General features: G+C 63.5%; 51 protein-coding genes and 1 riboswitch (1 of these 52 running past the window's edge). Of the genes, 31 read left to right on the top strand and 20 right to left on the bottom strand.

Going from position 1 to position 56,159, the window contains the following annotated elements:
* The 3 genes from ruvA to NKJ58_RS00245 form a co-directional block, all read left to right on the top strand.
* Positions 1-380: the 3' portion of a Holliday junction branch migration protein RuvA gene (gene ruvA / locus NKJ58_RS00255; protein ID WP_023737864.1), read on the top strand. The gene continues 241 nt to the left of window position 1, outside the view; 380 of the gene's 621 nt are visible here — the last part of the coding sequence; its start codon lies beyond the left edge, outside the window; it ends in the stop codon at positions 378-380.
* 43 nt (positions 381-423) lie between these two features.
* Entirely contained in the window at positions 424-1,461 is a 1,038-nt protein-coding gene (gene ruvB / locus NKJ58_RS00250) for a Holliday junction branch migration DNA helicase RuvB (protein ID WP_352852691.1), read from the top strand.
* A 136-nt stretch (positions 1,462-1,597) separates the two neighbouring features.
* Entirely contained in the window at positions 1,598-2,500 is a 903-nt protein-coding gene (locus tag NKJ58_RS00245) for a metallophosphoesterase (protein WP_023684177.1), read from the top strand.
* Positions 2,501-2,644: 144 nt separating this feature from the next.
* On the opposite strand, the gene NKJ58_RS00240 is transcribed toward NKJ58_RS00245, so the two are convergent.
* Complete coding sequence (locus NKJ58_RS00240) at positions 2,645-3,895, bottom strand: glycoside hydrolase family 5 protein (protein ID WP_023684178.1); 1,251 nt, start codon at positions 3,893-3,895, stop codon at positions 2,645-2,647.
* Positions 3,896-3,960: 65 nt separating this feature from the next.
* On the opposite strand from NKJ58_RS00240, the gene ybgC reads away from it, so the two are divergent.
* The 9 genes from ybgC to ftsH all read left to right on the top strand — a co-directional run bounded on the left by ybgC (position 3,961) and on the right by ftsH (position 13,961).
* A complete protein-coding gene (ybgC, locus tag NKJ58_RS00235; RefSeq protein WP_023824259.1) occupies positions 3,961-4,431 on the top strand; it encodes a tol-pal system-associated acyl-CoA thioesterase in 471 nt (156 codons plus the stop codon).
* Between the two features lie 312 nt (positions 4,432-4,743).
* Positions 4,744-5,454, top strand: a complete 711-nt coding sequence (gene tolQ, locus NKJ58_RS00230; RefSeq protein ID WP_023673844.1) for a protein TolQ — start codon at positions 4,744-4,746, stop codon at positions 5,452-5,454.
* 9 nt (positions 5,455-5,463) lie between these two features.
* Entirely contained in the window at positions 5,464-5,916 is a 453-nt protein-coding gene (gene tolR, locus NKJ58_RS00225) for a protein TolR (RefSeq protein WP_023673843.1), read from the top strand.
* A gap of 7 nt (positions 5,917-5,923) precedes the next feature.
* Entirely contained in the window at positions 5,924-7,081 is a 1,158-nt protein-coding gene (gene tolA, locus NKJ58_RS00220; RefSeq protein WP_023684181.1) for a cell envelope integrity protein TolA, read from the top strand.
* Positions 7,082-7,119: 38 nt separating this feature from the next.
* Entirely contained in the window at positions 7,120-8,424 is a 1,305-nt protein-coding gene (tolB, locus tag NKJ58_RS00215) for a Tol-Pal system beta propeller repeat protein TolB (protein WP_023673841.1), read from the top strand.
* A 249-nt stretch (positions 8,425-8,673) separates the two neighbouring features.
* A complete protein-coding gene (pal, locus tag NKJ58_RS00210; protein ID WP_023684182.1) occupies positions 8,674-9,180 on the top strand; it encodes a peptidoglycan-associated lipoprotein Pal in 507 nt (168 codons plus the stop codon).
* A gap of 211 nt (positions 9,181-9,391) precedes the next feature.
* A complete protein-coding gene (gene ybgF, locus NKJ58_RS00205; protein ID WP_023733018.1) occupies positions 9,392-10,474 on the top strand; it encodes a tol-pal system protein YbgF in 1,083 nt (360 codons plus the stop codon).
* Between the two features lie 51 nt (positions 10,475-10,525).
* Positions 10,526-11,932 (top strand): tRNA lysidine(34) synthetase TilS, encoded by a 1,407-nt coding sequence (gene tilS / locus NKJ58_RS00200; protein ID WP_023716078.1) that lies wholly within the window; start codon positions 10,526-10,528, stop codon positions 11,930-11,932.
* Between the two features lie 103 nt (positions 11,933-12,035).
* Positions 12,036-13,961, top strand: coding sequence for an ATP-dependent zinc metalloprotease FtsH (ftsH, locus tag NKJ58_RS00195; RefSeq protein WP_023684183.1), 1,926 nt, complete (start codon positions 12,036-12,038; stop codon positions 13,959-13,961).
* Between the two features lie 66 nt (positions 13,962-14,027).
* Here the strand turns inward: ftsH and NKJ58_RS00190 are convergent, their stop codons facing one another.
* Positions 14,028-14,396, bottom strand: coding sequence for a winged helix-turn-helix transcriptional regulator (locus NKJ58_RS00190; protein ID WP_023684184.1), 369 nt, complete (start codon positions 14,394-14,396; stop codon positions 14,028-14,030).
* Between the two features lie 185 nt (positions 14,397-14,581).
* Between NKJ58_RS00190 and NKJ58_RS00185 the strand changes: the two genes are divergently transcribed.
* Both NKJ58_RS00185 and NKJ58_RS00180 read left to right on the top strand, forming a co-directional pair.
* On the top strand, positions 14,582-15,346 hold the full coding sequence (locus NKJ58_RS00185) for an SDR family oxidoreductase (protein WP_031198557.1): 765 nt from the start codon (positions 14,582-14,584) through the stop codon (positions 15,344-15,346).
* Between the two features lie 28 nt (positions 15,347-15,374).
* Positions 15,375-16,250, top strand: coding sequence for an NAD(P)-dependent oxidoreductase (locus NKJ58_RS00180; RefSeq protein WP_023716082.1), 876 nt, complete (start codon positions 15,375-15,377; stop codon positions 16,248-16,250).
* 72 nt (positions 16,251-16,322) lie between these two features.
* On the opposite strand, the gene NKJ58_RS00175 is transcribed toward NKJ58_RS00180, so the two are convergent.
* Complete coding sequence (locus tag NKJ58_RS00175; RefSeq protein WP_031198559.1) at positions 16,323-16,775, bottom strand: hypothetical protein; 453 nt, start codon at positions 16,773-16,775, stop codon at positions 16,323-16,325.
* Positions 16,776-17,015: 240 nt separating this feature from the next.
* Positions 17,016-18,020: a hypothetical protein gene (locus tag NKJ58_RS00170; protein WP_023716084.1), complete on the bottom strand. Its 1,005-nt coding sequence runs from the start codon at positions 18,018-18,020 to the stop codon at positions 17,016-17,018.
* A 343-nt stretch (positions 18,021-18,363) separates the two neighbouring features.
* Here NKJ58_RS00170 and glmM point away from each other — a divergent pair, with 343 nt between their 5' ends.
* The 5 genes from glmM (at position 18,364) to serA (ending at position 24,820) form a co-directional block, all read left to right on the top strand.
* A complete protein-coding gene (glmM, locus tag NKJ58_RS00165) occupies positions 18,364-19,716 on the top strand; it encodes a phosphoglucosamine mutase (RefSeq protein WP_023673591.1) in 1,353 nt (450 codons plus the stop codon).
* A 251-nt stretch (positions 19,717-19,967) separates the two neighbouring features.
* Positions 19,968-20,783, top strand: a complete 816-nt coding sequence (locus NKJ58_RS00160) for an outer membrane protein (RefSeq protein WP_023684191.1) — start codon at positions 19,968-19,970, stop codon at positions 20,781-20,783.
* A 229-nt stretch (positions 20,784-21,012) separates the two neighbouring features.
* A complete protein-coding gene (locus NKJ58_RS00155; protein ID WP_023684192.1) occupies positions 21,013-21,783 on the top strand; it encodes an outer membrane protein in 771 nt (256 codons plus the stop codon).
* A gap of 201 nt (positions 21,784-21,984) precedes the next feature.
* Complete coding sequence (locus NKJ58_RS00150; RefSeq protein WP_352497628.1) at positions 21,985-23,160, top strand: phosphoserine transaminase; 1,176 nt, start codon at positions 21,985-21,987, stop codon at positions 23,158-23,160.
* Positions 23,161-23,218: 58 nt separating this feature from the next.
* Positions 23,219-24,820 (top strand): phosphoglycerate dehydrogenase, encoded by a 1,602-nt coding sequence (gene serA, locus NKJ58_RS00145; protein WP_023726192.1) that lies wholly within the window; start codon positions 23,219-23,221, stop codon positions 24,818-24,820.
* 63 nt (positions 24,821-24,883) lie between these two features.
* On the opposite strand, the gene NKJ58_RS00140 is transcribed toward serA, so the two are convergent.
* Complete coding sequence (locus tag NKJ58_RS00140; RefSeq protein WP_352852754.1) at positions 24,884-25,348, bottom strand: DUF2231 domain-containing protein; 465 nt, start codon at positions 25,346-25,348, stop codon at positions 24,884-24,886.
* Between the two features lie 105 nt (positions 25,349-25,453).
* Positions 25,454-26,359: a DMT family transporter gene (locus NKJ58_RS00135; protein ID WP_023688976.1), complete on the bottom strand. Its 906-nt coding sequence runs from the start codon at positions 26,357-26,359 to the stop codon at positions 25,454-25,456.
* 209 nt (positions 26,360-26,568) lie between these two features.
* Here NKJ58_RS00135 and NKJ58_RS00130 point away from each other — a divergent pair, with 209 nt between their 5' ends.
* Together NKJ58_RS00130 and NKJ58_RS00125 are read left to right on the top strand one after the other, a co-directional pair.
* Positions 26,569-27,867 carry an adenylosuccinate synthase gene (locus NKJ58_RS00130; RefSeq protein WP_023684197.1) on the top strand — a complete coding sequence of 433 codons (1,299 nt, stop codon included), beginning with the start codon at positions 26,569-26,571 and terminating at the stop codon, positions 27,865-27,867.
* A gap of 76 nt (positions 27,868-27,943) precedes the next feature.
* Positions 27,944-29,602 carry a hypothetical protein gene (locus NKJ58_RS00125; protein WP_352852690.1) on the top strand — a complete coding sequence of 553 codons (1,659 nt, stop codon included), beginning with the start codon at positions 27,944-27,946 and terminating at the stop codon, positions 29,600-29,602.
* Between the two features lie 26 nt (positions 29,603-29,628).
* On the opposite strand, the gene NKJ58_RS00120 is transcribed toward NKJ58_RS00125, so the two are convergent.
* Genes NKJ58_RS00120 through NKJ58_RS00105 form a run of 4 tightly spaced genes read right to left on the bottom strand, consistent with a single transcriptional unit; the run spans position 29,629 to position 32,707 of the window.
* Entirely contained in the window at positions 29,629-29,928 is a 300-nt protein-coding gene (locus NKJ58_RS00120) for a CcdB family protein (RefSeq protein WP_023673676.1), read from the bottom strand.
* Positions 29,928-30,170 (bottom strand): type II toxin-antitoxin system CcdA family antitoxin, encoded by a 243-nt coding sequence (locus NKJ58_RS00115; protein WP_023693600.1) that lies wholly within the window; start codon positions 30,168-30,170, stop codon positions 29,928-29,930. Before NKJ58_RS00115 ends, NKJ58_RS00120 begins: the two co-directional genes overlap by 1 nt.
* Positions 30,171-30,225: 55 nt before the next feature.
* Entirely contained in the window at positions 30,226-32,046 is a 1,821-nt protein-coding gene (locus NKJ58_RS00110) for an ABC-F family ATP-binding cassette domain-containing protein (protein WP_023690493.1), read from the bottom strand.
* Between the two features lies 1 nt (position 32,047).
* On the bottom strand, positions 32,048-32,707 hold the full coding sequence (locus tag NKJ58_RS00105) for a thiamine diphosphokinase (RefSeq protein ID WP_023690494.1): 660 nt from the start codon (positions 32,705-32,707) through the stop codon (positions 32,048-32,050).
* 162 nt (positions 32,708-32,869) lie between these two features.
* Positions 32,870-32,984, top strand: a riboswitch (TPP riboswitch).
* 43 nt (positions 32,985-33,027) lie between these two features.
* Between NKJ58_RS00105 and thiB the strand changes: the two genes are divergently transcribed.
* The 4 genes from thiB (at position 33,028) to NKJ58_RS00085 (ending at position 38,351) form a co-directional block, all read left to right on the top strand.
* Positions 33,028-34,035 (top strand): thiamine ABC transporter substrate binding subunit, encoded by a 1,008-nt coding sequence (thiB, locus tag NKJ58_RS00100; RefSeq protein WP_031246663.1) that lies wholly within the window; start codon positions 33,028-33,030, stop codon positions 34,033-34,035.
* 220 nt (positions 34,036-34,255) lie between these two features.
* Entirely contained in the window at positions 34,256-35,854 is a 1,599-nt protein-coding gene (gene thiP, locus NKJ58_RS00095; protein ID WP_023707250.1) for a thiamine/thiamine pyrophosphate ABC transporter permease, read from the top strand.
* Entirely contained in the window at positions 35,851-36,615 is a 765-nt protein-coding gene (thiQ, locus tag NKJ58_RS00090) for a thiamine ABC transporter ATP-binding protein (RefSeq protein ID WP_023707251.1), read from the top strand. Before thiP ends, thiQ begins: the two co-directional genes overlap by 4 nt.
* A 329-nt stretch (positions 36,616-36,944) precedes the next feature.
* Positions 36,945-38,351, top strand: coding sequence for a M48 family metalloprotease (locus NKJ58_RS00085; RefSeq protein ID WP_245260366.1), 1,407 nt, complete (start codon positions 36,945-36,947; stop codon positions 38,349-38,351).
* Between the two features lie 96 nt (positions 38,352-38,447).
* Here the strand turns inward: NKJ58_RS00085 and NKJ58_RS00080 are convergent, their stop codons facing one another.
* Entirely contained in the window at positions 38,448-39,305 is an 858-nt protein-coding gene (locus NKJ58_RS00080; protein WP_023693606.1) for an RNA polymerase factor sigma-32, read from the bottom strand.
* A gap of 397 nt (positions 39,306-39,702) precedes the next feature.
* Between NKJ58_RS00080 and NKJ58_RS00075 the strand changes: the two genes are divergently transcribed.
* The 3 genes from NKJ58_RS00075 (at position 39,703) to NKJ58_RS00065 (ending at position 42,058) form a co-directional block, all read left to right on the top strand.
* Entirely contained in the window at positions 39,703-40,476 is a 774-nt protein-coding gene (locus tag NKJ58_RS00075; protein WP_023820302.1) for an amino acid ABC transporter substrate-binding protein, read from the top strand.
* A 137-nt stretch (positions 40,477-40,613) separates the two neighbouring features.
* Positions 40,614-41,294 carry an amino acid ABC transporter permease gene (locus tag NKJ58_RS00070; protein WP_023693608.1) on the top strand — a complete coding sequence of 227 codons (681 nt, stop codon included), beginning with the start codon at positions 40,614-40,616 and terminating at the stop codon, positions 41,292-41,294.
* Positions 41,291-42,058, top strand: coding sequence for an amino acid ABC transporter ATP-binding protein (locus NKJ58_RS00065; RefSeq protein WP_023820301.1), 768 nt, complete (start codon positions 41,291-41,293; stop codon positions 42,056-42,058). The genes NKJ58_RS00070 and NKJ58_RS00065 overlap by 4 nt, the downstream gene beginning before the upstream one ends.
* 196 nt (positions 42,059-42,254) lie before the next feature.
* On the opposite strand, the gene NKJ58_RS00060 is transcribed toward NKJ58_RS00065, so the two are convergent.
* The 6 genes from NKJ58_RS00060 to NKJ58_RS00035 all read right to left on the bottom strand — a co-directional run bounded on the left by NKJ58_RS00060 (position 42,255) and on the right by NKJ58_RS00035 (position 50,605).
* The gene (locus NKJ58_RS00060) at positions 42,255-42,836 is read right to left on the bottom strand and encodes a CarD family transcriptional regulator (RefSeq protein WP_023673664.1); all 582 of its coding nucleotides are present in this window, start codon (positions 42,834-42,836) and stop codon (positions 42,255-42,257) included.
* A gap of 426 nt (positions 42,837-43,262) precedes the next feature.
* Positions 43,263-43,601 (bottom strand): ferredoxin FdxA, encoded by a 339-nt coding sequence (fdxA, locus tag NKJ58_RS00055; RefSeq protein WP_013529180.1) that lies wholly within the window; start codon positions 43,599-43,601, stop codon positions 43,263-43,265.
* Between the two features lie 253 nt (positions 43,602-43,854).
* A complete protein-coding gene (locus NKJ58_RS00050; RefSeq protein ID WP_023673663.1) occupies positions 43,855-44,241 on the bottom strand; it encodes an RNA-binding S4 domain-containing protein in 387 nt (128 codons plus the stop codon).
* A 75-nt stretch (positions 44,242-44,316) separates the two neighbouring features.
* Positions 44,317-47,871 (bottom strand): helicase-related protein, encoded by a 3,555-nt coding sequence (locus NKJ58_RS00045; protein ID WP_352520037.1) that lies wholly within the window; start codon positions 47,869-47,871, stop codon positions 44,317-44,319.
* Positions 47,872-48,565: 694 nt separating this feature from the next.
* Positions 48,566-49,291, bottom strand: coding sequence for an acetoacetyl-CoA reductase (gene phbB / locus NKJ58_RS00040; protein ID WP_023698448.1), 726 nt, complete (start codon positions 49,289-49,291; stop codon positions 48,566-48,568).
* A 129-nt stretch (positions 49,292-49,420) separates the two neighbouring features.
* Positions 49,421-50,605, bottom strand: a complete 1,185-nt coding sequence (locus NKJ58_RS00035; protein WP_023673832.1) for an acetyl-CoA C-acetyltransferase — start codon at positions 50,603-50,605, stop codon at positions 49,421-49,423.
* Positions 50,606-50,907: 302 nt separating this feature from the next.
* On the opposite strand from NKJ58_RS00035, the gene phaR reads away from it, so the two are divergent.
* Positions 50,908-51,522, top strand: a complete 615-nt coding sequence (gene phaR, locus NKJ58_RS00030; protein WP_023685813.1) for a polyhydroxyalkanoate synthesis repressor PhaR — start codon at positions 50,908-50,910, stop codon at positions 51,520-51,522.
* A gap of 45 nt (positions 51,523-51,567) precedes the next feature.
* On the opposite strand, the gene NKJ58_RS00025 is transcribed toward phaR, so the two are convergent.
* Positions 51,568-52,023 (bottom strand): GNAT family N-acetyltransferase, encoded by a 456-nt coding sequence (locus NKJ58_RS00025; protein ID WP_031194243.1) that lies wholly within the window; start codon positions 52,021-52,023, stop codon positions 51,568-51,570.
* A gap of 50 nt (positions 52,024-52,073) precedes the next feature.
* Positions 52,074-52,493 (bottom strand): rhodanese-like domain-containing protein, encoded by a 420-nt coding sequence (locus NKJ58_RS00020; RefSeq protein ID WP_023702797.1) that lies wholly within the window; start codon positions 52,491-52,493, stop codon positions 52,074-52,076.
* 89 nt (positions 52,494-52,582) lie between these two features.
* On the opposite strand from NKJ58_RS00020, the gene ftrA reads away from it, so the two are divergent.
* A complete protein-coding gene (ftrA, locus tag NKJ58_RS00015; protein ID WP_023715058.1) occupies positions 52,583-53,575 on the top strand; it encodes a transcriptional regulator FtrA in 993 nt (330 codons plus the stop codon).
* Here ftrA and NKJ58_RS00010 read toward each other — a convergent pair.
* Positions 53,572-54,711, bottom strand: a complete 1,140-nt coding sequence (locus tag NKJ58_RS00010; RefSeq protein WP_352520035.1) for a citrate/2-methylcitrate synthase — start codon at positions 54,709-54,711, stop codon at positions 53,572-53,574. The genes ftrA and NKJ58_RS00010 overlap by 4 nt on opposite strands.
* Positions 54,712-54,804: 93 nt before the next feature.
* Here NKJ58_RS00010 and NKJ58_RS00005 point away from each other — a divergent pair, with 93 nt between their 5' ends.
* Complete coding sequence (locus tag NKJ58_RS00005) at positions 54,805-55,893, top strand: citrate synthase/methylcitrate synthase (RefSeq protein ID WP_352852689.1); 1,089 nt, start codon at positions 54,805-54,807, stop codon at positions 55,891-55,893.
* The last annotated feature ends 266 nt before the right edge of the window (positions 55,894-56,159 follow it).

Here is a 56,159-nt window from a genome sequence, read left to right as displayed (position 1 = left end):
GCGTCGGCGCCAAGGTGGCGCTGGCCATCCTGTCGACGCTGGCGCCGGCAGACCTCGCCAATGCGATCGCGCTGCGCGACATCGCCATGGTCAGCCGCGCGCCCGGCGTCGGCAAGAAGGTGGCCGAGCGCATCGTCACCGAGTTGAAGAACAAGGCGCCGGCCTATGCCGGAACCGCCTCCGGCACCATCGGCCTTAAGCAGGAGCTCGGCGAAGGCGTGGCGCCGGCGCCGATTACCGACGCCGTCTCGGCGCTGGTCAATCTCGGCTATTCGCGCGACACAGCAGCCAATGCTGTCGCGGCGGCGCTGAAGACGGCCGGCGAGGACGCCGATGCCTCGAAGCTCATTCGTTTCGGGCTGAAGGAACTGGCGCGGTGAGTGATTGCTTGTCCGGTCCTTTGCCCTGTGCGAGGAAGGCCGCATGAGCCTTTCACCCCGCCTCATTGCCCCGGAAAAGCGCGGCGAGGATGCTGAGCAGACCTTGCGGCCGCAGACGCTCGCCGATTTCGTCGGCCAGGCCGCAGTGCGGGCCAATCTCAAAGTCTTCATCGAGGCCGCCAAGGGCCGCGGCGAGGCGCTTGACCATGTGCTGTTCGTCGGGCCGCCGGGGCTTGGCAAGACAACGCTGGCGCAGATCATGGCGCGCGAGCTCGGCGTCAATTTCCGCTCGACCTCCGGTCCGGTGATCGCCAAGGCCGGCGATCTCGCCGCACTTCTCACCAATCTGGAAGACCGCGATGTACTGTTCATCGACGAGATCCACCGGCTCAATCCGGCAGTCGAGGAAATCCTCTATCCGGCGATGGAGGATTTCCAGCTCGACCTGATCATCGGCGAAGGTCCGGCGGCACGCTCGGTCAAGATCGATCTTGCCCGCTTCACGCTCGTCGCCGCCACCACCAGGCTCGGCCTTTTGACCAACCCGCTGCGCGACCGTTTCGGCATTCCGGTGCGGCTCAATTTCTATTCTGTCGAGGAACTGGAGCAGATCGTGCGGCGCGGCGCCCGCATCCTGCAAATGCCGCTTCGCGCCGATGGCGCGCTGGAGATCGCACGTCGCGCCCGCGGCACGCCGCGCATCGCCGGCCGGCTGCTGCGCCGGGTGCGCGACTTCGCCTCCGTTGCCGGCGACGGTCACGTCGACAAGCAGGTTGCCGACGAAGCCCTGACGCGGCTGGAGGTCGACGCGCTCGGCCTCGACGCGCTCGACCGCCGCTATCTCTCGATGATCGCGCGCAATTTCGGTGGTGGGCCGGTCGGCATCGAAACCATCGCCGCCGGCCTGTCCGAGCCGCGCGACGCCATCGAGGACATTATCGAGCCCTATCTGATCCAGCAGGGTTTCATCCAACGCACGCCACGCGGCCGCGTGCTGACCGCCAATGCCTGGCGCCATCTCGGCCTCGACGCACCGAAGGATCTGGCGCAGCAGCAGATCAACCTGTTCCAGGAAGAGTAACGGAGATTTGTCCTCCGGAACGGGCTGTCTGCGCAGAATTTCCTCAAGCCTGCCAGCGTGAAGGCGCATTCCTGGATGCTATCGGGCGTCGTAGTGTCGGCGCGAACTGCTCCGATCAAGCGTCGGAGCCAGAAAAGTGATCACCAGACGCGGGTTCCTGAAATTCGTCGGGGGTTCGTTCCTCTCGCTGGCGTCGCTCAGTGCCTATGCGGTCGGCATCGAGCCGATGCTGTTGACCCATGTGAAGCGCTACCGGCTGACGCCGCCGCATTGGCCGGCGGGCTTGAAGCTGCGCGTTGTAGCACTTGCCGATATTCACGCCTGCCGCCCCTGGATGACGCCTGAGCGGATCGCTTCGCTCGTCGAGGGTGCGAACGTGCTGCAGCCCGATCTGATCGTACTGCTCGGCGACTATATCTCAGGCATGTCCCTGGTGACGAACCGGGTGGAGGCCCATGAATGGGCTCCGGCCTTGTCAGGACTGAAGGCGCCGCTTGGTGTCCTGTCGATCCTCGGCAATCACGACTGGTGGCACGATCCTTTCGCGCAGCAGGCCGGAGCGGGGCCGACTGTGGCGCGCAAGGCATTGGAGGAAGCCGGCATCTCGGTTCTGGAGAACGACGCTGTGCGTCTGGAAAAGAATGGATACGGCTTCTGGATCGCCGGACTCGCCGACCAGCTGGCCCTGTTACCGAACAAGGCCGCAGGCCGCGACAAATTTGAAGGCCTCGACGATCTCGACGGCACGCTGGCCAAGATCACCGACCAGGCACCGATCATCCTGCTTGCGCATGAGCCTGACATTTTCCCGAAAGTGCCGTGGCGGGTTTCGCTGACGCTGTCGGGCCACACACATGGCGGGCAGGTCAGGCTGTTCGGCTATTCACCGGTGGTGCCGTCCCGCTTCGGCAACCGCTTTGCCTATGGCCATGTCGTCGAGAATGACCGCAATTTGATCGTGTCAGGCGGGCTCGGCTTCAGCATCGCGCCGGTGCGCTTTGGCATGCGGCCGGAGATCCTGCAGATCGACCTCGGTTAGAGCATGCCGGTATTCAGGTGATGCCGGCCTGCAAATGAGGTGTTCCTGCGCTTCCGGTAGTCACGGACCAAAGTCCGCTCCGTTCCGGTTCTCGGACCCCTCATTTCCGACTCGGCCTGATCTGGATCTCGACATGCCCTAGGGCTAATGGAGCGAGCGGATTGCATCCATCACGGCGGGTTCGGCCTTTTCGCCGTTGAAGGCATCGACGATGCCGAAGGCGCCGCCAAAACTCCACACCGACCATGAGAAGCCATGCGCCTCGGCGCGCGCGATCATGTCCTTGACATAGGCGGCGCGGTATTTGGGCGGCATCACATAGGGGTTGCCATACTCCTGGCGGATCATGCCGAACTCGCCCAGCGTGATGTTTTCCGGCTTGATGGCGTTGGCCTTCGCCCAGGCCTCGACCTTTTCGAACGGCGCATCCATGACGCCGAGCAGCTTTTCGTCCGTGTCCATGCTGGCGGCTTGTTCATCGAGATAGGCGAGCAGGCCGTTCCGTTTGGTCCATGGCGCCTCGGCTTTTATCTTGGCGCGGATCGCATCCAGCGTCGCATCGAGCTCGGCGCGCGGCACCGCGGTCAGCGGATAGGGCAGCCCGGTAACATAAAGAATGAAATCGCCGGCCCAGGTCGCGCCCTGATGCGTCAGCAGGAACGGGTCGTAGGAGTGGAAGGTCCAGATGAGGTTGTCGTCGGGGATCGACTTTGGGTCGATCCTGACCAGCGAAGCCGCATTCGAATAACAGGCGCCGGTCAGGATCAGCGTCAGCCTGGTGGCCGAGGCGCGCGCGGCCGCGAACAGCTTTTGCTGACGCTCCGGCCACAGGCTGGTGCCATCGCTGTCGCAGTCGACGATAGGCTCGTTCATCGGCTCGAAAGCGACCTGCGCCGGGTCCTCAGTGGCAAGCGTGCGCGCCATTTTGCGGACGACCTCGACATAGGCGTCGAAGGTTGCGGGATCGTCCATCACCTGGCCCATGCCGATCTCGCGGCCGCCGCCGGCCGGGATCAGGTGCATGTCGACGATCACTTTCAGACCGGCCCGGTTGATCATGCGCGCCGAGTCCCGCACGCTGGCATAAAGGTCGTCACGCAGCGCCAGTGTCTGATCCGACATAAACGGCGAGGGATCGACCGGCATGCGCAGAAAGTCGAAACCGGCGGCCTTCAGCGCCTTGAGGTCACCCTCGTCGAGGAACTTGCGCCATTCCGGATAGGGCAGGATGGCTTGTCGGTCGTTCCATTTGTCTTCCCCGACCCAGGTCGTCCACTGGTCGAGGTTGAGGCCGCGCTTCATCGAAAAGCTCGCGGCCTGACCGGGAAGCGCAGACGCCGCCAGCACCAGCAGCGCTGCCATCAAGGTCTTGATCCTCGCCGTCAACAGTGCCATCCGGTTTGCTGCGCTGGTGATTTTGGCAAGACAGGTGCCCCGCCGGGGGCAAAAAGGAAAGCGCGATGGACGATCATGGTGAATCGGCGGCGCTTGCCGGCGGGCTTTCCGGAGCCTTGACGGAATTCGGCCATCGGCTGATGGCGCGGGTCTACTATGCCGACACCGACTTCTCCGGCGTCGTCTACCACGCGCGCTATCTCGAATTCTTCGAGCGCGGCCGCTCGGACTATCTCAGGCTGGCGGGCGTCCACCACACAGAACTTCAGGAAGGCAAGCACGGCGAACGGATCGTCTGGGTGGTGCGGCGGATGGAGATAGATTTCCGCTCGCCTGCCCGCATGGACGACATCCTGACCATCGACACATCGACGCAGGATATTTCCGGCGCTCGCATCGTCATGGCGCAGCAATTGAAACGCGGGACAGAGGTACTGGTCGAAGCAAAGGTCGAGGCGGCGATCATCGGCGAGAACGGCCGGCCGAAGCGCTTTCCGAAAGAATGGATCGCGGCCTTTCTACCAGGAGCAAGCTGATATCCAGGCCTGCCGGCCGGCAACGAGCGGCCAATCGGCAGCGCATTCGATTGTGGATGGATGGCCCGCGTCGTGCCTTGGCGCGGCAATGCGCCGCGCCATATTTCCTAACCCATCCTTAACCATAACGGTTCATGAAGAGATCGGTGAAGATTGGAAGAATCCGCGCGCCTTCCTTTCACCAATATTTGCCCTGAAAAGGCCGCCAACGGTGCATTTTGGGGTTAATCCGGAAGCCAAGCGCGAACGGACCACAAGGGATGCCCATGGGCCAGCCGCCAGCGATGCCCGGAAAATCTTAAGGACTGAAGCATGGAAACTACCGCACTCGCCGATCCGGCAGCGCAATTGTCGATTTGGGCGCTGTTCACACAGGCCAGCTGGGTGGTCAAGCTGGTCATGATCGGTCTGCTCTGCGCCTCGGTCTGGACCTGGGCGATCATCGTCGACAAGCTGGTCAGCTATGCCCGCATGCGTCTGTCGCTCAATCGCTTCGAACAGGTGTTCTGGTCGGGGCAGTCGCTGGAAGAGCTCTATCGCACGCTTGCCGACCGCAAGACCACGGGCATGGGTGCGATCTTCGTTGCGGCCATGCGCGAATGGAAGAAGAGCTTCGAGAAGGGGGCCAAATCGCCGCTCGGCCTGCAGACCCGCATCGACAAGGCGATGGACCTGGCGTTGACGCGCGAGATGGAGAAGCTGGAGGGCCGTCTCGGCTTTCTCGCCACCACTGGTTCGGCCGCACCCTTCATCGGCCTGTTCGGCACCGTCATCGGCATCATGACCTCGTTCCAGGCGATTGCCGGTTCGAAGAACACCAGTCTCGCGGTTGTTGCACCCGGCATTGCCGAAGCGCTGCTGGCGACGGCCATCGGTCTTCTCGCCGCCATACCGGCGGTTATCGCCTACAACAAGCTGTCATCCGACGCGAACAAGATCGCGGTGCGGATGGAAGGGTTCTCGGATGAGTTCTCCGCCATACTCTCGCGCCAAATCGATGAAAAAGTAGCGCCTAAGGGCTGAGGTAAGAAGATGGGTATGTCGGTTGGCATGGCAGGACGCGGCGGGCGCGGACACAGGCGGCGCGGCCGCCACCATGCATTGATGTCGGAAATCAACGTCACGCCGATGGTCGACGTGATGCTGGTGCTCTTGATTATCTTCATGGTCGCCGCACCTATGTTGACGGTCGGAGTGCCGGTCGACCTGCCGGAGACGAAGGCCAAGGCTATGAACGCCGACACCCAGCCGATCACCGTTTCGATCGACGCGGCCGGCAAGATTTTCCTGCAGGAGACCGAAATCCCAAGGGAAGAGCTGGTCGCCAAACTGCAGGCGATTTCCAAGACCGGCTACGAAGAGCGCATCTTCATCCGCGGCGACAAGGCGACCAACTATGGCGCCGCGATGGAGGTGATGGCCCTCATCCAGGCCGCCGGCTACAAGAATATCGGCCTGATTTCACTGCAGCAACAGGATCAGTAGACGCACGATGAAGACCGGCCTCACCACATCGGTGATACTGCATACGGTGGCACTGGCTTTCGGCCTGTTCACCCTGTCGGCGCCGGCCGCGCTGCCGTCCACGGATGTCGAGTCGATAGCGGTCGACATCGTTCCCATGGAAGCCATTGCGCAGACGCTGCAGGGCGACAAGAAGGCGGTGATGCACGAAAAGCCGGCGCCGATGCCGACCAAGCGTCCCGACATCGTGCCAGATGCACAGAAAATCGGCGAGAACAGCGTTGATACCGACAAGCCGGTGACGGACGAGCCCAAGCCGAAGCTGGTGGAGAAAACAGCGACGGCTGCTCCGGCGCCGACCCCGACCGAAAAGCCGAAGACCGAGGACACGCCGAAGCCAAAGGAAGCGCCGAAGCCGACACCTGCGACGGAGGTGGCGCCGGAGCCGCAGCCGAAGGAAGAGGTCAAGCCCGAGCCGGTGAAGCAGGTTGAACCGAAGCCGACCCCGGTGAAGGAGCCTGCACCAACACCGCAGCCGGACACGACCGCCGCCATAGAGCCGAAGCCACGCGTGAAGCCCGATGCGGTCGCCGAAGCCATATCGGATCAGCAGCCTCTGGAAGAAGCGCAGCTTCCGACTTCCGCTCCTGCTCCCGAAGCACGGCCGAAGCCGCAGCCGGCGCAGGCCGAAAGCGCGAAGGCACCGGACCGCAAGGACGCTGACAAGCCAGTCAAGGAAGCCTCGTCGAAGCCGAAGTCGGATGACAAGCAGTTCAATGAGGCTGACATCAAGGCTTTGCTCGACAAGCAGAAGCCATCCGGCGGCGGCGCCAAGCGCTCGACCCAACAGGCATCGCTAGGCGGCGACAAGGATCAAGGCCAGAAGCTGTCGAAGTCCGAGCAAGGGGCATTGGAAGAACAACTCGGTGGCTGCTGGACCCTCCCGGTTGGGCTTGAGGGTTCTGAGGATTTCACCGTGGTGATCCGTTTCAGCCTGGATGCCTCCGGCAAGCTGGAGGGCCGTCCGACCGTCGAGAAGTCCAGCGGCAACCCCCAGTTCGACAGCAGCGCGGTTCGCGCTGTGCAGAAATGCGATGTCGCCGGCCTGCAGGTGCCCGCCGGAAAGCATGACATTTGGTCCGACGTTCGCGTCAACTTCGATCCCAGAGCGATGCTTGGCCTGTAGCCTGAGCACCCAGAAATCAGCAAGAGAAGCGAGAAGACATGAAATCCATCCTCAAGCCGCTCCTGATGGTCGCCGCGATGGCGATGGGCATGAACGCCGTCGTCACCTTGCCTGCTCGAGCAACCCTCGAGCTCAACGTCAACAAAGGCAATGTCGAACCGATGCCGATCGCCATCCCAGATTTCCAGGGAGGGCTCGGCGCGCAGATTTCCGAGATCGTCACCGCCGACCTGAAGCGCTCCGGTCTCTTCGCACCGATAGACAAGAACGCCTTCATCGAGAAGATCGCCAATCCGGATGCGCAGCCCCGTTTCGACGACTGGAAGGTGATCAATGCGCAGGCGCTGGTCACCGGCAGCGTGAGCAAGGAGGCGGACGGCCGAATCCGCGCCCAGTACCGACTATGGGATATTTTTGGCAACCAGCAGATAGCCGGGGAGCAGTTTTTCGCCAACGACGCAAATCAACGCCGTGTCGCCCACATCATCGCCGATGCGATCTATGAGAAGCTCACCGGCGAGAAGGGCTATTTCGACACACGCGTCGTCTTCATCGACGAATCCGGCGCCAAGAATGCGCGTAAGAAGCGGCTCGCCATCATGGACCAGGACGGCGCCAATGTGCGCTATCTCTCCGATGGCCGCTCGATCGTGCTGACGCCGCGTTTCTCGCCGAATCGGCAGGAAATCACTTACATGTCGTATGAAAGCGGCCAGCCGCGGGTCTATCTGCTGCAGATCGAGACCGGACAGCGCGAACTGGTCGGCAACTTTCCCGGCATGACCTTTGCGCCGCGCTTCTCGCCCGACGGCCAGAAGGTGATCATGAGCCTGCTGCGCGATGACGGCAATTCCAACATCTTCGCCATGGACCTGCGAAGCCGCTCGACCACCCGGCTGACCAACTCGACCGCCATCGACACCTCGCCCTCTTATTCGCCCGACGGCAGCAAGGTGGTATTCACTTCCGATCGTGGCGGCCGTGCGCAGATTTATGTGATGGGCGCCGACGGCTCGGGCCAGACCCGCATTTCGTTCGGCGACGGCGTCTATTCGACGCCGGTGTGGTCGCCGCGCGGCGACCTCGTCGCCTTCACCAAGCAGACCGGCGGCGAATTCCAGATCGGCGTCATGAAGACCGACGGTTCGGGCGAGCGCATCCTCTCCTCGGGCTTCCAGCAGGAGGGACCGACCTGGGCGCCCAACGGCCGCGTGCTGATGTTCTTCCGCGACTCCGCCGGCGGCCCAAAACTGGTTTCCGTCGATCTCACCGGCCGCAACGAACAGTCGATCCCGACCGCGAATTTCGCGTCGGATCCCGCCTGGTCGCCGCTGCTGGAGTAGTTTCGGCCGAATTGCCACACCTGCTAAAAAGGGGCCCGTTTGGCCCCTTTTCCATTCATTAGTCGCGTTTCGGCCGCATTTCCGCCTAGGGTCCGCGCCAACTGTGACCGTGGATTTGAAGGTCGTGGACGGACGATCGAAACCAAACATTAACCGTATTTCTTGAATGCCGGTTAACCCAAACGTGGTTACTGGGTGATCAACGAAATCACTCGAAATACGATCACTCGAATACGAAGGAGAGGCGGCATGGGCCGTATCGCAGCACTTACCAGAAACCCGGCGATGATCGCCCTGATCGCGATGCTCGCCATCACCGGTTGCGCCTCGAAGAAAACCCCGAACAACGCTGCCGATCTCGGTCTCAATGGCGCGGGTGCCGCAACGCCGGGCTCGGCGCAGGACTTCACCGTCAACATTGGCGACCGCATCTTCTTTGACACGGACTCGACCGCGATCCGCGCCGATGCGCAGACGACGCTGTCGCGGCAGGCACAGTGGCTCAACCAGTACAAGCAGTACGCCATCGTCGTCGAAGGCCATGCTGACGAACGCGGCACACGTGAATACAATCTGGCTCTCGGCGCCCGCCGCGCCGCCGCCACCCGCGACTTCCTGGTCGCCAGGGGCGTTTCGGCGAGCCGCCTGAAGACCATTTCCTACGGCAAGGAACGTCCGGTCGCGGTCTGCGACGACATCTCCTGCTGGTCGCAGAATCGCCGCGCCGTCACCACGCTCTCCGGCGCCGGCTCCTGATGAGTAAGACGGCGGCCTTAGTCGCATAATTGCAACACCTCCATGCGAAAGGCGGCCTTGTGGCCGCCTTTTTTAGTTTCGGCCCCGGAAACAAACCCGGAAACAAAATTTGGCCGAAGTCTCGCCTCCTGCTAAGAGCCGAGGGCGTCGTGCCGGTCCCACTGTGATCGGAAGGCGCGAACAGGCTCACGATATTCACGGCGAGAGGCACATGCATTTCAGATCGGTCTTGAGCGGCACGCTTGCGCTGCTGCTCGTATCAGGCTTCGCGGCTTCCGCGAGCGGCACCGGACAACCCGCGGATAGCGGCTTTTCCTTCCATCTGCCGACGCTCGGCATTTTCGGCAAGAAGGAGAAGCCGGAGCAGCAACAGATCGCGCAGCAGCAGGACGGCACCGCCGCCGCGGGGCTGGAAGATCAGCTCCGGCAGATGAACGGCAAGCTCGAGGAACTCAACTTCCAGATCCTGCAGATGCAGGAGCAGATGCGCAAGCAGCAGGAAGACAACGAGTTCCGCTTCCAGCAGTTGGAAGGCGGCTCCAGCGGGCAGCCGCCGGCCCAGAAGAAATCGGAGGCCGCGCCGCAGGACGGTGGCGCGGGCACCGGCGTCGCCGAGGCCCCGGCAGACCAGGCGCCGGCCGATGCCGGCGCGCAGTCGGATGGCGGCCAGAGCGTCGGCGAGGTCATCGTCGAATCGCAGACCGGCGATCCCGGCAAGGTGATCAACGGCACGCCGCCCAAGACCTTCGGCACCATCACCGTCGACAAGAACGGCAATGTAATCGACGCCGGCGGCAACACGCAGGCAGCGGCGCCGGCGGAAGGTGCGGCTCCCGCCGCCGAGGCGCCGGCTGCCGGGGCTAAGACCGGCAAGTCGGACGGCACCGTGGTGGCGGCGCTGCCTGCCACCAACAACCCGGAAGAGATCTACCGCAACTCCTACCAGTTCATCCTGTCGGGCGACTACAGCACCGCCGAGCAGGGTTTTCGCGACCACATCGCCCGCTTCCCGAAGGACGCCAAGGCGGCGGACGCGCATTACTGGCTTGGCGAATCGCTGCTTGGCCAGCAGAAGTATCATGACGCTGCCGAGGTTTTCCTCTCCGCCAGCAAGGACTATCCGAAGGCCAAGAAGGCGCCTGACATGCTCCTGAAGCTTGGCGTGTCGCTGGTCGGCCTCAAGCAGAAGGATGTCGCCTGCGCCACCTTCGGCGAGATCGGCAAGCGCTATCCCGATATTTCGGCCGCGCTCAAGGAACGCGTCAAGCAGGAGAGGGCGCTGGCGGCGTGCTAGTCTTTGCCGTGTCGTCCCTGAACCGGGACCACTTTTGCGCGACATGCATTGATGCTCGATACCGAGCCTGACCTTTCGAATTTTTCGCAGATCGACTTTACCAACGGCGCGCTTGCGGCCGTGTCCGGCGGCAGCGACTCGACCGCCCTCCTTCTTCTCCTCAAGGCTCACCTCGACCGCAGCGCCCCGACAGCCCGGCTGATGGCGGTGACGATCGACCACGGCCTGCGTCCGGAAGCAGCAGTCGAAGCGCGCAGCGTGGCAAAGCTTTGTGCCGAGCGCGGCATCGCGCACCGGACGCTCAACTGGTCCGGCACCAAGCCGTCGGCCGGCCTGCCCGCGGCGGCGCGCGAGGCGCGCTACCGGTTGCTGGCCGAGGCAGCGCAGGCGCAAGGCATTGGTGTGATCGTGACCGGCCACACCGCCGACGACCAGGCCGAGACCGTCCTGATGCGAGCCGCGCGGAATGATGGGCGAGAGCTTGCAGGCCGAGGTCTGGCCGGCATGGCGCCTGCCACTCTCTATGACTGGCGGACCTGGATCGCGCGGCCGCTGCTCGGCGCTCGGCGCGCGGCGTTGCGCGCCTTCCTGCAGCGCGAACATGTCGGCTGGGTCGAGGATCCGACCAACATCGACACGAATTTCGAACGCGCGCGCATCCGCGCCGTGCTCGGCGAAGACCGGAGCGGGCAGCGTTTTGCCGAAGCGATCGGCCTGGCCAGGCGGGCCGCCGGCGAGCGCGAACAACTCGGTCGCCGCGCCGCCGCCCTGATCGGTGAATTTGCCAGCCGGCCGGCGAGGGGTCTCATCCGTCTCGATCCCGGTCTTGCCGAAGCTGACGACACGCGAGCCGCGGTCTATGCGCTGCGTGTCCTGCTGGCGGCGACGGGCGGCACCGCCTTGTTGCCGGACCAGGCGCGCGGCGAAGCGCTGTTCGAGCAAATGCGGGCCGGACCGCTTTGCGCCACATTGTCGCGGACGGTGGTCGATATCAGGCGAAACGGCATCTTCCTGCGCCGTGAATCGCGCGACCTGCCGCGTTCCGCGCCGGCAGCTGGCACTCTGCTCTGGGACGGTCGCCGGCGGATCACGCCAGACATTGAAGCCGGGGCGATCACATTGGGCGACAGTCCGGGTGCATGGTTGATCGCGCCGCTTGGCGCCGCTGCCGCCGCCAAAACGCCGATTGCCGGGGATGGCGCGCCGCCAAGCCTTGTGCGCGCCGCCCTGGCTGCGGAACCGGCGCTGTGGCGCGGCGGCGAATGCCGTGGTTTTGCAGAGGATGTAGCGTCGGCGCCGGCAGCCGCCGTCAGCCCCGCCGTTGCCCCCTTTGCCCGTTTCCTGCCGTGCTTCGATCTGGTGTTGGCGCAGGCCGTCGCCGAGTTGATCGGCGCACCGCCTGTCCCGGCTTGCCCTTTGGCCGCCACAGTGCCGGTTGATCATGGCGCGAAAGCTTAACCCAGACGTGCTGTTATGCTTGGCAAGGGGGGGCGCTCTCCCTATGTTAGGCGCAAGTTTCCTCTCATGACGCGTGTCCCAGCGGGCACCAACGGGACAATTGATGAATCCGAATTATCGCAATCTCGCGCTCTGGGCGATCATAGCGGTCCTGCTCATTGCTCTCTTCAATCTGTTCCAGACGCCACAGACGCGTGGGGCCTCCACCGACGTTCCCTACTCGCAGTTCCTGCAGGAGGTCGCGGCGGGCCGGGTCAAGACGGTGGTCATCACTGGACCCCGCATCACGGGCACCTATAGCGACAACGCCAACGGCTTCCAGACGTATTCGCCTGGCGATCCGCAGCTGGTCTCGCGGCTGCAGGACAAGAACGTCACCATCAATGCGCGCGCTGAGAACGACGGCTCGGGCGGGTTGATCAGCATGCTCCTCTCGTGGCTGCCGATGATCCTGATCCTTGGCGTGTGGATATTCTTCATGCGCCAGATGCAGTCCGGCTCTGGCCGCGCCATGGGTTTCGGCAAGTCGAAGGCCAAGCTTCTCACTGAGGCGCATGGCCGCGTCACCTTCCAGGATGTCGCCGGCGTCGACGAGGCCAAGGAAGATCTGGAGGAGATCGTCGAGTTCCTGCGCGATCCGCAGAAGTTCCAGCGCCTCGGCGGCAAGATCCCGCGCGGCGTGCTTCTGGTCGGACCTCCCGGCACCGGCAAGACGCTGCTCGCCCGCTCCGTCGCCGGCGAAGCGAATGTGCCGTTCTTCACCATTTCGGGTTCCGACTTCGTCGAGATGTTCGTCGGCGTCGGCGCAAGCCGTGTCCGCGACATGTTCGACCAGGCCAAGAAGAATGCTCCCTGCATCATCTTCATCGACGAAATCGACGCTGTCGGCCGCCATCGCGGCGCCGGCCTCGGCGGTGGCAATGACGAGCGCGAACAGACGCTGAACCAGCTGCTGGTCGAGATGGACGGCTTCGAGTCCAACGAGAGCATCATCCTGATCGCCGCCACCAACCGGCCCGACGTGCTCGACCCGGCGCTGCTGCGTCCGGGCCGTTTCGACCGCCAGGTGGTGGTGCCGAACCCCGACATCGTCGGTCGTGAGAAGATCCTCAAGGTGCATGTGCGCAACGTGCCGCTGGCGCCGAATGTCGACCTCAAGGTGATCGCACGCGGCACGCCGGGCTTCTCGGGCGCCGACCTGATGAACCTGGTCAATGAATCCGCTCTGATGGCGGCGCGCCGCAACAAGCGCCTTGTCACCATGGCCGAGTTCGAGGACGCCAAGGACAAGATCATGATGGGCGCCGAGCGCCGCTCGTCGGCCATGACCCAGGCCGAAAAGGAGCTCACGGCCTATCACGAGGCCGGCCATGCCATCCTGGCGCTCAACGTGCCGTCGGCCGATCCGCTGCACAAGGCGACCATCATCCCGCGCGGCCGCGCGCTCGGCATGGTCATGCAACTGCCGGAAGGCGACCGCTATTCGATGAGCTACAAATACATGATCTCACGGCTCGCCATCATGATGGGTGGCCGCGTCGCCGAGGAGTTCAAGTTCGGCAAGGAGAACATCACCTCGGGCGCGTCCTCGGACATTGAGCAGGCGACAAAGCTGGCGCGCGCCATGGTCACGCGCTGGGGCTTCTCCGACAAGCTCGGCCATGTCGCCTATGGCGACAACCAGGAAGAGGTTTTCCTCGGCCATTCGGTGGCGCGCACGCAGAACGTCTCGGAAGAGACCGCGCAGATCATCGACGCCGAAGTGCGCCGGCTGATCGACGAGGCCTATGTCACGGCCAAGTCCATCCTGACCAAGAAGAAGAAGGAATGGATCGCCCTGGCGCAGGGCCTTCTCGAGTACGAGACGCTTTCGGGCGAAGAGATCAAGCAGCTGATCGCCGGGCAGAAGCCCGCGCGAGATTTGGGGGATGATACCCCCACAAGCCGCGGCTCGGCTGTGCCGAAGTCCGGCCGCCGCAAGAAGGGTCCCGAGCCCGAAGGCGGCATGGAGCCTCAGCCGTCGAGCTGAGCTGACATCACTCGATGCAAGAAAACGCCGCGGCTCAATCCGCGGCGTTTTGCTATTCAGGGTCTCTCAAAGAGCATGCGGGGCGGATGCATTTGCTTTGCCGGGGCGCACACCGTCAGTCCGGCCAGCATGTTGCTTGCCCCATCTGGCCAGTGGGATCAGGGCATTGTCCAGCTCGATGCCGAATTCGGTAATCGAGTATTCGACCCTCGGCGGCACCTCGGGAAAGACTTCGCGATGGACGATGCCGTCGGCCTCCATTTCGCGCAGCTGTTGGATCAGCATCTTTTCGCTGATGTCAGGCACCAGCCGCTTCAGCTCACCGAATCGTGCCGGCGCCTTGTGAATCTGCCAGAGCAGTAGCGCCTTCCATTTGCCGCTGATGACCTCAAGCGCCGGCCCCAATCCGCAACTATCTGGCTGTTTCTTTCCCATGTTTCATCCAATTCTGAGCAATCGGTGGGTAGCTTACATTTTTGTCGGTACTTGAGAAAAACCAAGCCGGTCCATAGCTTCAAACCAGCTCGCCGGCATCGGCGAACACCACAACATCATATCGGTACCTCGCTTCGACCTGCAAAGGCCGTCGGCGGCCGGATTTTGTCAAAAAGGGATGGATCATGACACGATACGCAAACAAGAAGGCCGTTGTCATCGGCGGGACGCACGGCATGGGGCTCGCCGTTGCCGAAGCCCTGATCGAAAGCGGCGCCGAGGTCCTGGTCACCGGCCGCGACCAGCGCAACATCGAGGTCGCGCGAGCCAAGCTGCTTTCGCGAGCTCATGTCGTGCGGTCCGATATCTCAGACATGGCCGATATCGTCACGCTCGGTGCCGAAGTGGGGCAGAAGCTTGGCCAGATCGACTTCCTTCACGTCAATGCCGGGGTGGCCAATCTCGAACCTGTGGAGCGGGTCACCGAGGACAGTTACGATCGCACCTTCGACATCAACACCAAAGGCGCATTCTTCACCGCGCAGCGCCTGCTGCCCCTCATCAGGGATGGCGGCGCCATAGTCTTCACCTCGTCGATCGCCGACGAATCCGGCACCGGCGGCATGAGCGTCTATTCCGGATCGAAGGCGGCACTGCGCGCCTTCGCCAAGGTCCTGGCCGCCGAGCTTCTGCCGCGCCGCATCCGCGTGAATGTGGTCAGCCCTGGTTTCATCGATACGCCGACGATGGGTGTGGCCGACGCCTCGGCCGAGGAGCGGGCCGCCTTCATGGCGATCGGCGACGCGGTCACGCCGATGAAGCGCCACGGCACGATGGAGGAGGTGGCGCGCGCAGTGCTGTTCCTGGCGTTCGACGCGACCTTCACCACGGGCGCGCGGCTGACCGTGGACGGTGGCCTTGGCCAGGACCTGAGCCCGACACCGGCGTAGCCGCGCAACCAAACCAAGGAGAAGCAGAATGAGCGACATAACAGTAATCGGTCTCGGCGCCATGGGCACGGCGCTTGCCGAAGCCTTTCTGAACCAGGGACATGCGGTGACGGTGTGGAACCGTTCTCCGGCAAAGGCTGAGGCTTTGGCAGCCAAGGGCGCCATTGTGGCCAAGAGTGTCGAGGAAGCCGTCAGATGGAGTCCACTGATCGTGCCGTGCCTGCTTGTCTATGACACCGTTCGTGAGGTGCTCGGCCCAAGCCGAGACGCGCTGTCGGGCCGCACATTGGTCAATCTCACCAACGGCACGCCCGAGCAGGCGCGGGCGATGTCGGGCTGGGCGGTGAGCCAGGGCGCCAGCTATATCGACGGCGGCATCATGGCGGTGCCGCCGATGATCGGCGGGCCGCACGCCTTGATTCTCTACAGCGGTTCGCGCCAGGCGTTCGATGCCTGTTCGGGGCAGCTCGGAGCGCTCGGCACCAGCAAATTCCTCGGTGAGGATGCTTGCCTCGCGCCGCTCTATGATATCTCGCTTCTGAGCGGCATGTACGGCATGTTCGCGGGCGTTCTGCAGGCGTTGGCATTGACGGGCGCAGCAGGGATCCCGGCCGGCGAGTTCATGCCGCTGCTGGCCTCCTGGCTTCAGTCGATGCAAGGCCTGCTGCCGAAATGGGCGGAACAGATCGACAGTGGCGATCACACCAGCAATGTCGTTTCCAACCTGGGCATGCAGGCTGATGCCTACGTCAATCTCATCGATGCCAGCAGGTCGGCTGATGTCAGCACCGAACTCGTCTTGCCGATGCAAAGCCTGATGAAGCGCGGGGTGGCTGCCGGCCAGGCCAATGCCGATCTTACAAGCCTGGTCGCACTGCTCCAGCTCTCGAAACAAGGCGCTTGACGGGCAAGACCCAAGAGAAGGCCCGCCAACCTTGCGGTTGGGGGCCTTCGATCTGCAAACGCTGCTGGTCGATCAGCTCTTCAGCTTGGCGTTGCAGAGGCTGTAATAGCCGCCGCCCTTCTGGATCCAGCGAAGGCCGTTCAACGTACCCGCGTCCTTGTTGCCGTGGTAGCCCTGCAGGCAGGTCTTCATCCGCGCCTTCGAGGGCTTCTCGGTCTTGAATTCGGCGGCGAGGGTGGTCGGGAATGTCACGCCCATCGGCGCTACAGCGGGGGCGACCGCCGCGCTGGTTTCCTTCTGCGGCTGCGGCTCGGTTTTGACCGCATCCGCATTGGCACGCTCCGCAGCTGACGTCGCACACTTCTCTGTGCGGAAAGCGGTCCAATCCATGCCGTTCAGAGTGCCGCCTTCCTTGGCTGTGCGATAGGCCTCGCCGCATTCCTTCATCGTCAGTGCGCTTGCAGGGGCGACGCTCCACGCAATCCATGCCGTCACAGCCAATGCCGCCAATTTCAATCTGGACATAAGACCCTCCTGGTTGACAAAAGTTCGATGTCCTTTTGTATACCATTTGTTCTGCATATGTTCAATTGGAATCTTTGCGAACCACCGATATGTCTGGGGTGGGCAGTGCGGGCGAATAGATGATGCCGACAGCTTCCGCGATATGTAGACGCGATCAACGCCGGGTGTGTTCGAGCGCAATAAAAAGGCCCGCGCATGCTGCGATGCGCGAGCCCTTGTCGGGAGAACATGGCTACGCGATCAGCTCTTCAGCTTGGCATTGCAGAGGCTGTAGAAGCCGCCGCCCTTCTGGATCCAGCGCAGGCCATTGAGCGTGTTGGCGTCCTTGTTGGCATAATACACCTCGAGGCAGGTATGCATGCGGCCCTTGGCCGGCGTCTCGCCGGCGTATTTCTTCGAGATCGCGGCCGGGAACTTGACACCTTTGGGAGCGCTGACCGAGGGCTTCTCGGGCTCGCTGGTATAGGTCGCCTCGCTCGGAGCCGGCACGGTGTCGTCGTCATCTGCGCCGGCGCCGCATTCGGCCTTGCGGAAGTCGTTCCACTTCTTGCCGCCCAGCGTGTTGGCAGACTTGGCAGCCTGGTACTTGGCGCTGCAATCGGCCATGCTCAGGCCCTTGCCGCTGCTGTCGGCAGCTGCCTTGGTGGTTGCCTTGGCGGGTGCTGCCGCGGCCGAGGCCCCGGCGGCGCATTCGGTCTTGCGGAAGTCGTTCCACTTCACGCCGTTCAGTGTGCCGGCGGCCTTTGCCGCCTGGTACTTGGTGCTGCATTCCTTGGCCGTCAGGCCCTTGGCGCCATCGTCGGTTGTGGCTGCGGCCTTGGTCGTGGCCTTGGCGGGTTCTGCCGCGGCGGATGCGCCGGCGGCGCATTCGGTCTTGCGGAAGTCGTTCCACTTTGCGCCATTGAGCGTACCGGCGGCCTTGGCAGTCTGGTATTTAGCGCTGCATTCCTTGGCCGTCAGACCCTTGGCGCCGTCATCAGCAGCGGCGGCGGCCTTGGTCGTGTCCGTCTTGGCCGCAGCGGCCTTCTTGGCCGCCGGCTTTGCGGTCTCGGTGGTGGCCGCCGCGTCGGTGCCGCACTCGGCCTTCCGATACTGATTCCAGGTCTGCCCGTTCAGCGTGCCGGCGTCCTTGGCGGCATTATACTTGGTACTACACTGGGCCATGGTCAGCGCGCTGGCGGGCGCCGCCATGAACAAGGTTGCGACGGCAAGACCCGTCAAAGTTGCAAGTCGGTGGATGAGCATGGCGTTCTCCCGTTGCTGCGCCCATAGGTTGTATCTGTGTCAATCAATAGCTCTCAACGCTAGGCTGCGCCAGATGCTAAACGGCGTTCTCCCGATAAGGTGATGGACCCTTGCGATCTGCCCCTCCAACAGTCCGGCTTACCGGCCCAATCTGCGCAGTGTGGCCCAGTGTGAATGCTATATTGCGGCAACACCGTGTCATGATACGCTGCCAACGCTCCGAACAGCCTGCTACAATGATTTTCTAAGAATTGGTAATATACAATCACACAATGTGATAGTCGGGCTCGGACCAATTGTGGCATTACGAGCCGGCTGAAAACCGACGGGGATTCTGGCAAGCATGGCAGGACGTTATTTTGGCACCGACGGCATTCGCGGGCGCGCCAACAAGTTTCCGATGACGGCTGAGATCGCGATGCGGGTCGGCATGGCCGCCGGCCTCTCGTTCCAGCGCGGCAGCCATCGCCACCGCGTCGTGCTCGGCAAGGACACCAGGCTGTCCGGCTACATGATCGAAAACGCCATGGTGTCCGGCCTGTGCGCGGCCGGCATGGATGTGTTCCTGCTCGGCCCGATCCCGACACCGGCGGTCGCCATGCTGGTACGCTCGCTGCGTGCCGATATCGGCGTCATGATCTCGGCCTCGCACAATCCCTATTACGACAACGGCATCAAGCTGTTCGGTCCCGACGGGTACAAGCTCTCCGACGAGATCGAGGAGCGCATCGAGAGCATGCTCGACAAGGATATCGAACTGGCGCTCGCCGATTCCGACGGACTTGGCCGCGCCAAGCGCGTCGACGGCGTGCATGACCGCTACATCGAATTCGCCAAGCGCACGCTGCCGCGCTCAATGTCGCTGTCGGGTCTCAGGATCGTCGTCGATTGCGCCAACGGCGCGGCCTACAAGGTGGCGCCAGCAGCACTTTGGGAACTGGGCGCCGAGGTCATTGCCATCAATGTCGATCCGAACGGTTTTAACATCAACAAGGAATGCGGCTCGACCCATCCGGCCGGCCTGCAGAAGAAGGTGCATGAAGTGCGCGCCGATATCGGCATCGCACTCGACGGCGATGCCGACCGTGTCGTCATCGTCGACGAGAACGGCACCATCGTCGACGGTGACCAGATCATGGCGCTGATCGCCGAGTCCTGGCACCAGAGCGGGCGACTGGCCGGCGGCGGCGTCGTCTCGACGGTGATGTCCAATCTCGGCCTCGAACGCTTCCTTGGCGACATGAAGCTGCAGCTGCATCGCACCAAGGTCGGCGACCGCTATGTCGTGGAACATATGCGCGCGCACGGGTTGAATGTCGGCGGCGAGCAGTCGGGCCACATTGTGCTGTCCGATTTCTCGACCACTGGCGACGGGCTGGTCTCGGCTCTGCAGGTGCTGGCCTGCATCAAGCGGCAGAACCGGCCGGTCAGCGAATTGTCGAAGAAATTCGAGCCGGTGCCGCAGCTGTTGAAGAATGTCCGCATCGCCGGCGGCAAGCCGCTTGAGGAAGCCACGGTCAAGGCGGTGATCGAAGACGCGCGCAACCGTCTCGGCAAGGCCGGCCGCCTGGTCATACGGCCCTCCGGCACCGAGCCGCTGATCCGCGTCATGGCCGAGGGCGACGACCCACAGCTGGTCGAGGCCGTGGTCAACGACATCGTCGACATTATTTCGGAAACGCGCAGCGCCGCCTGATTGCGCTGCGTCCAACGGCAGGGGCGAACTGCCGGCTCAAGACTTCAAGCCCGCCTGCAGGCGGGCTTTTTGTTTCGGCCAGGGTTGGTCCCAGCGTTATGCCGGCGGAGACTGTTTGCTAAAATGTCGAGAATTCGTGGTTAATCGACAGGGTTAAACGCCTTTTAACTTTTCCAATTCATTATCCACAACTGAGGTCAATCACATTCGGGCAAGTTGGACTTTCCCGACGGTTCTCAGGGGTGACAAACATGTTCAATACAGCAAAAAAGGCCCTCCTTGCCGCGCTGTTCGCAGGTGTGGCCGGGCCAGTATTCGCCGCCGATCTGGCGGAGCCGCCGGTGGTCGAAGAGGCGCCGGCGCCGATCGCCTACGAGCAGCCGGCCGATTTCGGCGGCTGGTACATCCGCGGCGACATCGACTATCATAAATCGGATTTGCGCGGCATCGACTATATCACCTACGGGCCGCCTCCCGGCAGCAATGTTTTCGATTCCGGCGAGCTTAAGGGCGGCTTCTCACTCGGCGCCGGCATTGGCTACAAGATCAACGATCATTTCCGTACCGACCTGACAGCCGACTATTGGTTCGCTTCGGACTTCAACGGATCAACCAACGATGGCGTTACGACCTCGGTCGAAGTGTCGAAAATGAGCGCATTGCTGCTCTTGGCCAACGCCTATTACGATATCGGCACCTGGCACGGCATCACGCCTTATGTTGGCGCTGGCATCGGCGGCGCGCACGTCAAATGGGATACCGTCCACGACCCGAACACAACCGAGACCAACCCCGGGTCGAAGAATTGGCGCTTTGCCTACGCGCTCATGGCCGGCGCGTCCTATTGCCTTACCGACAGGGTGATCCTGGATGCCGGCTATCGCTACTCTCACATTGAGGGGGGCCGCATGTTCGACTTCGACGTGAGCAGTTCCGGGCCCGGCTTCGACCATGGCATCAACACACATGAGGTACGAGGCGGTCTGCGCTATCAGTTCGGCGGCAATAATGGTTGCACATCGCCGGAGCCCTACGTTCCAGAGCCGGAGCCGATCTACACCAAGTAGTCGCTTCGAAATCCAGGAATTCGCGAACCGCCCGGTCTTGCCGGGCGGTTTTCGTTTGCCGATGCTTGCGCGTTTTCAACCGGCCGCGTGTGCCGAAGAAACCCAATCGAAATCAATTCGGTACGCCGCGTTATCCTTAACCCTGACTTAACCACTATGGTTAACAATGCTTGGTGAAACGGCGCTTGCGATCAAAATGACGGGCGCCAATTTCAGGAGCCGGGGACCCATGAATTTCAAATCGCTGACAGCGCCGGCGCTCGCCGCACTCGTCCTTGTGCCGCTGACGCCGGCGCAGGCCGCGGACTACGATCCGCCGATCTATGTCGATCAGGCGCCGGACTATCAACCGGTCGAGGTCGGCTCGGGCTGGTATCTGCGCGGCGACGTCTCTTATCTGGCGCAGAAGAGCTACGAGGATCAGGATTTCACCTTCGCCCCCGCGAGCTTCAGCGAGAAGCAGGATCCGGCCTTTGCCAGCATCGGCTTCGGCTACCACTTCAACGACTATCTGCGCGGCGACGTCAATCTTGGCTATCTGCCCGGCAACAAGATCGGCGTCGGCTTTGACGATTCGGCGACGCCGCCGCCGGGTGGTGCGACCATCGCGTCGGCATCGCTGCAGAATTATTCCCTGTCGGGCATGGTCAATGGCTATGTCGATCTCGGCACTTATGTCGGGATCACGCCCTACCTCGGCGCCGGCATTGGGCTGGTCCGGAGCAAATACAAGCTGTCGGCGAGTTACTTCACCGACAATGTCGACCCTACGGATGATTTCGTCCGGAACGACAACAAGACCCAGTATTCCCTCGCCTACACGCTGGATGCGGGCCTGGCCTATCAGGTGACCAAGAATGTTTCTGTAGATCTCGGCTACCAGTACTTCTCCGCGCCGGATGCCGAATATGTCACGGCCGAGAGCCTGACCTCCTATCCGATCCGCAAGGGCATCAGCAATCATCAGGTCAAGCTCGGCCTGCGCTACGACCTCTGGTAGGAAGCTTGCTGTTCGGAAGCCCAACGGCGGATCTCTTCGATCCGCTGTTTGCGTTTTAGCCCACGACATGCTGATCCCGTATCGCCGGTATGCCGCCAGCGACAAAAACTTTCCTCTTGACGCCTGAGGGCTGAACGCATATCGCCGTCCGTGGGCCACCCCTCCCCAACGAGGGGCCACTATCTGGAAGGATAGACCACGATGACGACGCATACGAAGCCCGGACTCCGTCCGGCAAACCCCAATTTCTCCTCAGGTCCCTGCGCAAAACGCCCCGGCTGGTCGGTCGAGGCGCTGAAGAATGCTGCGCTCGGCCGTTCGCACCGCGCCAAGATCGGCAAGACCAAGCTCGAACAGGCCATCGAGTTGACGCGCGAGATTCTCCAGGTTCCGGCCGATTACCGTATCGGCATCGTGCCGGCGTCGGACACGGGTGCTGTCGAGATGGCGCTGTGGTCGCTGCTCGGTGAACGCGGTGTCGACATGGTGGCATGGGAAAGCTTTGGCTCGGGCTGGGTGACCGATGTCGTCAAGCAGCTGAAGCTCGCCGATATCAGAAAGGTCGAGGCAGGCTATGGCGAACTGCCGGATCTCACCAAGATCGATTTCGACCGCGATGTGGTCTTCACCTGGAACGGCACGACCTCAGGCGTGCGCGTGCCGAATGGCGATTTCATTCCAGCCGACCGCAAAGGCCTGACCATCTGCGACGCGACCTCGGCCGCATTCGCGCAGAGGCTCGATTTCCAGAAGCTCGATGTCGTCACCTTCTCCTGGCAGAAAGTGCTGGGCGGCGAGGGCGCACACGGCATGCTGATCCTGTCGCCTCGCGCCGTCGAGCGACTGGAAACCTACAAGCCGGCGTGGCCGCTGCCGAAAATCTTCCGCCTGACCTCGGGCGGCAAGCTGATCGAAGGCGTCTTCAAGGGCGAGACCATCAACACGCCGTCGATGCTGTGCGTCGAGGACTATCTCGATGCGCTTCATTGGGCGAAGTCGATCGGCGGTCTCGATGCGTTGATTGCCAGAGCCGATGCCAATGCCGCCGTGCTCGATGGCTTTGTCGACAAGTCGTCCTGGCTCGGCCATCTCGCGGTCGATGCGGCGACACGGTCCAACACGTCCGTATGTCTGTCCTTCACCGACGCCGATGTCGCGGCGCTCGACGCCGACGGGCAGGCGGCCTTCGCCAAGGCGATCGTCTCTGTGCTCGACAAGGAAGGCGTCGCCTACGACATCGGCTCCTATCGTGACGCACCTTCCGGTCTGCGCATCTGGTGCGGCGCCACCGTCGAGACCTCCGATCTCGAGGCGCTGCTGCCCTGGCTCGACTGGGCCTTCGCCACGCAGAAGGCTTCGGTGAAGGCAGCAGCCTGAGAATTCGTGGCGGCCTGCGGGCCGCCATTTCCCGACAATCCAGTTCAAGGAGGCCGCCATGGCGCCCCGCGTTCTCGTCTCTGACAAACTCTCCACCACCGCCGTCCAGATATTCAAGGACCGCGGCATCGAGGTCGACTATTTGCCCGATCTCGGCAAGGACAAGGAAAAGCTGCTCGAAGTCATCGACCAGTATGATGGTCTTGCCATCCGCTCGGCGACCAAGGTCACGGAAAAACTGATCAACGCAGCGACAAGACTCAAGGTCGTCGGCCGCGCCGGCATCGGTGTCGACAATGTCGACATCCCCGCGGCGAGCCGCAAGGGCATCATCGTGATGAACACGCCTTTCGGCAATTCGATCACCACGGCCGAACATGCGGTGGCGATGATCTTTGCACTCGCACGGCAGATCCCGGAGGCCAATGCCTCGACCCATGCCGGCAAATGGGAAAAGAACCGTTTCATGGGCGTCGAGATCACCGGCAAGACGCTGGGTGTCATCGGCTGCGGCAATATCGGCTCGATCGTCGCCACGCGCGGCGTCGGCCTGAAGATGCATGTCGTTGCCTTCGACCCGTTCCTGTCGGACAAGCGCGCCGAGGAACTCGGCGTCGACAAGGTCGAGCTGGACGAGCTTTTCGCCCGCGCCGATTTCATCACGCTGCACACGCCGCTGACCGACAAGACGCGCAACATCATCGACGCGGCGGCGATCGCCAAGATGAAGAACGGCGTGCGCATCATCAATTGCGCGCGTGGCGGGCTCATCGTCGAAGCCGACCTGGTCGCGGCGCTGAAGAGCGGCAAGGTGGCGGGCGCCGGCGTCGATGTGTTCGAGGTCGAACCGGCGGAAAACAACGCGCTGTTCGGCATGGAGAATGTGGTGGCAACGCCGCATCTCGGCGCCTCGACAGCGGAAGCGCAGGAAAATGTCGCGCTCCAGGTGGCCGAGCAGATGGCCGACTATCTGATCAAGGGCGCGGTTTCGAATGCCATCAACATGCCCTCGATCACGGCCGAGGAAGCACCGCGGCTAAAGCCGTTCGTCAAGCTCGCCGAAGTGCTCGGCGCCTTTGTCGGCCAGGTCACCGAGGACCCGATCAACGAGGTCGAGATCCTGTTCGACGGCTCGACCGCGACGATGAACACGCGTGCCTTGATCAGTGCCACGCTTGCCGGACTGATCCGGCCGCAGGTCGCCGACGTCAATATGGTGTCGGCGCCGATCATGGTGAAGGAGCGCGGCATCATCGTCGCCGAGGTCAAGCGCGACAAGTCGGGCGTGTTCGACGGCTACATCAAGCTGACGGTGAAGACCGAGCACATGACGCGCTCGATCGCCGGCACCTGCTTCTCCGACGGCAAGCCGCGCTTCATCCAGATCAAGGGCATCAATCTCGACGCCGAGGTCGGCCAGCACATGCTCTACACAACCAATGCCGATGCGCCCGGCATTATCGGCCTGCTCGGCACGGTGTGCGGCGAGAACGGCGTCAACATCGCCAACTTCCAGCTCGGCCGCAACCGGCCGGGCGGCGACGCGATCGCGCTGCTCTATCTCGACGCGCCGTTCCCGGAGAAAGTGCTGGAACAGGTCAAGGCGCACAAGTCCATCGACTCGGCCAAGCGGCTGCAGTTCGACGTCAACGCAATGTAGTTGACGGCGTGGCGGATGCGGCGGTCCTCCCCCCATCATTGGGCGGCCGTCGCAGAGGCCGGTTCAGGTCAATTCGTCTGAGCCGTCGGAGACGCCCACGCGATGCCGATAGACCAGTTCCCAGCCCTTCCACCCTGTAAACAGCAGGATCAGAACCACGATCAGCGATAAGATAAAGCCGGTCGGGATCACAGCCGCCGCTCCACCGACATAACGAGAGTACCAGTTATAAAGCTCGATCAGCACGACGAGCACGTTGCCGCCGGCATGGAGCCATGCCGTCGTGAGATTGCGGATCTGAACATCGCCGAGAACATCCGTCAGGCCGGTAAGAGCGGCCAAGGCGCCCATGATCAGGCCGGCGCCGAGAGGCCAAAGCGATCCGGTGACCCACCTGGGATCGGCTGTCTGCCAGAAAATCAGATCGCAAACGAAGGTACCGACAAAGAAGGCGATCGGAAACGGAATCAGCATTGGATGAATGGGGTGACCGGCAATGCTTGCTGTGCTGCGAGGGTTATGGCTCATCTTGTTGCCTCCCACGCAAGCAAACTCCGCCAGAGGTAAAATGTTCCAGGTCGGCGCGCGGCAGCAGTTATCGCGACGGCGGCGCAGCGCGGCAGCGGCCAAATGTTATCCGCAGCGGTTCGGTGCCGACATCTTGCGCCCGCTGTATTCGGCGAGCGAAATGCCGCCCAGCACCAGGGCAAGCGCCAGCGCCTGGTAGAGCTGGAATGTCTCGCCGACGATCAGCACTGACAGCAGCGTGCCGAAGATCGGCACCAGATTGATGAACAGCCCGGCACGGTTGGCGCCGATCAGTTCGTTGCCCCTGATGTAAGTGATCTGCGAAATGACCGAAGCGCCGATCGCGGTATAGACGATGACCACCCAGCCGCTGATATCGGGGACGATAACCTTGCCGGCGGCGACCTCCCACAGGAAGAACGGCAGCGAGGTGATGAGGGCAGCGATCGCCAGGGACAACATCAGGCTCTGCCAGCGCATCACCGGCTTCAGCCGCAGCCCGACCGAATAACCGCTGTAGAGGACGACCGCGACCAGCATGATGGCGTCGCCGAAATTGAGTTCCAATGTGAGCAGCCGGCGCGGATCGCCGTGGCAGGCAGTCAAGATGACGCCGAAGATGGTCAGCACCACGCCCGCAATCTGAGCCCAGCTCACGCGCAGGCGGAAGAAGAAGAAATTGGCAATGATGATCAAGACCGGCATCGCCGCCTGTTCGATCGAGACATTGATCGCCGTCGTGTAGTTGAGCGCGGTGTAAAAAATGGTGTTGAACAGAGTGAAGCCGCTGGCGCCAAGTGCAGCCAGGACGAACCAGTGTTTGCGCACCACCGGCCAGTCCTCCCTGATCGTGCGCCAGCCGATCGGCAGCAGGATCGCGACGGCCAGCACCCAGCGCAGGAAGACCAGCGTCATCGGCGAGACGTGATCGACCGCCAGCTTGCCGGCGACGGAATTGCCGCCCCACAACAAGGTGGTCAGCAGCAGGAACAGGTAGGCGCGTCGATGCATTGCGGGATTCCGGCCGCTTGGGGAGTTGTGTTTGCCGGCCTATTGCCCCCGCCGACGCAAGTAAATGATGTCAAAGCCGAAAATTGTTGTGCCTCAGGGCATTTTCGGCGGCAAAGAAAGGTCGCGCTTGCGAGGTCTTGACGCTATAGAGGCCTGTCGTTTCGAACCATATCCAGGCCGCCAGGGCGGCATCTCAAGGGAAAAGAAACATGGCCAATGTGGTGGTCGTCGGCTCGCAATGGGGCGACGAAGGCAAGGGCAAGATCGTCGACTGGTTGTCGGAGCGCGCCGACGTGGTCGTGCGCTTCCAGGGCGGCCACAATGCCGGCCATACGCTGGTCGTCGACGGCAAGGTCTACAAACTGTCGCTGCTGCCGTCGGGCGTGGTGCGGCAAGGCAAGCTGTCGATCATCGGCAATGGCGTCGTCTTCGACCCGCACGCCTTTGTCGCCGAAGTGGCAAAACTCAAGGCGCAAGGCGTCGAGGTCACGCCGGACCGCCTGAAAATAGCCGAAAACACCGCGCTTATCCTGTCGCTGCACCGGGAGCTGGACGGATTCCGCGAGGACGCCGCCTCCAATTCCGGGACGAAAATTGGCACGACGCGTCGTGGCATCGGCCCAGCCTATGAAGACAAGGTGGGCCGGCGCGCGGTTCGGGTGATGGATCTGGCGGATTTGGAAACGCTGCCCCTCAAGGTCGACAGGCTGCTGACGCATCACAATGCGCTGCGTCGCGGGCTTGGCCATGGCGAAGTCACGCATGAGGCGATCATGACCGAGCTGACCTCGGTGGCCGATGAGATCCTGCCCTATATGGACCGCGTCTGGAAAATCCTCGACGACAAGCGCCGCGCCGGCGAACGCATCCTGTTCGAGGGCGCGCAAGGCACGCTGCTCGACATCGACCACGGCACCTATCCGTTCGTCACCTCGTCCAACACCGTTGCCGGCCAGGCAGCCGCCGGCTCGGGGGTGGGCCCCGGCGCCATCGGCTATGTCCTGGGCATCACCAAGGCCTATACGACGCGTGTCGGCGAAGGCCCGTTCCCGACCGAGCAGAAGAACGAGATCGGCGAATTTCTCGGTACGCGTGGCCACGAATTCGGCGTCGTCACCGGGCGCAAACGCCGTTGCGGCTGGTTCGACGCCGTGCTGGTGCGCCAGGCCGTCGCCGTCAACGGTATCAAGGGCATCGCCCTGACCAAACTCGACGTGCTCGACGGGCTGGATGAGATCAAGGTCTGCACCGGCTACCGTCTCGACGGCGAAACGATCGACTATCTGCCGGCCAGCCAGGGCGCGCAGGCGCGTGTCGAGCCGGTCTACGAGACGCTCGAAGGCTGGAAAGGCACCACAGCCGGCGCGCGCAGCTGGAACGACCTTCCGGCGCAGGCCGTCAAATATGTCCGTTACATCGAGGAGCTGATCGGGGCACCCGTCGCGCTCCTTTCCACCAGCCCGGAACGGGACGACACGATACTTGTGACCGATCCGTTTCAAGACTAGTTTTCTGAAGCCTTTCCGGGCATCGCGGCCGATTTGCGGGGGCCGGCGCGGAAACAAAATACAGGTCGACTGAAGCATGGCAGATTTCGTTGCTATTCTGAAAAAGGCGCTCGACAAGCACGGCGACGAAACGCCCGAAAAGCGTACGCGGATCTATGAAAGCGTTCGTACCATGCTGGCGAAGAAGCTTGCGGAGTATTCGCCGCCGCTGGCCGCCGAAGCCATAAGCACGCAGAAGCGATCCCTGGAAGATGCCATCTCGAGCGTCGAGCGCGACTATGCCAGGGCGGTGCCGGCATCCGATCCGCTGGCGGAGCTGGAGCACATCTTCTCCTCCATCGACCGCAACAAGAACCAGTCCAGTCATGTAAAGCCTTCCGCCACGCCTGCGCCGGCCTGGCAGCCGGCGAAACCCGTGCAGCCGGCGCCGACCGCCAGGACAGAGCCGAGCTGGCAGAGGCCCGCGCCGACACCGCCGTCGCCTGCGGCGCGTGCAGAAACCATCGACAAGCAAGCCGTGGAGCTGGACGCCGACGACGACAGCGCCGATGTGTTCGCCAATGACGAGCAGCCGGCGGCGGACACGTTCCAGCGCCTGCGCCCAGCCGAGCGCAGGCGCAGCTATGGCGGGTTGATCGCGGCTGTCGTCGCGCTTCTGGTGGTCGCCGGCGGCGGCTATGGCATCTGGCTGAACAAGGATGCCTTTGGCTCGATGCTGGGCCTCGGAGGCGACACCAAGACGGTCTCGACCGAACCGCTGGTAAAGCCGGCGCCGGCCAAGCCCGCGGCCGATGCACCCGCACCGGCTGCTGCCGGCGAGGGAACGAAGTTCACCCAGCGCCTGTCGCCCGAAGGCGGTGAAACCGACCCCGGTCCCGCGGCCGGTCAAAGCGGCATCGGCGAGGGCGAGTCCGTCGCCGCGCTGACCACACCGCCACCCCCGGCTCCAGCGCCTGCGCCGGCGCCAGCGTCTGCGCCGGCGCCTGTGCCTGCGCCCCCGCCGGCCGGCGCCGCCGCAGCCACGGGCGCGCCCGCCACGCCGGCGCCCGACGCTTCCGCCACGCCACCGGCAACGCCGCCCGCCGATGGCGTCGCACCGCCGGCCAATGGGGCAGCACCGGCTGATGCCGCCGCCACGCCGCCCGCTGCGCCGGCGGCCGCCGCTCCCGCGCCGACCGTTGCGGTCGGCCAGAAGGCGATCTTCTACGAGGAACGCACCTCGACCGCGCAAGGTTCGGCCGAACCCGGCAGCATCGTCTGGTCGCTGGTGCAGGAATCGCCCGGCGGCGACCTGCCGCCCGAGCCGGCGATCCGCGCCGAGGCGACCATTCCCGGCAAGGACATCCAGCTGCGCATGACCATCCGCCGCAATACCGACCAGACGCTGCCGGCCAGCCACATCATCGAGATGATCTTCCTGACGCCCGAGGGCTTTGACGGCGGTGGCGTCGACAACATCCTGCGCGTCGCCATGAAGAGTTCGGAACAGGATGCCGGCAGCCCGCTGATCGGCATTCCGGCCAAGATCGCCGACGGCTTCTTCCTGGTGGCGCTCAACGACACCAAGGCCGACGAGGACGCCAATATGACCTTGCTTCGAGGCCAGGACTGGATCGACGTGCCGGTGGTCTACAAGACCGGACGCCGGGCGCTGCTGACCATGGAAAAGGGCATTCCGGGCGAGAAGGTGTTCGACGAGGCGCTGAAGGCCTGGCAGGCCAAGACGGCAGGTTGACGGGCGGCAGTAGCGGCTGCCTTCGCTCAGAAGCCCTGGAACAGCATGTCGAGGGCGGCGACGATGTCGTCGTGATGTCTAGAAAGGTTTCCCTCTGGCATCCGCAATTCGGACGCGCTGAAGGCCGACACAAACTGTGTGACCATCACAAGATCTTTGCCGTTTATAGCGAAGGTCGGGTTCAGGCGGCGGCCAGGAAGCGGGGCAATCTCGGGCGGCATCAAAGGAACGACCACCCTCGTGCTCAGCCCTTCAAGCATATCTGACTGCACGTCGAGAAGATAACCGTCGCTCTCGGTACTCCGATAGAAATCGTAACGCGCCATCAGAACGGCCGGTGTTTAGCCAATGGCAGTCCGTTCTTTCGGACATATTCGTTGGAGCTTTCGATGGCTTCCCTGTTTTCTTCTTGCCATCGACGCGTTTTCTCCGCCGCAATCGCTTTCGCGATCCCTGCTTCGGCAGCGCGGGAGATGTTGATGCCCAACGCTTTGGCGTCCTTGATCAACTGAGAGTCAATGGACGTGTTGACAGAGGTCCGCTGAGTTTTTGGCGTCGATTGAAGCACGGAGATGCCTCCTTTCATGCGCACAATATACGCGCATAAAAGACCGCAGGCAATGCTACCCCTCCATCTCCTCACGCAGCATTTCCAGTTCCAGCCACTCTTCCTCGAGTGCGGCCAGCGTGGCGCGTTCCTTGTCGAGGGCGGCGATGGTCTTTTGGAACGAGGCCGGGTCGCGCTCGTAATAGGCGGGATCGGCGATGTTGTTTTCCAAACGCGAGATCGAGGCCATTACCGCCTCGATCTTCTTGGGCAGCGATTCCAGGGCGAATTTCTGCTTGAACGACAGTTTCTTCGACGGCCCTTTTGGCGCTGCCGGCTCGCTCTTGCCCGGCGCCGGCGCATCGCTGGCTTCGGCCTTGGCGCGCGCCTTGCGGTCGTCGAGCCGGGTGCCGCCGCGCTGCGCCAGCATGTCGGAATAGCCACCGGCATATTCGATCCAGCGGCCGCCTCCGTCCGGGGCGATGATGCTGGTGACGGTGCGGTCGAGGAAGTCGCGGTCGTGGCTGACCAGGATGACCGTGCCGGCAAAGCCGGCGACAAGTTCCTGCAACAGTTCCAGCGTCTCCATGTCGAGATCGTTGGTCGGCTCGTCGAGCACCAGAAGGTTGGCCGGCCGCGCCAGAACACGCGCCAGGAGCAGCCGCGCCCGTTCGCCGCCGGACAGCTCGCGCACCGGGGTGCGCGCCTGTTCCGGCTTGAACAGGAAATCCTTCATGTAGGACACGACATGGCGCTGCTCGCCATTGATGACGAGGTTTTCGCCGCGCCCGTCCGTGAGATACTGCGCCAGGGTCTCGGCCGGATCGACCGCCTCGCGCTTCTGGTCGAGCGTGGCGATTTCCAGATTGGTGCCGAGCCGCACCGAGCCGGCATCGGGCTTCATCTCGCCGGTGAGCATCTTCAACAGCGTCGTCTTGCCGGCGCCGTTCGGCCCGACAAGGCCGACGCGATCGCCGCGCTGGATGCGGGTCGAGAAGCCCTTGACCACGGTCAGGTCGCCAAAACTCTTCTCGATGTTCTTGGCCTCGATCACCAGCTTGCCGGATTCGGCGGCGTCGCTGGCCACCATGGTCGCCGAGCCCTCGGCGCCGCGATGGCCGCGAAAACGCTGGCGCATGGTCTGCAGTTCGCCCAGGCGGCGCATGTTGCGTTTGCGGCGAGCCGTCACGCCATAGCGCAGCCAATGCTCCTCGCGCACGATCTGGCGGCCGAGCTTGTGCTGTTCGCGCTCTTCCTCTTCCAGCACAAGGTCGCGCCATTCCTCGAAATGGCCAAAGCCCTTGTCGAGGCGGCGGGTCTGGCCACGGTCGAGCCAGACAGTGGCGCGCGAGACGCGTTCGAGGAAGCGACGGTCGTGCGAGATGACGATCAGCGCCGAAGACGTCCGGACAAGCTCTTCTTCCAGCCATTCGATGACCGACAAATCGAGATGGTTCGTCGGCTCATCAAGCAGCAGAATATCGGGTTCGGGCGCCATGACGCGGGCAAGTGCTGCGCGGCGCGCCTCGCCGCCGGAGAGATCGTTGGGGTTCTCCGTGCCGGCGAGGCCGAGATGCTCCATCAGATATGTGGCGCGGTAGGGATCGTCGGCAGGCCCAAGCCCGGCCTCGACATAGGCGCGCACATTGGCAAAGCCGTCCATGTCGGGCATTTGCGGGAGATAGCGCACCGTTGCCGAAGGCTGGCGGAAGACCTCGCCGTCTTGCGGCTCGATCAGACCAGCAGCAATCTTCAGGAGCGTCGACTTGCCGGAGCCGTTGCGGCCGACGAGCGCGATCTTGTCACCGGCGGACGCCGTCAGTTCGGCGCCATCGAGCAGCGGCGTGCCGCCAAAGGTCAGTCTTATGCCGTCGAGGTTGAGAAGGGGCGGGGCCATGTCAGCTTTCAGGCAAGGGGTAGGGGTGGGCGAGCAGCAGCGCGCGGCCATGGCCGAGCGCGATTTCGAGGCCGCCCCCGGTCGTGTTGGACTTGACCTCGTTCGAGATGGTCAGCGACGAGCCGAACACGACCTCGACATGGTCGAGCGGCCACTTCGCGCCGGACACGGTGAGGCCCGAAAGATCGGAAAAGCCGAGCACCGAAAACAGCGTTCCGTCGGCATAGTCGAAGCCGGCCTTGCCAGGCAGCAGAGGGGCGCCTTCCTGCGCTCCGCTGGTCAACAGCAATTTTGTGCCGGCCTCGGCCAGCCGCAGGCTGAGCGCCAGATGGAGGAAGGCGTGGTCGGCGCGCTTGCCGCCGAAAGCGCCGGCCAGCACCAGGCTGGTGGCGCCGCGTTCCAATGCCGCCGCGATCGCCAGTTCGCCATCGGTCTTGTCCTTTTCGGGAGGAAACACCTCCCGCGGCACGGCGGCGAGATCGGCAGGCAGGTCCGCCGGCACGGAATCGAAATCGCCGACCCACAGCTCCGGCATCACGCCGAGCAGGCGGGCATGATCGATGCCGGCGTCGGCGGCGATGACGCGCGTGCCCGCGACCTGGCGGTCGAGCCGCGGCGTGCGGACGAGATCGCCGCCAAGCAGGATGGTGAATGTGCTCATATCCGCTGGCCCTTACCAGCCCCGCCGACGAAACGGAAGGCCGAGCGGCACCGTCACTCTTTGTTGGAGCATGATCTTTTTCCGGAAACGGATTCCACTTTCCGGGATCACGCTCGGGCAAACTTCCACTTGCGTGGCACCTTGGCCGGGCCTATGTGTCGAAACGCTCTAACGGGGTGCCGGACGCGATCTTCGCGGACCGGCTGAGAGGCAGTCTCGCCAACCCGCTGAACCTGATCCGGTTTGTACCGGCGGAGGGATTAGACGCTTCGGACAGCCCGACGCCTCAATTCCTTTCAACACGAATGAAGGAGGCGCCGATGCGCATTTTTTTGTCCCGTCTTGTCCCAGCGCTTGGGCTTGCTGTTTCGCTACTGGCAAGCCCTGCGTGCGCGCAGGAAAAACTCACGATCTATACCTATGAGAGTTTCACTGCCGACTGGGGTCCAGGCCCCCAGGTGAAGAAGGAATTCGAGGCCGAGTGTGGCTGCAGCGTCGACTTCGTCTCGGTGGCCGACGGCGTCGCGCTGCTCAATCGCGTCAAGCTCGAAGGTGCGTCGACCAAAGCCGATATCGTGCTTGGCCTCGATACCAACCTCACCGCGGAAGCCAAGGCTTCCGGCCTGTTTGTCCCACATGGCGCGGTGGCTGAAAACAACGTGCCGGGCGGCTGGAGCGACGACACTTTCGTGCCCTACGATTATGGCTATTTCGCCGTCGTCTACGACACCGAGAAGCTGAAGAACCCACCGAAGAGCCTGAAGAAATTGGTCGAGGGCGATGCCGCCGACAAGATCGTCATCCAGGATCCGAGGACGTCGACGCCGGGCCTTGGCCTGCTGCTGTGGGTTAAGTCGGTCTATGGCGACAAGGCGCCGGAAGCCTGGGCGAAACTCAAGGGCAAAGTGCTGACGGTGACGCCGGGCTGGAGCGAGGCCTACGGCCTGTTCACCAAGGGCGAGGCGCCGATGGTGCTTTCCTATACGACGTCGCCGGCCTACCACATGGTGGCGGAGAACACCGGGCGCTACCAGGCGGCCTCGTTCGAGGAAGGCGAGTATCTGCAGATCGAGGTCGCCGGCATCACCACCACGGGCGCGAAGAATCCGCTGGCGGCGAAGTTCCTGGCCTTCATGACCGGGCCGAAATTCCAGGATGTCATTCCGGAGACCAACTGGATGTTCCCGGCCGGGAAAACCGACAAGCCGCTCAATCCGGCTTTTGATAGGCTGGTCAAGCCGGCGAAGACCTTGCTGTTCAGCCCGGAAGAGGTCGCGGCAAATCGCAAGGCCTGGGTGGATGAATGGCTGGCGGTGATGAGCAAGTAGATTTGGCTGTATAGTCAAAAGATGAGTGCTCTACGGCGCCCCCCTCTGTCCTGCCGGACATCTCCCCCACGAGGGGGGAGATTGGCCTTTACGTTGACTTTCGCCAATCTCCGAAGCTGCAGGAATGAGCGGAGCGCTAAAACCGCCAATCTCCCCCCTCGTGGGGGAGATGTCCGGCAGGACAGAGGGGGGCGCGAAGGAACGCGACGCCCGGTAAAGAGTGCAACGCTCTGACCCCCGCATCACGGCCGGCATTGTCGCGCTTGCGGCAATCGCGCTGCTGATCGGTGGCGCCTTCGCCGGCCTTATCCGCGAAGGCGCGCACGACCTTTCCGGCGCCGCGTCCGCCTTTGACCTCTATCTCCTGCGCGTTGTCCGCTTCACGCTCTGGCAGGCTGCGCTCTCGACTCTGCTTTCCGCCGTACCGGCGCTCTTCGTCGCCCGGGCGCTGTCGCGGCATCCGCGCTTCTTCGGACGCGGCTTCATCCTGCAGCTATTCACTGTGCCCCTTGCCTTGCCGGCAATTGTCGGAGCGCTGGGAATACTGGCGCTCTATGGCCGCGCCGGTTATTTCGCCGCGATCGGTGGCCAGAGCTGGCCCGACATCTATGGGCTGTCGGGCATCCTCGTCGCCCACGTCTTCTTCAACCTGCCGCTGGCCACCCGGCTGTTCCTCGAAGCGCTGGGAACGGTGCCGGCCGATCAATGGCGGCTGGCGAGCCAGCTCGGCATGGGGGCGAGGCCAGCCTTCCGGCTGATCGAGTGGCCGGTGCTGCGCGCCGCGCTGCCGGGCGTCGCCGGGCTTGTCTTCATGCTTTGCATCACCTCCTTCACCATCGTCCTGATCCTCGGCGGCGGGCCGGCGGCGACGACGCTGGAAGTCGCCATCTATCAGGCGCTGCGTTTCGACTTCGATCCGGCGCGAGCGGTGACGCTGACGGTGCTACAGATCGCGCTGACTTTCGCCGTCATGCTGGCGCTGACGCGGCTCGGCGCCAATGTGACCGGCGACGCCAATTTGCCTGTCGCGCCGCGCCGCTATCACTTGGCCGGCAAAGCAGAAACAGCGTTCAACGCCGTCCTGATCGTGCTCGCCTTGCTGTTCGTCGCCGGACCGATGGCGGCCACCGTTGCCTCCGGCCTCGGCGCCGATCTCGGCCGGCTGGCGGGCGAGAGTGCCGTGCGTCAGGCGACGCTGACCAGCGCCGGTCTCGCCTTCTCGGCGGCGCTACTTTCGGTGGCGCTGGCACTGTCGCTGATCATGGCGCGGCGGGCACTGTCGCTGCGCCGCCGGTCCAGTGCCCGTTCATTGCTCGAACATGCCACCGACACCGGCGCCGGCTTCGTCCTCGTCGTGCCGCCCATCGTCATCGGCGCCGGCTGGTTTCTCCTGCTGCGCACGGTCAGCGATGTCTTTGCCATCGCGCCGGTCATGGTCGTCACCGTCAATGCGGTGATGGCGATGCCCTTTGCCATCCGCGCGATGCGCCCGGCCTATGATGCGGCGAGCGAGCGCCATGAAAAGCTGTGCGCGCAGCTCGGCATTGCGGGCTGGAACCGGCTGCTTCTGGTCGACTGGCCATCGCTCCGGCGGCCGCTGGCCACCGGCTTTGCCTTCGCCATGGCACTGTCGCTCGGCGATCTCGGCGTCATCGCGCTGTTCGGCAGCGATTCGGTGCAGACCTTGCCCTATCTCCTGCTGGCGCGCATGGGCAGCTATCGCACGGCCGATGCTGCCGGGCTGGCTTTGCTGCTCGGGGCGGTCTGCCTTGCATTGGTGGTCGCGGCAGACTGGCTGGGACGGGGAGAGAGATCGTGACGTCCGCTGTGGAGAAAGGCACGACTGTCCGGCTGGACAAGGTCTCGTTCAGCTATGGCGAAACGCCATTCCTGTTCGATGTCGAATTCGATACATCTAAGATCACCGCCATCATGGGGGCAAGCGGTTCGGGCAAATCGACCTTGCTCAATCTGGTGGCTGGTTTCGAGACGCCGGAGTCCGGTCGTGTGCTGATCGGCGCCGCCGATGTCGGCGCCGAGCCGCCTTCGGCGCGGCCGGTGTCGATGGTATTCCAGGAAAACAATCTGTTTGCTCATCTCTCGGTGGAGAAGAATGTCGGGCTCGGCCGCTCGCCATCGCTCAACCTGACCGACGCCGATCGCGCCGCAATCGCCGAGGCGCTTGACCGCGTTGGCCTGGCCGGCAAGGAAATGCGCCTGCCGCGCGAACTCTCCGGCGGCGAAAGGCAGCGCGTGGCGCTCGCCCGCGTTCTGGTGCGCGACCGGCCAGTGCTGCTGCTCGACGAGCCGTTCGCTTCGCTCGGGCCAGCACTGCGCGACGACATGCTCGACCTGGTGGCCGGCGTTCATGCCGAGCGGGCGATGACGGTGCTGTTCGTCACGCATCAGCCGGAAGACGCTCGCCGTATCGGCGAGCAGATGGTTTTTCTGGACAATGGCAGGGTTGCCGCGACGGGACCTGCCGGCGATTTTTTCGACGGCACTGGCCCTGAAGCGTTTCGGCGCTATATCGGCGCAAGTTCGGGCGGATCACGCGATATTGCCCGGAAGCGGACATAATTTACGACCAAACCGGCTACAGGTGATGTGGCGCTTGCTTGCCATGGTCCAGTCGATGTGGCTAGGTCCGCTTAGTACTGGTCCGGCACGAGCCGTGATTTGCCCCTACAGCGCCGCACCCGGCCGGATGCGTAAACGCTGTAGGTTTTTTGATGTGTGCAGGATTGCCAACGAAACCGATTTTTCGCTGGCGCGGACCCCGGTCCAAATCATGCGCCGAGAGCTGAAGGAACGCCGTGCTGCCGACCGGCACTGACACTTTGAAACGCAGACCGCTGGTGCGCTTCCTCGCGCTGGCCGGCCTTGCCGTGGCGCTGGCCAGCTGCCAGATGTTCACGCCTCCCGAAGTGCAGGAATCCGGCTTCCAGCCTTCCGACAAGCCGATCACGGTCGACAATGTCGCCGCCAACAGCAAGCTTGCCGAACTGGCGAAGGCGCAACATCCGCGCATCCTTGCCACCTATGGCGGCGAATATTCCGATCCCAAGCTCGAGCGCATGGTGGCCAAGGTTGTCGGCAGCCTGACCGTGGTGTCGGCCAATCCGACCCAGACCTATCGCATCACCATCCTCAATTCGCCCAACGTCAACGCTTTCGCGCTGCCGGGCGGCTATCTCTACGTCACCCGCGGCCTGCTGGCGCTGGCCAATGATTCGGCCGAACTCGCCGCCGTCATCGCGCATGAGATGGGCCACGTCACCGCCAATCACGGCTTGCAGCGCCAGCAGCTCGAGGCCGAGGAAGGCCTGGCGACCAAGGTGGTCTCCGATGTGCTGGGCGACAGCCCGACCGCCAAGCAGGCATTGATCCGCGGCAAGCTGAGGCTGGCGCAGTTCTCGCGCAACCAGGAGCTGGAGGCAGACGCGATCGGCATCAAGTCGATCGGCGAGGCGGGTTACGATCCCTATGCCGCCGGGCGTTTCCTGCAGTCGATGTCGGCCTATACCGATTTCCGCTCGATCAGCGGCGCCACCGACGCCAGCCTCGACTTCCTGGCCACGCACCCCAACACGCCGCAGCGAATTGATCTGGCGCAGCGCCACGCCCGCCAGTTCGGCGCGCCGGGCATCGGCACCCGCGACCGCGATTCCTTCCTGGCCGGGATAGACGGCCTGCTCTATGGCGACACGCCGGAAGAGGGCTATGTGCGCGGCCAGACCTTCCTGCATCCGGGCCTCGGCGTTTCGTTCACGGTGCCCGACGGCTTCATCATCGACAATTCGGCGGCGGCGGTGACGGCGACCGGTCCCGGCGACATGGCGATCCGCTTCGACGGTGTGTCGATCGACAAGGATCGTGCGCTGACCGACTACATCAGAAGCGGCTGGGTGGCCGGTCTCGACGAGACCAGTGTGCGCCAGGAGACGATCGACGGCAACGAGGCGGCGACAGCGCACGCCGGCGCCGATGGCTGGCAGTTCGACATTGCGGTGATCCGCGCCGGCGGCCAAGTCTACCGGCTTTTGACAGCGGCCCCCTCGGCCAGCACGACACTCGATCCGGTGGCACGCTCGGTCAGCGGTTCGTTCCGCGTGCTCAGCCCCGCCGAGAAAGCGGCACTGAAGCCGCTGCATATCCGCGTCGTCACGGTACAGGCCGGGCAGACGATGGGCACACTTTCGGCGCAGATGGTCGGCGTCGACCGCAAGCTCGATCTGTTCCGCGTGCTCAACGCGATGTCGCCGGGCGCCTCGGTTTCGGCCGGCGACAAGGTCAAGATCGTCACGGACAGATAGCGCCGGTCTTCGTCAGAAACCCCAGCCTTCGTAGTGCTTTTTTCTGAGATAACTTTTCTGAGATAACTCGGGGCGGTACCCCTGTTCCTGGCAATCTCACGCTGCCATGAATTCGGGGTTCTGCTTGACCAGCGCGAGCTTGAGCTTTTCCATGGCGCGGGCCTCGATCTGGCGGACACGCTCTTTGGAAATGCCGAGCGTCTCGCCGAGCGCCTCAAGCGTCGCACCTTCGTCGGTCAGCCGACGCTCCTCGATGATCCTGAGTTCGCGGGCATTGAGCGCGCGGAGCGCCGTCTTCAGCCACATCAGGCGCCGTTCGACGTCGATGGTGTCGCCGGCGACCTCGTCAGGCAATGGATCGTCCGAAATCAGGAAGTCCATCCGCTCGGTGGTACCGGCCTCATCGGCGAGGGGTGCGTTGAGCGAAGAGTCAGGTGCTGAAAGCCTGGAATCCATCTTCTCGACATCGGCCTCGGAGACGCCGAGGGCTACCGAGACTTCGCGGTAGAGCGTGGCGTTAGAGATCGGCTCGGCGCCGTTGGCAAGACGGGCGCGCAGGCGCCGCAGGTTGAAGAACAGCGCCTTTTGCGCCGAAGAGGTGCCGCCGCGAACGATCGACCAGTTGCGCAGGATGTAGTCCTGCATCGAAGCGCGGATCCACCATGTCGCATAGGTCGAGAAGCGCACCTCGCGCTCCGGCTCGAAACGCGCGGCTGCTTCCAGCAGCCCGACATGGCCCTCCTGGACCAGATCGCCGAGCGGCAGGCCGTAATGTCGGAATTTCGAAGCCATGGAGATGACCAGCCGCATATGGGCGACGGTAATCTGATGCAGCGCCTGCTGATCCTGGTCTTCCTTCCAGCGCAAGGCGAGAACATGTTCCTCATCGCGCTCGAGGTAAGGGGCTTTCATTGCCGTGCGGACCATGGTCCGTCCTGCCGTGTCTTCGATCATGCCGCGCTCCTGCTCCCGGACATTTTCGGACGGCCTGGCGGCCGTTATCTCTGTTTGACGCAATTCCGAGGGAAACCGCTTTCCCACTTTCCTGGAATTGCTTCGGGCCTAGCGCAGCCAAGGGTTCTTGAAATGGAAACGCGGCGCCCTACAACAAGCCATGAACGTGCCACACCGGGGATTGGTTCCGCCGCCGATGGCGGTTGTTTTGTGCGGTCCGACAGGGCGCATCGACACCGCAGATCGGGACTATTGGCACCGATCCGAGCTGCTTTGAGAATCTGATTTCTGGATCGTCGTTTTTTTGAAATCTGGTTCCTTATTTTGCTGCGCTGTATCTGTCAGTTTCCGGCTCTCACAAGCGCCGGACACCGGCCAAGGACGGGATCACACAGAAATGAAATGGCTCAAGTCGCTCATCGTCGCCGGAACGCTTCAGGTTCTGGCTGTTACATCAGGCCATGCCGGCGCCAATCTTGACCAGATCAAGCAGGCCGGCACCCTCAAAGTCGGCACCGAAGGCACCTATGCGCCCTTCACCTATCATGATGCTTCCGGCGCGCTGGTCGGCTTCGACGTCGAGATCGCCAAGGCGATCGGCGACAAGCTCGGCGTCAAGGTCGAGTTCCTCGAAGGCAAATGGGACGGGCTGATCGCCGGCCTCGACGCCAACCGCTACGACGCCGTCATCAACGAGGTCGGCATCACCGACGCGCGCAAGGCCAAGTACGATTTCTCCGATCCTTACATCGCCTCCAAGGCCGTGCTGATCGTGCGCGGCGACAACACCGACATCAAGACCTTCGCCGACCTCAAGGGCAAGAAGTCGGCACAGTCGTTGACATCGAATTTCGGCAAGCTCGCCGAGACCAACGGCGCCGAACTCGTCGGCACCGACGGCTTCGACCAGTCGATCCAACTGCTGCTCACCGGCCGCGCCGACGCCACCATCAATGACAGCCTGTCTTTCCTCGACTTCAAGAAGCACAAGCCGGACGCCAATGTGAAGATCGCCGCGCAGGAAGAGAACGCCGACTATTCCGGCGTCATCGTGCGCAAGGGTGATCCGGAGCTGGTCGCGGCGATCAACAAGGCGCTGGCCGACATCAAGGCCGACGGCACCTACAAGAAGATCGCCGACACTTATTTCGGCCAGGATGTCTCGCAGTAAAGACCATCTCCCGGCGGTTTGCCGGCAATGACAAATAGCGGCGGGCCGTCTTTGACGGCTCGCCGTTTTTCGCATGATATGAGAAGCACACAATCGCACTGCCGTCACCGCGGCGGTCTGTGAAGGAGGAGCCGTTCGTGCCGCACTGGCTACACCTGATGCTGGACTCGTTGCCGACACTGCTGTGGGCGGCGTTGATCTTCACCGTACCGCTGACATTGCTGTCGTTCGCACTCGGCCTGTTCGTCGGCCTGGTTGTCGCCCTGGTGCGGCTGTTCGGTCCCAAGCCTCTGGTTGCCGTGGTCCGCTTCTATGTCTGGATCTTTCGCGGCACGCCGCTTCTGGTGCAGCTGTTCCTGATCTTTTACGGCCTGCCTTCGGTCGGCATATTGCTGGATGCTTTTCCGGCGGCGCTGATTGGATTCACCCTCAACATAGGCGCCTACAGTTCGGAAATTATCCGCGCCGTGATCGGCTCGGTGCCGAAGGGCCAGTGGGAGGCGGCCTATTCGATCGGCATGACCTGGAGCCAGGCGATGCGGCGCACCATCCTGCCGCAAGCCGGCCGCGTCGCCGTGCCGCCGCTGTCCAACACCTTCATCTCGCTGGTCAAGGATACGTCGCTCGCCGCCGCCATCACTGTGCCGGAGATGTTCCAGGCGGCGCAGCGCATCGTCGCCACCACCTATGAGCCGCTGATCCTCTATGTCGAGGCGGCGATCCTTTATCTGGCGATGAGCTCGGTGCTTTCGGCCTTGCAGACGCGGCTGGAGGAGCGGCTCAACCGTTATGGCGGCTTCCTGGAGGCGCGCTCATGATCGGCCTCACCGACATCGAAAAGCGCTTCGGCGACAATCTGGTGCTGAAGGGCGTGACGGTCACCATTGCCGAAGGCAACGTCACCGCGCTCGTCGGCCCCTCCGGCGGCGGCAAGAGCACACTGCTGCGCTGCATCAACCTGTTGGAGATCCCGACCTCGGGCATGGTGCGCATCGGCGACGAGACGCTGGAATTCCGTCCCGGCGTCAAGATCCCCAGCCGCGACATCCAGCGCCTGCGGCTGCAGACCGGCATGGTGTTCCAGAATTTCCAGCTGTTCCCGCATCGCACCGCGATCGAGAACGTCATGGAAGGCCTGGTGACGGTGCTGAAATGGCCGACGGCAAAGGCGCGCGAGCGGGCACTGGCGCTGCTCGAGAAGGTCGGCATGGCGCACAAGGCGGACGATTGGCCGGCAACGCTGTCGGGCGGCCAGCAGCAGCGTGTGGCGATCGCCCGCGCCTTGGCGCCGTCGCCGAAAGTGCTGCTTTGCGACGAGCCGACCTCGGCGCTCGATCCGGAACTGGCGCAGGAAGTGGTCGACGTGCTCGGAAAACTCGCCAGCGAAGGCACCACCATGGTGATGGCCACGCACGACCTTCGCCTTGCCTCCAAGATCGCGCAGGAGGTGGTGTTCCTCGATGCTGGCGTCGTCGTCGAGAAGGGGCCGTCCACCGTGGTGTTCAGCAATCCGGAGCGTGAACGGACGAAGCGTTTTATTGCGACGCTGAAGCAGGAGGCGGAGAAGGAAGCCGGCGGCTGAGCCTTCTACCTCCCCCTTGTGGGGAGGTCGGACGGAAGGTCCGGGTGCGGTCTGGGGTCGTCCCCATCCTCGCTGCTTCGCAGCGACCCTGCCTGGGCGAGCCACGGGTCCCGCCCGTCCTTGGAACCCCATAAGGGGGTAAAAACAAAAACCCGGCACAAGGCCGGGTTTTTCATGATTTCGACGGTGAAAGCGATCAGGCAGCTTCTTCCTGCTCGGCTTCCTCATTGTCGGCCTTGGCGCCGCGCTTCGGGCCCTTGTTGAGGTTGACCTCGATCAGGCGCACGGCTTCGGTTTCCGACATGCGGTTGACTGCCGCGATCTCGCGCGCCATGCGGTCGAGTGCCGCCTCATAGAGCTGACGCTCGGAATAGGACTGTTCCGGCTGGTTGTCGGCACGGTAGAGGTCGCGCACGACTTCCGAGATCGAGATCAGGTCGCCCGAATTGATCTTGGCATCATATTCCTGCGCACGGCGCGACCACATGGTGCGCTTGACGCGGGCGCGGCCCTGCACGACCTTCAGCGCGCGCTCGACATAATCCTCTTCCGACAGCTTGCGCATGCCGATGGAGGTCGCCTTGGCGACCGGAACCTTCAGGCGCATCTTGTCCTTCTGGAAGTCGATGACGAACAGTTCCAGCTTGTGGCCCGCAACTTCCTGCTCGTCGATCGAGACGATCTGGCCGACGCCGTGTGCCGGATAGACGATGTACTCGCCGGTCTTGAAACCGTGGCGTGCCGAGGTGGACTTCTTCTGCGGGGTGATCGTTGCCATTACGCCCTGAACTCCTTGTTGTGGCACCGGCGGCCTGCCGGTCCGAACGCATGCGACCGGGGACACCGATCGTTAGCCGCACAACAGATGAACCCATCGGAAAAAGCCGGGACCGGCAAACCGCATACATAGCGACTGCCTGGCCCAGATCGCTCTGGTCCGATTGGGGATTTCACCTTTCAGTGATTTGGGGCGCTTGCGCCATAAATCGACGTTGTGTCACCGGCATGTTTCAACTGGTGTAGCACAAAAAGTCGGAAGAATCAAGGTTTTGCTGCAAACGCGAAGGTCGAGCGCCATCGCCGCCTGTCAAGGCAGTTAATGTATGATGCGCGTTACGCAGCGTTATGACGATCCAATAGGCCGCACTTTTTTGCTTTGCGCATCACCCTTTCCGAAATCGATTCCGATTCCAGCGTCATGTGCTCAGTCGCCTTCGCCGGGCTCGGCGGAGAAATATTTCTCGAACTTGCCGGCCTCGCCGTCGAAGCTCTTGGCATCTGCCGGAGGCTCCTTCTTGGCGGTGATGTTGGGCCATTTCTCGGCGTATTCGGTGTTGACCTGCAGCCATTTGTCGAGGCCCGGCTCGGTGTCGGGCTTGATTGCATCGGCCGGGCATTCCGGTTCGCAGACGCCGCAGTCGATGCACTCGTCGGGATGTATGACAAGCATGTTCTCGCCCTCGTAAAAGCAGTCGACCGGACAGACCTCGATGCAGTCCATGTACTTGCATTTGATGCAGTTGTCGGTCACGACATAGGTCATTGGTCGGCTCCGGGACGTCCCGTTTTTGCTAGAGCGACGTGCGTCCACTTGGACGCACAAAGTACGCTCTAACACTTTGAATCTGCGCATCGTGCCTTCCGAAAAATCGATTTCCGATTTTCGGGCCGATGCGGCGGCTTTTTTGGTGAGGTAACGCCTTTGCCTGCCGCTTGCAAGGGCAGCCATTGCAGGCGGGGCCCGCGTGTCCGGAATGAAATTCCAGACCGCCGGCATGGCGCAGACAGCCAAGGCTTCAGTCTTCGCCGAACAGCCGGTCGGTTTGCCTGCGCTCTTTCTTGGTCGGCCGGCCGCTGCCGGCGTCGCGCAGCGCCGGAATGGCATCGGCAACAGCCTCGCCTTTTGGGGCCGGCGGCGGGGACATGTCCTCGTAGAGCGTGCGTGCTTCCTCGGCCGGACCGCGCCGCACGCCGGTGCCAAGCACCTTCCAAATGAAAATACGGCGCTCGTGCGTAATGGTCAAAACGTCGCCAGGCTTGACCAGATCGGAGGCCTGCGCTGCTTTGTCGCTGTTGATGCGGACGCGTCCGGCGACAACCAGCTTGGCCGCCAGCGAGCGCGATTTTATCGCGCGCGAAAAGAACAGCCACTTGTCGATGCGCTGACGACCTTCAGCAACCATCGCAGCGAGTTATCTCTTGTTGGAGCATGATCTTGTCCGAAAACCGGTTCCACTTTTCGGGATCATGCTCAGAGCCTACTTCTTCAGCTGGTCGCGCAAGGCGGCGAGCTTGGCGAAGGGCGAGTCCGGATCGAAGCGCGCCGGGCGTTCCTCGCGTGGCTTGGCCTGGAAAGCCGGCTTGGCGCCTTGCGGTCCGCCTTTGCCTTCCGGCCTGCCGCCTTTCCAGTCAGGCCGGCCCTCGCGCGGACGCTCGCCTTGCGGCTTGCCGTCGCGGCGCTGTTCGCCCTCGGCCTGCGGCTTGGGCTTGAACTTCGAACGGTCGAAGCGTGGCTTGGCGGCACCGTCGCGCTGGTCGCGCCGGCCCTGATAGGCCGGCCGTTCGCCCGGTGCCGGCTGTCCGCCGGCAGCGTCGGCCGGCGCATCGGCGCGGCTAGCCTGGCCGTTACGCGGGCGATTGTCTCTGCGGTTGTCTTGCCGATGGCGCGGGCGCTGCTCGAAACGGCCCTGCCGCCACAACAAGATGGGCTTTGGGGCTTCGGCCTCGGGGGCAGGCTCAGCGCTTCCACCCTCCCCCTCGTGGGGAGGGTCGGCGCGCAGCGCCGGGGTGGGGGCAGCGCCGGCGTCGGCGGTTGCGCCTGAAGCGTCTACTGTGTCTGCACCTGCTTCGTCAACGCTGTCACCCGCGTCGCTTCGCGCCGCGACCTCCGCCATCGAGGGAGAGGTAAGGGCGTCGGCGCTTTCGGGGACGGTGTCGTCAGCTTCTGCAACAGCCGGAGCTTCTTCCGTGATTTCTATGGGGGCTTCGACTTGGGGAGCTTCGACCTGTTCTTCCGCGACGGGCTCTGCCGTTGCTTCCGCGATGGCTGGAGCTTCGGCGGTGGCTTCAACGGCCGCAGTTGGCTCCGAACCCTCGGGAGGTGCGCCCGGCTGAGCGTCCGCAGCAACAGCCTCCGCTGCGGCTTCGGCGACGGGCTGCTCAGCCGCAGGCTCAGCGGCGGCAACCGCATCCGGCTCCGATCCAACGGCCGGCGCTTCAGCGACGGCTTCACTTGCAGCGGCTTCCGCCGCCTTGGCCTGTTCAGCTTTTGCAGCCGCGTCCGCAGCCAGCTTGGCGGCAGCCGCTTCCCGCGCCGCGTTGTCCTGTGCTTCCAGCCGCGCCTTGACCTCTGCCGGCGGCTTCGGCTCGGCGCGATAGCCGAGACCTTTCAGGATCTCTTCCATGTCGTCGGCGGTGGCGCCCAGGATCGACATCATCGGCGGCGTCACCATGAAGGACTGGCCGTCATAGGCGCCGTCCGGGCGCTGTCCCAGACCGGGCTTCCAGTTGGTCGCAGGCCGGATCAGGTCGGCCAGCCGTTCCAGAATGTCGATGCGCACGGCGCGGCGGCCGAGATTGCGGTAGCCGGCAAGCTTGTAGAAGCTCTTGTCGAAAGCAGGATCGATGACCACCGAGGTGCGGCCGGAAGCCAGTGCGTGCACCACGTCGCCAAAGCCCGGCTTGTCCTTGCCGTCGTTCTTCAGCGCCCACAACAGCGTAATCAGTCCGGCGGGCGCCGGCTTGATCAGCGCCGGCACGAAGACGTGGTAGGCGCCGAAGCGCACACCGAGCCGACGCAAGGCGGCGCGACCCTCCTGGTCGAGCGACTTCATTTCCTCGGCGATGTCGCGGCGGTTGATGAGGCCGAAATGCTCGACGAGCTGGAAGGCGATGCCACGGCCGATGCCGGCGATCTGCTCGGCATTCTTCAAGTCGACCAGCGGCTTCAGCAGCGACTCGATCTGGAAATTGACGAAACGCTCGGCGCGCGCGGCGACCTTGTCGCGGGCGGGGCCGGTCAACTGCTCGTCGGCCAAAAGCACCAGGCGCGGCTTCAGCGCGTCCTCGCCGGCAACCAGCGTGCCGATCGGCGCGCCGATCCAGCGCAGCGTGCCGTCGGAGCCGAGCGCAAGGTCGCCATTGGCGCAGGCGCCGAAGCGTTCGGCACGCGCCTCGAACTCGGCGGCCAGCGCTTTTTGCGCTGCCGTACGCACGGCCTTGGCGTCTTCGCCGCCGGCGCTCTGGTCGGCGGTGAAGCGGAACCCTTGCAACTCGCCGACATGATGGCCTTCGACAAGGACGGTTCCGGTAGGACTGATTTCGGCTTCAGGCATTGTATTTTCTCTAAGGCGCCGCATGAGGACGGAAGTCCTGCGGTCTACAAACCGTTTCGTCAACCGCTCATGCAGCGCATCCGACAATCTGTCTTCGATTTCGCGCGTCTTTTCCCGCCAGTGTGCCTGATCGGCCAGCCAGCCCGGCCGGTTGGACACGAATGTCCAGGTGCGGATCTGCGCAATGCGGTGCGACAGCGTGTCGATGTCCCCCTCGGTCGTATCGGCGCGGCGCACCTGCTCGGCCATGTAGTTCTCGTCGACATGGCCGTGTTTGGCGAGGTCGGTGTAGATAGAAGCGATCAGGTCGGAGTGCTGGGCCGGCGCGATCTTGCGGTAGTCCGGCAACGCGCAGGCTTCCCACAGCAGCGCCACGCGCTTGGCATTGGTAGCCAGCGCGCGGATGTCCTCGTCGCGGGAGAGATGTTCGAGCGCCTGCGCATCGACCGCCGGCAGCGCCCGCGTCAGGCCTTCGACCGGCGCGTTGGTTTCGATCGAGCGCTTCAGCGCGTCGAGGCTGGCGAAGTCGAAATGCGCGGTGCGCCATTGCAGCACCTTCACCGGATCGAACTCGTGCCCCTCGATGCGCTTGACCAGTTCCTCGTCCAGCGGATCGACCTGGCCGGTGACGCCGAAGGTGCCGTCGCGCAGATGCCGGCCGGCGCGGCCGGCGATCTGGCCGAGCTCCGCCGCCGTCAGGTTGCGGTACTGGTAGCCGTCGAATTTGCGGTTCTGGGCGAAGGCGACATGATCGAGATCAAGGTTGAGCCCCATGCCGATGGCGTCGGTGGCGACGAGATAGTCGACGTCGCCTGCCTGGAACATTGCCACCTGGGCGTTGCGGGTGCGGGGCGACAGCGCGCCGAGCACGACCGCCGCTCCTCCTTGCTGGCGGCGGATCAGTTCAGCGATGGCATAGACCTCGTCGGCAGAGAAAGCGACGATGGCCGTACGCCGCGGCAGGCGGGTCAATTTCTTCGAGCCCGCATAGGCCAGGTGCGACAGGCGAGGGCGCGTCACCACCGAGACGCCTCTTAGCAGCTTTTGCAGGATGCCATGCATGGTGGCCGCGCCGAGCAGCAGCGTTTCCTGGCGCCCGCGCAGGTGCAGGATTCGGTCGGTGAAGATATGGCCGCGCTCGAGGTCGCCGGCGAGCTGCACCTCGTCGATGGCGACGAAGGCAGCGTCGGTCTCGCGCGGCATGGCTTCGACGGTGCAGACCGAATATTTCGCGCCGGGCGGCTGGATTTTTTCCTCGCCGGTGATGAGCGCCACCTTGTGGGCGCCGACCTTTTCGCAGACGCGGGCATAGACCTCGCGCGCCAGAAGGCGGAGCGGCAGGCCGATAATGCCGCTCTCATGCGCCACCATGCGCTCGATGGCGAGATGGGTCTTGCCGGTGTTGGTCGGACCCAGCACGGCAGTCACGTCACGGCCCGACAGGATCAGCGGCTCGGTGTGTTTCGGCTGGATGTTCATCGGCCTGGAGATGAGGCTTTCTGCATCGGGTTGTCGGGAGCGCGCCTCGCGTGGCGCGTATGACAGGCGACACATAGGGATTTCAGGCGCGAAGCGAAAGCGGAATGTTCCGGCCGGCAGTCCCACGGTTCGTCGTTGAGGTCTCAATTAACAGTTGGAACGAGTCTGGAACGAATCGGCGACGAATCAGTGACTCCGGCAGATTCAGCTTTTGTTCACGGCTACATGTGGATTTTGCGAGCCTGAGTCTCACCATATGCTGAATCGCGGAAACTGGCCCGATTCCTGCAAGGCGACCATTGGCGTTAACCTTTGCCGGCGGGGCATCGTCGTGATCCAATACGCCTCGGCCAACATTATGAAATTGTTGAATTTTCATAATCGGCCTTAACCAGTTTCCGGTGGTTTTCGGCCTTGGTCGTTAACGTTCCGCTCAAAGCCGGAACGAAAGGGTGACGAATCAGCGATGGCGGGATTTTCCTGGTTTGTTCACCCCAACATGTTGTGTTATCCACAGCTTGTCCACCGAGAATTCACAGCTTGCGAACCGCGTTTTGCACAGGGCGCCTAAAATCGTTAATCTTTGCGTGCCGGAACGGGTCAATGTCTCGCGCGCAGCCCGGGGAACATCGCCGGCCGGCGATGAAAAACGGGCCATAAGGCGGCCCGTCCTACCGGGCGAAATTGCTGTCGTTTATGCGAAGTACTGGCCGCCATTGGCGGTGATGGTCGAGCCGGTGATGAAACCGGCGTCTTCGGAAGCGAGGAAGACGACGCAACGCGCGATCTCTTCCGGTTCGCCGAGGCGGCCGACCGGAATCTGCGGGATGATGCGTTCATTCAGCACCTTCTCGTCGATCGCCTTGACCATCTCGGTGGCGATGTAGCCGGGGCAGATGACATTGACTGTGATGCCCGCGCGCGCGCCCTCCTGCGCCAGCGCCTTCGAGAAGCCGATGTCGCCGGCCTTTGCGGCGGAATAGTTGACCTGGCCGGCCTGGCCTTTCTGGCCGTTGATGGAGGAAATGGTGATGACGCGGCCGAATTTGCGGTCGCGCATGCCGCCCCACAGCGGATGCGTCATGTTGAAGACCCCAGACAGATTGGTGTCGATGACTTCCTTCCACTGCTCGCGCGTCAGCTTGTGGAACATGGCGTCGCGGGTAATGCCGGCATTGTTGACCAGCACCGAGACCGGGCCGAGATCGGCCTCGACCTGTTTGATTCCGGCGGCACAGGCGTCGTAGTCGGCGACCGACCATTTGTAGGCCTTGATGCCGGTTTGTGCGCTGAACTTCCCCGCTGCCTCGTCATTGCCGGCATAGTTGGCTGCAACGGTGTAACCGGCATTCTTCAGGCCGATCGATATGGCGGCGCCGATGCCGCGCGATCCACCGGTGACGAGCGCTACTTTGGTCATTGAAAGTTCTTCCTCCCTTTGGTCGGAAGAAGGGAATAGGGAGTAGGGAGTAGCGAGTAGGGATCGATATCCCGCCGCGCTGCTCCTTCTTCCCCATTCACTACTCCCTATTCACTACTCACTTCTCTTTCACAGCGCTTCCACGCACAGAGCGACGCCCATGCCGCCGCCGATGCACAGCGTGGCAAGGCCCTTCTTGGCGCCGCGGCGGCGCATCTCGAAAACCAGCGTGTTGAAGACGCGGGCGCCCGACGCGCCGATCGGATGGCCGATGGCGATGGCGCCGCCATTGACGTTGACGATCGACGTATCCCAGCCCATGCCCTTGTTGACGGCGCAGGCCTGCGCGGCGAAGGCTTCATTGGCCTCGACAAGGTCGAGGTCCTTGACCGACCAGCCGGCCTTCTCGAGCGCCCGCTTCGAGGCGGGAATAGGTCCGGTGCCCATGATCGCCGGATCGACGCCGGCCGTCGCCCATGAGGCGATGCGCACCAGCGGGGTGATGCCGCGCCTTGTGGCTTCAGCCTCGCTCATCAGCAGCGCGCCGGCGGCGCCGTCATTGATGCCCGACGCGTTGGCGGCGGTCACGGTGCCGTCCTTGTCGAAAGCCGGCTTCAGCTTGGACATGGCGTCGATGGTGGCGCCGTGGCGGATGTACTCGTCCTGGTCGACGACAGTGTCGCCCTTCCTGCCCTTGATCGTGAAGGCGACGATCTCGTCCTTGAACTTGCCGGCCTTCTGCGCGGCCTCGGCCTTGTTTTGCGAGGCCAGCGCAAACTGGTCCTGGTCGTCGCGGGTGATCTGGAACTGGCGGGCGACGTTCTCGGCGGTGTTGCCCATGTGGTAGCCGTTGAAGGCGTCCCACAACCCGTCCTTGATCATGGTATCGATCATCTTGTAGTCGCCCATCTTGACGCCGGCGCGCAGGTGCTCGGCGTGCGGCGACAGCGACATCGATTCCTGGCCGCCGGCGATGATCACGGTGGCGTCGCCGGCGGCGATCTGCTGCATGCCGAGCGCGATGGCGCGCAGGCCAGAGCCGCAAACCTGGTTGAGCCCCCAGGCGGTGGTCTCCTTGGGCAGGCCGGCATTGATCGACGCCTGGCGGGCGGGGTTCTGGCCCTGCGCGGCGGTCAGCACCTGGCCGAGAATGACCTCGTCGACTTCGCCCGGCTCGACGCCGGCGCGCGCCAAAAGCTCCCTGATGACGACGGCGCCAAGTTCATGCGCCGGGGTGGCGGCGAAGGCGCCGTTGAAAGAGCCGACAGCCGTGCGTGCGGCGCTGGCAACGACGATTGAATTGGAAGCGGACATTTTTCTCTCCAGACTTCGAGGTGTCGTGTTCTTGGGGGCTTGTTGGGACTTTTCTTGCCCGTTCCACACCCCAAGTCAAACCGGAAATGGGCATGCCGGCCAAGCGCCGCAAGCAGGGCGCGGGCGGCCGGCGGGATCGCCCAACCTTTGCTGCGCAGCATAATTGGCCGGCCATGCAGCAATAAATGATGCCGCACTGCACAAAGCGCTTGGAATTATAGAGCTTTTGCGCATATCCTTAAAAATGGCGCAATCGTTACCGGCGGCTTACTCAGGCGCGCCGGTGTCCCGGGAGGATGCTGATGGCCGCGAAAGACGACCCTATCATTATCAAGAAATATGCCAATCGCCGGCTCTACAATACCGGCACCAGCACCTATGTGACGCTCGAGGATCTGGCCGAGATGGTCAAGAAGGGCGAGGAGTTCACCGTCCAGGACGCCAAGACCGGTGACGACATTACCCATCCGGTGCTGACGCAGATCATCTTCGAACTGGAGAACAAGGATGGGCAGAACATGCTGCCGATCCCGTTCCTGCGCCAGTTGATCGCTTTCTATGGCGACCAGATGCAGCAGATCGTGCCGAGCTTCCTCGAACAGTCGATGATGGCCTTCTCCAAGGAACAGGAGCGGTTCCGCGAGCAGATGAAGGGCGCGATCGGCAAGTCGCCGCTGGATGTAATGAAGATCGCCACGCCGATCAAGGCGCTGGAAGAGCAGACACGCCGCAACATGGAAATGTTCCAGAACGCGATGCGCCTGTTCACGCCCTTCCCGACCGCCGCCACAAATGCTGCGGCCGCGGCTGCACCCGAGCCGGCCCGCAAGGACGTCCCGGAAAAGAGCGGCGACGACCTTCAGGAACTGAAGCAACAGATCGCCGCCATGCAGCGCAAGCTCGACACCATGTCGTAAGCGACCGCCGCATGGTCGACCGTCCTCAGTTGGTCGAGGCGGCCGTCACGGGTCGATTTTCAGCTGCCACGGTTCCCAGATATCGTCGGGCTGGCCGTCGAGCGAGCGGTAGAAGGCTTTGGCCGGCGAGTTGGATTTCAGCACCGTCCATTTGATGGCGGAGGCGCCAATGCTCAAAGCGTGTTGGCGAAGCTGTTCAACAAGCGCATGGCCGACCCCCATGCCGCGCGTCGCTTCAGTGACGTAGAGTTCCTTCAGCCAGACAACCGGCTTCAGGTCGTAGGTCCAGGGGATGAGGTAGTGGACGGCGATGCCGACGATCACGCCCTCTCGCTCCGCCACCAACACGCCGAACCGGGGCGATGGCCCCAGCCCGTGCTCGATGAGGTTCGCTTCGGTGACGCGAAGCTTGTCGTCATAACCCTCGAAGACGGCTAGCGCCCGCATGAGGGCGAGCACCGCACCGACATCCTGGCGCTCGAATGGACGAATTCTAACCATCGCCTTCTGCATGCTTGCTCAGTCTTCAAGGCCGACCATATCGCGTGGCCTCACGCGTGCAAGACACCGGGCTCCTTGCCTGAAGCGAAAGGAAGGTCCTCGTCCTGCCAACCGGTTATGCCGCCGATCATGATCTTCACGGGACGACCGAGGCTGGCCAGCTTGAAGGCCGCCTGATCCGCGCCATTGCAATGCGGTCCCGCGCAATAGACGACGAACAGCGTCCTTTCGGGCCATTGCACCATCCGCCCGGCCGATATTTCGCGGTGGGGCAGATGCAGCGCGCCCGGCACATGGCGGCGTCCATAGGCTTCCGGCGAACCGACCACATGCAGGAGAACAAAGTCCGGCTCCCCGGCACGCAGTGCGGCGGCGACGTCGGAACAGTCGGTCTCGACGGAAAGCCGGCGCAGAAAATGGTCGCGGGCGATATCCGGCGATGCCGCCGGAATGTCTGTCACGTGGCTCATCCTCGTATCTCCATTGCTGATGCGACGGAGAGATAAGACAGGAAGCAGGGCGATTGCAGCTGGCAGCTTTGCCATATATCGTCAAGATCATGCCATCCTCTGCCAATCCGCGCCCTGCCAACCCTCTTGTCGTTGCCGTTGCCTATGACGGCCTGTGCACGTTCGAGTTTGGCGTGGCGGTTGAGATCTTCGCCTTGCCCCGGCCGGAAATGGGTGAGGATTGGTACCGTTTTGCAGTTGCCGGTATTGATACCGGTGAAATGCGCGCGCTGGGCGGCGTGCGTATTGTTGCCGACGGCGGGATCGATCTGATCGGCCAGGCCGGCACGGTGATCGTACCGGGATGGCGCGGAACGGAGGCTCCGGTGCCGCCGGCGCTGATCGAGGCGCTTCGAAAGGCACACGAGCGCGGCTCTCGCATTCTTTCGATCTGTTCGGGCGTGTTCGTGCTTGCCGCCGCCGGCCTGCTTGCGGGCAAAAGAGCGACCACGCATTGGCGCTACAGCGAGAAGCTGACGGAGATGTACCCCGACATCACCGTGATTCCGGACGTTTTGTACATCGATGAGGGCAATGTGCTGACATCGGCAGGCAGTGCCGCGGGCATCGACCTCTGCCTGCATCTGGTTCGGCGCGACTTCGGCACCAAGGCTGCAAACATGGTGGCGCGCCGTCTGGTCGTGCCGCCGCATCGCGACGGCGGCCAGGCGCAGTATGTCGAGAGCTCCGTTCCCGAGCCACATGAGCGCAGCCGGCTTGGACCGTTGATCGACAGGATGCGCGCCAATATTTCCGCCGACTATCCCGTCGCCATCTTGGCCGAGCTTGCCGGGATGAGCGAGCGGACGTTTCTGCGCCGCTTTGCGGCCGCAACCGGCGTCACGCCGGCGCGCTGGCTGCTGTCGGAACGGCTTTCGCGGGCGCGCACGCTGCTGGAAGACACCGCCATGCCGATCGAACGGATTGCCGAGACCGCCGGCTTTGGCGCGGCAGGCACGTTGCGGCATCACTTCCGCCGGCAATTCGCCACGACGCCCGTCGCGTACCGTGCGCGTTTCGGGAACACGGCCAGGTCGGCTTAAGTCACGCGTCCCTCATAGCGGCCACGCGGCCTGATGATGCTGCCGCTAATGATCTGTTCGACCATATGCGCGGCCCAGCCGACGCTGCGTCCAAGCGCGAATAGCTGGAACGGTGCATCGCGCGGCAAGCCAAGGCCGCGCGTTAGTGCGGCCAGGGCGAAGTCGATGTTGGGCTGGGCACCGGCTGCCGCCATGGCGGCTTTTTGCAGCTGTTGCAGCGTCTCGTCGACAGGGATGACTGCCAGAAGTGCGGTGGCACGGGGATCGCCGTCGGGATAGAGCGGATGGCCGAACGCCGGCAAGGGCCGATCATGGCCGAGCCAGCGCCGGATCGCCGCATCCGCGCCGTGGGCTGCTGCATCTTCAGCCAGTTGCATCACCGCTTCGCCGGCGCCACCGTGGCGCGGACCGGACAGCGTTGCCAGGCCGGCCAGCAGGCATGCGGCAGGCGAGGCGCCTGTGGACGCTGCGACGCGGGCGGCGAAGGTCGATGCGTTGAGTTCATGATCGGCGAGCAGGACGAGGGCGCAGCGGATCGCTTCCGCGCCGGCATCATCCACCGACCAGCCCTGCGCCAGGCGCTTATGGACGGGCGCTGTGCCGGTTTCGGCGCCCAGCGACTGCGCCAGCGCTCCGACTGTGCGCGCGGCCTCGGTGCACAGCGAGGCGGCGCTGCGTCCTAGCGAAGGCCGCCCGTGGCCTGCAAGCATGGCAAGCTGCGCAAAGGCCGAGGCGCGGCCGACTGGATGAGGCGCTTCAGATGACGGAGCTTTGAAAGCCACCGGTTCAGGCGAGGCCCAGAGCACAGCAGCGGTTTCCTCCAGCGTCGCCGCTTTGGAGAGCGCAACGGCGTCTTGCCCTCGATAGATCAGTCGACCGTGCAGCACAGTCGAAATCGCGGTGACAATCGAGGGTTCGCCCCAGGCAATCGCACTTTCGGCGATGGCCGACGGACTGCGGCCGCGCGCCCGGCGGGTCGCCAGTGCGGCGATGTCGTCGGCGCGGTACTGGCTGCGGCGCGGGTCGCTCTCATCCGGCCGCATGCCGATGCGGCCACGGCTGACATAGGCGTAGAGCGTCTGCGGCCGGACCTTGAGCCTTTCCAGCGCCTCTTCCCGCGACAGCCATTCGGACATTTTCAGCCCATACATTGATTATATTGATCAAGATTGATCGAGGCGCAGCCTAACCCTTATCTCCCATGCAGAAAAGCTGCAAGGAGATGAGATATGGCGAACGGGCTCGATGATGTGGTGGCGGCGGAGACCGTGCTCTCCGATGTCGATGGCCTTGGCGGCCGCCTGACGATCCGCGGTCATTCGCTGCCGGAATTGGCGGGACGCTGGGGCTATGCGCAAGTGGTTCGCCTGTTGCTCGACGGCTTCTTCGACGGCCTTCCCGGCGATGCCGAACTGGCAGCGAGGCTGGGCAAGGCTCGCGTCGAGGTGTTCGAGCGGCTTGCGCCCTCGCTGCCGCTGCTCGCACCGCTTGAGATCTATAGCGCCATGCGCGCCGGCATGGCGCTGCTGCCGGATGGCGAGACGCTGACGGACGCCTTGCGGCTGATCGCGGCGCCCGCCGTGCTGACGCCGGCTCTGCTGCGGCTGGCGCGCGGCGAGCAGCCGACCGCACCTGACGCCAAGGCCGATCATGCCGCCGACATGCTGAGGATGCTCGAGGGATCCGTCCCGTCGCCGGCGCTGGCAAGGGCACTCGACACCTATCTGGTGACCGTGTGCGATCACGGCCTCAACGCCTCGACCTTTGCCACCCGCGTCGTCGCATCGACGCTGGCAGGGCTGACATCGTCGGTGCTGGCCGGGCTCGGCGCGCTCAAGGGGCCGCTGCACGGCGGCGCGCCCGGCCCGGTGATCGAGATGCTCGATGCAATCCAGGCGCATGGCGACGCGGCCGGTTGGCTGCGCGAGAAGGTCGCGCATGGCGAGCGCATCATGGGTTTCGGCCATCGTATCTACCGCGTGCGCGATCCGCGCGCCGATGTACTGAAAGCCGTCGTGCGGCAGCTCGGCAGCGAGGGTGAAGCCGGCCGCCGCCTGGCCTTCGCCGAACAGGTCGAGCACACGGCGCTCGAAGTGCTGCGGATCGCCAAGCCGCAGCGCTCGCTGCAGACCAATGTCGAGTTTTACACAGCGCTTGTGCTTGAGGCGGCTGGCTTTCCGCCACAGGCGTTCAGCAATGTCTTTGCCGCCGGACGTGTCGCCGGCTGGATCGCGCATGCGCGCGAACAGCAGACGACGGGGCGGCTGATCCGGCCGCAGTCGCGCTATATCGGGCCGGTGCCGGACCTCGTGGCCTGAGGCTCCAAGTACAGATTTTGCGAAGAGGACCCCCACCCTAGCTTGCCGGGGCGAGCCACGGTCTCGCCCGTCCTTCGGACCCCCACAAAGGGGAGGGAAGCTGCCGCGCGCCGTGACGAAACGTCGGCGATTTGTTGCGATCAACGCCTACCGGGTCTCCCTCCCCCTTGTGGGCATAGGCGCTAAGATAGCTTTGGCATGGACTGAAACTTGCGCTTTCGTGGTGGCTCACGCCAGCGATATCGCAAGGCATGGAGTTTTTGGCG

This window comes from Mesorhizobium sp. M0139 (assembly GCF_040322455.1).
In the GTDB taxonomy this organism is placed as follows: domain Bacteria; phylum Pseudomonadota; class Alphaproteobacteria; order Rhizobiales; family Rhizobiaceae; genus Mesorhizobium.
This window is presented reverse-complemented; position numbering and strand designations above follow the sequence as displayed.

What these genes read in the sequence shown, in the direction of transcription:
- NKJ58_RS00155 (WP_023684192.1), top strand. Translation starts at nt 21,013, where the DNA reads ATGAATTTCAAATCGCTGACAGCGCCGGCGCTCGCCGCACTCGTCCTT.
- phbB (WP_023698448.1), bottom strand. Translation starts at nt 49,291, where the DNA reads ATGACCAAAGTAGCGCTCGTCACCGGTGGATCGCGCGGCATCGGCGCC.
- ftrA (WP_023715058.1), top strand. Translation starts at nt 52,583, where the DNA reads ATGCCATCCTCTGCCAATCCGCGCCCTGCCAACCCTCTTGTCGTTGCC.
- NKJ58_RS00140 (WP_352852754.1), bottom strand. Translation starts at nt 25,348, where the DNA reads ATGAGCCATAACCCTCGCAGCACAGCAAGCATTGCCGGTCACCCCATT.
- NKJ58_RS00065 (WP_023820301.1), top strand. Translation starts at nt 41,291, where the DNA reads ATGATCGGCCTCACCGACATCGAAAAGCGCTTCGGCGACAATCTGGTG.
- tolB (WP_023673841.1), top strand. Translation starts at nt 7,120, where the DNA reads ATGAAATCCATCCTCAAGCCGCTCCTGATGGTCGCCGCGATGGCGATG.
- NKJ58_RS00080 (WP_023693606.1), bottom strand. Translation starts at nt 39,305, where the DNA reads ATGATCGAAGACACGGCAGGACGGACCATGGTCCGCACGGCAATGAAA.
- tolQ (WP_023673844.1), top strand. Translation starts at nt 4,744, where the DNA reads ATGGAAACTACCGCACTCGCCGATCCGGCAGCGCAATTGTCGATTTGG.
- NKJ58_RS00240 (WP_023684178.1), bottom strand. Translation starts at nt 3,895, where the DNA reads ATGGCACTGTTGACGGCGAGGATCAAGACCTTGATGGCAGCGCTGCTG.
- NKJ58_RS00150 (WP_352497628.1), top strand. Translation starts at nt 21,985, where the DNA reads ATGACGACGCATACGAAGCCCGGACTCCGTCCGGCAAACCCCAATTTC.
- tolR (WP_023673843.1), top strand. Translation starts at nt 5,464, where the DNA reads ATGGGTATGTCGGTTGGCATGGCAGGACGCGGCGGGCGCGGACACAGG.
- NKJ58_RS00135 (WP_023688976.1), bottom strand. Translation starts at nt 26,359, where the DNA reads ATGCATCGACGCGCCTACCTGTTCCTGCTGCTGACCACCTTGTTGTGG.
- phaR (WP_023685813.1), top strand. Translation starts at nt 50,908, where the DNA reads ATGGCCGCGAAAGACGACCCTATCATTATCAAGAAATATGCCAATCGC.
- NKJ58_RS00110 (WP_023690493.1), bottom strand. Translation starts at nt 32,046, where the DNA reads ATGGCCCCGCCCCTTCTCAACCTCGACGGCATAAGACTGACCTTTGGC.
- ybgF (WP_023733018.1), top strand. Translation starts at nt 9,392, where the DNA reads ATGCATTTCAGATCGGTCTTGAGCGGCACGCTTGCGCTGCTGCTCGTA.
- NKJ58_RS00060 (WP_023673664.1), bottom strand. Translation starts at nt 42,836, where the DNA reads ATGGCAACGATCACCCCGCAGAAGAAGTCCACCTCGGCACGCCACGGT.
- NKJ58_RS00005 (WP_352852689.1), top strand. Translation starts at nt 54,805, where the DNA reads ATGGCGAACGGGCTCGATGATGTGGTGGCGGCGGAGACCGTGCTCTCC.
- ybgC (WP_023824259.1), top strand. Translation starts at nt 3,961, where the DNA reads ATGGACGATCATGGTGAATCGGCGGCGCTTGCCGGCGGGCTTTCCGGA.
- NKJ58_RS00020 (WP_023702797.1), bottom strand. Translation starts at nt 52,493, where the DNA reads ATGAGCCACGTGACAGACATTCCGGCGGCATCGCCGGATATCGCCCGC.
- NKJ58_RS00185 (WP_031198557.1), top strand. Translation starts at nt 14,582, where the DNA reads ATGACACGATACGCAAACAAGAAGGCCGTTGTCATCGGCGGGACGCAC.
- NKJ58_RS00010 (WP_352520035.1), bottom strand. Translation starts at nt 54,711, where the DNA reads ATGTCCGAATGGCTGTCGCGGGAAGAGGCGCTGGAAAGGCTCAAGGTC.
- NKJ58_RS00170 (WP_023716084.1), bottom strand. Translation starts at nt 18,020, where the DNA reads ATGCTCATCCACCGACTTGCAACTTTGACGGGTCTTGCCGTCGCAACC.
- NKJ58_RS00125 (WP_352852690.1), top strand. Translation starts at nt 27,944, where the DNA reads ATGGCAGATTTCGTTGCTATTCTGAAAAAGGCGCTCGACAAGCACGGC.
- ftsH (WP_023684183.1), top strand. Translation starts at nt 12,036, where the DNA reads ATGAATCCGAATTATCGCAATCTCGCGCTCTGGGCGATCATAGCGGTC.
- tolA (WP_023684181.1), top strand. Translation starts at nt 5,924, where the DNA reads ATGAAGACCGGCCTCACCACATCGGTGATACTGCATACGGTGGCACTG.
- NKJ58_RS00130 (WP_023684197.1), top strand. Translation starts at nt 26,569, where the DNA reads ATGGCCAATGTGGTGGTCGTCGGCTCGCAATGGGGCGACGAAGGCAAG.
- ruvB (WP_352852691.1), top strand. Translation starts at nt 424, where the DNA reads ATGAGCCTTTCACCCCGCCTCATTGCCCCGGAAAAGCGCGGCGAGGAT.
- NKJ58_RS00050 (WP_023673663.1), bottom strand. Translation starts at nt 44,241, where the DNA reads ATGGTTGCTGAAGGTCGTCAGCGCATCGACAAGTGGCTGTTCTTTTCG.
- NKJ58_RS00180 (WP_023716082.1), top strand. Translation starts at nt 15,375, where the DNA reads ATGAGCGACATAACAGTAATCGGTCTCGGCGCCATGGGCACGGCGCTT.
- NKJ58_RS00160 (WP_023684191.1), top strand. Translation starts at nt 19,968, where the DNA reads ATGTTCAATACAGCAAAAAAGGCCCTCCTTGCCGCGCTGTTCGCAGGT.
- NKJ58_RS00025 (WP_031194243.1), bottom strand. Translation starts at nt 52,023, where the DNA reads ATGGTTAGAATTCGTCCATTCGAGCGCCAGGATGTCGGTGCGGTGCTC.
- NKJ58_RS00105 (WP_023690494.1), bottom strand. Translation starts at nt 32,707, where the DNA reads ATGAGCACATTCACCATCCTGCTTGGCGGCGATCTCGTCCGCACGCCG.
- NKJ58_RS00035 (WP_023673832.1), bottom strand. Translation starts at nt 50,605, where the DNA reads ATGTCCGCTTCCAATTCAATCGTCGTTGCCAGCGCCGCACGCACGGCT.
- NKJ58_RS00085 (WP_245260366.1), top strand. Translation starts at nt 36,945, where the DNA reads ATGTTCACGCCTCCCGAAGTGCAGGAATCCGGCTTCCAGCCTTCCGAC.
- glmM (WP_023673591.1), top strand. Translation starts at nt 18,364, where the DNA reads ATGGCAGGACGTTATTTTGGCACCGACGGCATTCGCGGGCGCGCCAAC.
- NKJ58_RS00075 (WP_023820302.1), top strand. Translation starts at nt 39,703, where the DNA reads ATGAAATGGCTCAAGTCGCTCATCGTCGCCGGAACGCTTCAGGTTCTG.
- NKJ58_RS00045 (WP_352520037.1), bottom strand. Translation starts at nt 47,871, where the DNA reads ATGAACATCCAGCCGAAACACACCGAGCCGCTGATCCTGTCGGGCCGT.
- NKJ58_RS00120 (WP_023673676.1), bottom strand. Translation starts at nt 29,928, where the DNA reads ATGGCGCGTTACGATTTCTATCGGAGTACCGAGAGCGACGGTTATCTT.
- serA (WP_023726192.1), top strand. Translation starts at nt 23,219, where the DNA reads ATGGCGCCCCGCGTTCTCGTCTCTGACAAACTCTCCACCACCGCCGTC.
- thiB (WP_031246663.1), top strand. Translation starts at nt 33,028, where the DNA reads ATGCGCATTTTTTTGTCCCGTCTTGTCCCAGCGCTTGGGCTTGCTGTT.
- fdxA (WP_013529180.1), bottom strand. Translation starts at nt 43,601, where the DNA reads ATGACCTATGTCGTGACCGACAACTGCATCAAATGCAAGTACATGGAC.
- pal (WP_023684182.1), top strand. Translation starts at nt 8,674, where the DNA reads ATGGGCCGTATCGCAGCACTTACCAGAAACCCGGCGATGATCGCCCTG.
- tilS (WP_023716078.1), top strand. Translation starts at nt 10,526, where the DNA reads ATGCTCGATACCGAGCCTGACCTTTCGAATTTTTCGCAGATCGACTTT.
- NKJ58_RS00175 (WP_031198559.1), bottom strand. Translation starts at nt 16,775, where the DNA reads ATGTCCAGATTGAAATTGGCGGCATTGGCTGTGACGGCATGGATTGCG.
- NKJ58_RS00190 (WP_023684184.1), bottom strand. Translation starts at nt 14,396, where the DNA reads ATGGGAAAGAAACAGCCAGATAGTTGCGGATTGGGGCCGGCGCTTGAG.